The sequence below is a fragment of the Furfurilactobacillus entadae genome, assembly GCF_045862745.1.
GTDB classification, from domain to species: Bacteria; Bacillota; Bacilli; order Lactobacillales; family Lactobacillaceae; genus Furfurilactobacillus; species Furfurilactobacillus entadae.
Window position 1 is genome coordinate 40,831 of sequence record NZ_BQXN01000001.1, and the last position, 57,671, is coordinate 98,501.

Annotated in this window: 57 protein-coding genes and 1 other annotated feature (1 of these 58 running past the window's edge); of the genes, 50 read left to right on the forward strand and 7 right to left on the reverse strand. The window is 47.1% G+C overall.

The window, feature by feature from the left end; translation table 11 throughout:
• The first annotated feature begins 282 nt into the window (after nt 1-282).
• Both ACKTR5_RS00260 and ACKTR5_RS00265 read left to right on the forward strand, forming a co-directional pair.
• Nucleotides 283-477 (forward strand): hypothetical protein, encoded by a 195-nt coding sequence (locus ACKTR5_RS00260; protein WP_407878203.1) that lies wholly within the window; start codon nt 283-285, stop codon nt 475-477.
• Nucleotides 478-558: 81 nt separating this feature from the next.
• On the forward strand, nt 559-924 hold the full coding sequence (locus tag ACKTR5_RS00265; protein ID WP_407878204.1) for a hypothetical protein: 366 nt from the start codon (nt 559-561) through the stop codon (nt 922-924).
• Nucleotides 925-1,076: 152 nt separating this feature from the next.
• Here ACKTR5_RS00265 and ACKTR5_RS00270 read toward each other — a convergent pair whose 3' ends face one another.
• Both ACKTR5_RS00270 and ACKTR5_RS00275 read right to left on the reverse strand, forming a co-directional pair.
• Complete coding sequence (locus ACKTR5_RS00270) at nt 1,077-3,647, reverse strand: YfhO family protein (RefSeq protein ID WP_407878205.1); 2,571 nt, start codon at nt 3,645-3,647, stop codon at nt 1,077-1,079.
• Nucleotides 3,648-3,681: 34 nt separating this feature from the next.
• Nucleotides 3,682-4,629, reverse strand: coding sequence for a glycosyltransferase family 2 protein (locus ACKTR5_RS00275; protein ID WP_407878206.1), 948 nt, complete (start codon nt 4,627-4,629; stop codon nt 3,682-3,684).
• Nucleotides 4,630-5,060: 431 nt separating this feature from the next.
• On the opposite strand from ACKTR5_RS00275, the gene ACKTR5_RS00280 reads away from it, so the two are divergent.
• The 18 genes from ACKTR5_RS00280 (at nt 5,061) to ACKTR5_RS00365 (ending at nt 20,006) form a co-directional block, all read left to right on the forward strand.
• The gene (locus tag ACKTR5_RS00280) at nt 5,061-5,273 is read left to right on the forward strand and encodes a hypothetical protein (RefSeq protein ID WP_407878208.1); all 213 of its coding nucleotides are present in this window, start codon (nt 5,061-5,063) and stop codon (nt 5,271-5,273) included.
• A gap of 135 nt (nt 5,274-5,408) precedes the next feature.
• Nucleotides 5,409-6,305 carry an RluA family pseudouridine synthase gene (locus tag ACKTR5_RS00285; RefSeq protein ID WP_407878209.1) on the forward strand — a complete coding sequence of 299 codons (897 nt, stop codon included), beginning with the start codon at nt 5,409-5,411 and terminating at the stop codon, nt 6,303-6,305.
• An 81-nt stretch (nt 6,306-6,386) separates the two neighbouring features.
• Nucleotides 6,387-6,914: a YqeG family HAD IIIA-type phosphatase gene (locus ACKTR5_RS00290; protein WP_407878211.1), complete on the forward strand. Its 528-nt coding sequence runs from the start codon at nt 6,387-6,389 to the stop codon at nt 6,912-6,914.
• Nucleotides 6,911-8,062: a ribosome biogenesis GTPase YqeH gene (gene yqeH / locus ACKTR5_RS00295; RefSeq protein ID WP_407878213.1), complete on the forward strand. Its 1,152-nt coding sequence runs from the start codon at nt 6,911-6,913 to the stop codon at nt 8,060-8,062. The genes ACKTR5_RS00290 and yqeH overlap by 4 nt, the downstream gene beginning before the upstream one ends.
• A gap of 23 nt (nt 8,063-8,085) precedes the next feature.
• A complete protein-coding gene (gene yhbY, locus ACKTR5_RS00300; protein ID WP_407878215.1) occupies nt 8,086-8,403 on the forward strand; it encodes a ribosome assembly RNA-binding protein YhbY in 318 nt (105 codons plus the stop codon).
• A gap of 30 nt (nt 8,404-8,433) precedes the next feature.
• Nucleotides 8,434-9,072, forward strand: a complete 639-nt coding sequence (locus ACKTR5_RS00305) for a nicotinate-nucleotide adenylyltransferase (protein WP_407878216.1) — start codon at nt 8,434-8,436, stop codon at nt 9,070-9,072.
• Complete coding sequence (gene yqeK, locus ACKTR5_RS00310) at nt 9,065-9,682, forward strand: bis(5'-nucleosyl)-tetraphosphatase (symmetrical) YqeK (RefSeq protein WP_407878218.1); 618 nt, start codon at nt 9,065-9,067, stop codon at nt 9,680-9,682. The genes ACKTR5_RS00305 and yqeK overlap by 8 nt, the downstream gene beginning before the upstream one ends.
• An 18-nt stretch (nt 9,683-9,700) precedes the next feature.
• Entirely contained in the window at nt 9,701-10,066 is a 366-nt protein-coding gene (gene rsfS, locus ACKTR5_RS00315; protein ID WP_407878477.1) for a ribosome silencing factor, read from the forward strand.
• Nucleotides 10,063-10,797: a class I SAM-dependent DNA methyltransferase gene (locus tag ACKTR5_RS00320; RefSeq protein ID WP_407878219.1), complete on the forward strand. Its 735-nt coding sequence runs from the start codon at nt 10,063-10,065 to the stop codon at nt 10,795-10,797. The genes rsfS and ACKTR5_RS00320 overlap by 4 nt, the downstream gene beginning before the upstream one ends.
• A gap of 17 nt (nt 10,798-10,814) precedes the next feature.
• Nucleotides 10,815-11,972, forward strand: a complete 1,158-nt coding sequence (locus ACKTR5_RS00325) for a nucleotidyltransferase (RefSeq protein ID WP_407878221.1) — start codon at nt 10,815-10,817, stop codon at nt 11,970-11,972.
• Nucleotides 11,973-12,063: 91 nt separating this feature from the next.
• Nucleotides 12,064-12,618: a YceD family protein gene (locus ACKTR5_RS00330; RefSeq protein ID WP_407878222.1), complete on the forward strand. Its 555-nt coding sequence runs from the start codon at nt 12,064-12,066 to the stop codon at nt 12,616-12,618.
• A gap of 60 nt (nt 12,619-12,678) precedes the next feature.
• Nucleotides 12,679-12,864 carry a 50S ribosomal protein L32 gene (gene rpmF, locus ACKTR5_RS00335; RefSeq protein WP_407878224.1) on the forward strand — a complete coding sequence of 62 codons (186 nt, stop codon included), beginning with the start codon at nt 12,679-12,681 and terminating at the stop codon, nt 12,862-12,864.
• A 143-nt stretch (nt 12,865-13,007) separates the two neighbouring features.
• On the forward strand, nt 13,008-13,670 hold the full coding sequence (locus tag ACKTR5_RS00340; RefSeq protein WP_407878226.1) for a type II toxin-antitoxin system death-on-curing family toxin: 663 nt from the start codon (nt 13,008-13,010) through the stop codon (nt 13,668-13,670).
• A 56-nt stretch (nt 13,671-13,726) separates the two neighbouring features.
• A complete protein-coding gene (locus tag ACKTR5_RS00345; RefSeq protein ID WP_407878227.1) occupies nt 13,727-13,918 on the forward strand; it encodes a hypothetical protein in 192 nt (63 codons plus the stop codon).
• Nucleotides 13,919-14,108: 190 nt separating this feature from the next.
• Nucleotides 14,109-14,975, forward strand: a complete 867-nt coding sequence (locus tag ACKTR5_RS00350; protein WP_407878229.1) for a sulfite exporter TauE/SafE family protein — start codon at nt 14,109-14,111, stop codon at nt 14,973-14,975.
• A gap of 109 nt (nt 14,976-15,084) precedes the next feature.
• Entirely contained in the window at nt 15,085-15,801 is a 717-nt protein-coding gene (locus ACKTR5_RS00355; RefSeq protein ID WP_407878231.1) for a response regulator transcription factor, read from the forward strand.
• On the forward strand, nt 15,801-17,384 hold the full coding sequence (locus tag ACKTR5_RS00360) for a HAMP domain-containing sensor histidine kinase (RefSeq protein WP_456237547.1): 1,584 nt from the start codon (nt 15,801-15,803) through the stop codon (nt 17,382-17,384). The genes ACKTR5_RS00355 and ACKTR5_RS00360 overlap by 1 nt, the downstream gene beginning before the upstream one ends.
• Before the next feature lie 267 nt (nt 17,385-17,651).
• Nucleotides 17,652-20,006 (forward strand): MucBP domain-containing protein, encoded by a 2,355-nt coding sequence (locus ACKTR5_RS00365; protein WP_407878234.1) that lies wholly within the window; start codon nt 17,652-17,654, stop codon nt 20,004-20,006.
• A 98-nt stretch (nt 20,007-20,104) separates the two neighbouring features.
• On the opposite strand, the gene yidC is transcribed toward ACKTR5_RS00365, so the two are convergent.
• A complete protein-coding gene (yidC, locus tag ACKTR5_RS00370; RefSeq protein WP_407878235.1) occupies nt 20,105-21,037 on the reverse strand; it encodes a membrane protein insertase YidC in 933 nt (310 codons plus the stop codon).
• Between the two features lie 79 nt (nt 21,038-21,116).
• The gene (locus tag ACKTR5_RS00375) at nt 21,117-21,392 is read right to left on the reverse strand and encodes an acylphosphatase (protein WP_407878236.1); all 276 of its coding nucleotides are present in this window, start codon (nt 21,390-21,392) and stop codon (nt 21,117-21,119) included.
• A 100-nt stretch (nt 21,393-21,492) separates the two neighbouring features.
• On the opposite strand from ACKTR5_RS00375, the gene ACKTR5_RS00380 reads away from it, so the two are divergent.
• From ACKTR5_RS00380 to ACKTR5_RS00425, 10 genes are all read left to right on the forward strand, one after another.
• Nucleotides 21,493-22,263 carry a TrmH family RNA methyltransferase gene (locus ACKTR5_RS00380; protein ID WP_407878238.1) on the forward strand — a complete coding sequence of 257 codons (771 nt, stop codon included), beginning with the start codon at nt 21,493-21,495 and terminating at the stop codon, nt 22,261-22,263.
• 111 nt (nt 22,264-22,374) lie between these two features.
• Nucleotides 22,375-22,875, forward strand: a complete 501-nt coding sequence (locus ACKTR5_RS00385; RefSeq protein WP_407878239.1) for an HD domain-containing protein — start codon at nt 22,375-22,377, stop codon at nt 22,873-22,875.
• A gap of 64 nt (nt 22,876-22,939) precedes the next feature.
• Nucleotides 22,940-23,281 carry a winged helix-turn-helix transcriptional regulator gene (locus tag ACKTR5_RS00390; RefSeq protein WP_407878241.1) on the forward strand — a complete coding sequence of 114 codons (342 nt, stop codon included), beginning with the start codon at nt 22,940-22,942 and terminating at the stop codon, nt 23,279-23,281.
• Between the two features lie 52 nt (nt 23,282-23,333).
• Nucleotides 23,334-23,567 (forward strand) — a binding site (T-box leader).
• A 104-nt stretch (nt 23,568-23,671) separates the two neighbouring features.
• Nucleotides 23,672-24,718 (forward strand): phenylalanine--tRNA ligase subunit alpha, encoded by a 1,047-nt coding sequence (pheS, locus tag ACKTR5_RS00395; protein WP_407878242.1) that lies wholly within the window; start codon nt 23,672-23,674, stop codon nt 24,716-24,718.
• Nucleotides 24,719-24,727: 9 nt separating this feature from the next.
• A complete protein-coding gene (gene pheT / locus ACKTR5_RS00400; RefSeq protein ID WP_407878244.1) occupies nt 24,728-27,139 on the forward strand; it encodes a phenylalanine--tRNA ligase subunit beta in 2,412 nt (803 codons plus the stop codon).
• A gap of 295 nt (nt 27,140-27,434) precedes the next feature.
• The gene (mltG, locus tag ACKTR5_RS00405; protein WP_407878245.1) at nt 27,435-28,553 is read left to right on the forward strand and encodes an endolytic transglycosylase MltG; all 1,119 of its coding nucleotides are present in this window, start codon (nt 27,435-27,437) and stop codon (nt 28,551-28,553) included.
• A 24-nt stretch (nt 28,554-28,577) separates the two neighbouring features.
• Entirely contained in the window at nt 28,578-29,252 is a 675-nt protein-coding gene (gene udk, locus ACKTR5_RS00410; protein ID WP_407878247.1) for a uridine kinase, read from the forward strand.
• 397 nt (nt 29,253-29,649) lie between these two features.
• The gene (greA, locus tag ACKTR5_RS00415) at nt 29,650-30,135 is read left to right on the forward strand and encodes a transcription elongation factor GreA (RefSeq protein WP_407878248.1); all 486 of its coding nucleotides are present in this window, start codon (nt 29,650-29,652) and stop codon (nt 30,133-30,135) included.
• Nucleotides 30,136-30,289: 154 nt separating this feature from the next.
• Entirely contained in the window at nt 30,290-31,291 is a 1,002-nt protein-coding gene (locus tag ACKTR5_RS00420) for a lipid II:glycine glycyltransferase FemX (RefSeq protein WP_407878249.1), read from the forward strand.
• A gap of 116 nt (nt 31,292-31,407) precedes the next feature.
• Complete coding sequence (locus tag ACKTR5_RS00425; RefSeq protein ID WP_407878251.1) at nt 31,408-31,722, forward strand: HesB/YadR/YfhF family protein; 315 nt, start codon at nt 31,408-31,410, stop codon at nt 31,720-31,722.
• Nucleotides 31,723-31,787: 65 nt separating this feature from the next.
• On the opposite strand, the gene ACKTR5_RS00430 is transcribed toward ACKTR5_RS00425, so the two are convergent.
• The gene (locus ACKTR5_RS00430) at nt 31,788-34,421 is read right to left on the reverse strand and encodes a YfhO family protein (protein WP_407878253.1); all 2,634 of its coding nucleotides are present in this window, start codon (nt 34,419-34,421) and stop codon (nt 31,788-31,790) included.
• 191 nt (nt 34,422-34,612) lie between these two features.
• On the opposite strand from ACKTR5_RS00430, the gene ACKTR5_RS00435 reads away from it, so the two are divergent.
• The 6 genes from ACKTR5_RS00435 (at nt 34,613) to ACKTR5_RS00460 (ending at nt 38,971) form a co-directional block, all read left to right on the forward strand.
• Nucleotides 34,613-36,658 carry a peptidoglycan D,D-transpeptidase FtsI family protein gene (locus tag ACKTR5_RS00435; protein ID WP_407878479.1) on the forward strand — a complete coding sequence of 682 codons (2,046 nt, stop codon included), beginning with the start codon at nt 34,613-34,615 and terminating at the stop codon, nt 36,656-36,658.
• Nucleotides 36,659-36,756: 98 nt separating this feature from the next.
• Nucleotides 36,757-36,906 (forward strand): 50S ribosomal protein L33, encoded by a 150-nt coding sequence (gene rpmG / locus ACKTR5_RS00440; protein ID WP_083483979.1) that lies wholly within the window; start codon nt 36,757-36,759, stop codon nt 36,904-36,906.
• 70 nt (nt 36,907-36,976) lie between these two features.
• Complete coding sequence (locus tag ACKTR5_RS00445) at nt 36,977-37,528, forward strand: 5-formyltetrahydrofolate cyclo-ligase (RefSeq protein WP_407878255.1); 552 nt, start codon at nt 36,977-36,979, stop codon at nt 37,526-37,528.
• 6 nt (nt 37,529-37,534) lie between these two features.
• A complete protein-coding gene (locus ACKTR5_RS00450) occupies nt 37,535-38,230 on the forward strand; it encodes a rhomboid family intramembrane serine protease (protein ID WP_407878256.1) in 696 nt (231 codons plus the stop codon).
• A gap of 23 nt (nt 38,231-38,253) precedes the next feature.
• On the forward strand, nt 38,254-38,496 hold the full coding sequence (locus ACKTR5_RS00455; RefSeq protein WP_407878258.1) for a YqgQ family protein: 243 nt from the start codon (nt 38,254-38,256) through the stop codon (nt 38,494-38,496).
• Nucleotides 38,497-38,542: 46 nt separating this feature from the next.
• Nucleotides 38,543-38,971 (forward strand): rhodanese-like domain-containing protein, encoded by a 429-nt coding sequence (locus ACKTR5_RS00460; RefSeq protein WP_407878260.1) that lies wholly within the window; start codon nt 38,543-38,545, stop codon nt 38,969-38,971.
• Between the two features lie 78 nt (nt 38,972-39,049).
• Here the strand turns inward: ACKTR5_RS00460 and ACKTR5_RS00465 are convergent, their stop codons facing one another.
• Nucleotides 39,050-39,226, reverse strand: a complete 177-nt coding sequence (locus ACKTR5_RS00465) for a DUF3042 family protein (RefSeq protein WP_407878262.1) — start codon at nt 39,224-39,226, stop codon at nt 39,050-39,052.
• Nucleotides 39,227-39,310: 84 nt separating this feature from the next.
• Between ACKTR5_RS00465 and ACKTR5_RS00470 the strand changes: the two genes are divergently transcribed.
• The 4 genes from ACKTR5_RS00470 to glnA all read left to right on the forward strand — a co-directional run bounded on the left by ACKTR5_RS00470 (nt 39,311) and on the right by glnA (nt 42,879).
• Nucleotides 39,311-40,039, forward strand: coding sequence for a glycerophosphodiester phosphodiesterase family protein (locus ACKTR5_RS00470; RefSeq protein WP_407878264.1), 729 nt, complete (start codon nt 39,311-39,313; stop codon nt 40,037-40,039).
• The gene (gene miaA, locus ACKTR5_RS00475) at nt 40,029-40,955 is read left to right on the forward strand and encodes a tRNA (adenosine(37)-N6)-dimethylallyltransferase MiaA (protein WP_407878265.1); all 927 of its coding nucleotides are present in this window, start codon (nt 40,029-40,031) and stop codon (nt 40,953-40,955) included. The genes ACKTR5_RS00470 and miaA overlap by 11 nt, the downstream gene beginning before the upstream one ends.
• Before the next feature lie 180 nt (nt 40,956-41,135).
• The gene (locus ACKTR5_RS00480) at nt 41,136-41,504 is read left to right on the forward strand and encodes a MerR family transcriptional regulator (protein WP_407878267.1); all 369 of its coding nucleotides are present in this window, start codon (nt 41,136-41,138) and stop codon (nt 41,502-41,504) included.
• 34 nt (nt 41,505-41,538) lie between these two features.
• Entirely contained in the window at nt 41,539-42,879 is a 1,341-nt protein-coding gene (gene glnA / locus ACKTR5_RS00485; RefSeq protein WP_407878268.1) for a type I glutamate--ammonia ligase, read from the forward strand.
• A gap of 598 nt (nt 42,880-43,477) precedes the next feature.
• Here the strand turns inward: glnA and yjeM are convergent.
• On the reverse strand, nt 43,478-44,974 hold the full coding sequence (gene yjeM, locus ACKTR5_RS00490) for a glutamate/gamma-aminobutyrate family transporter YjeM (RefSeq protein ID WP_407878269.1): 1,497 nt from the start codon (nt 44,972-44,974) through the stop codon (nt 43,478-43,480).
• 410 nt (nt 44,975-45,384) lie between these two features.
• Here yjeM and ptcA point away from each other — a divergent pair, with 410 nt between their 5' ends.
• The 10 genes from ptcA to thiD all read left to right on the forward strand — a co-directional run.
• On the forward strand, nt 45,385-46,413 hold the full coding sequence (ptcA, locus tag ACKTR5_RS00495; RefSeq protein ID WP_407878270.1) for a putrescine carbamoyltransferase: 1,029 nt from the start codon (nt 45,385-45,387) through the stop codon (nt 46,411-46,413).
• Between the two features lie 45 nt (nt 46,414-46,458).
• Nucleotides 46,459-47,862 (forward strand): APC family permease, encoded by a 1,404-nt coding sequence (locus tag ACKTR5_RS00500; RefSeq protein ID WP_407878272.1) that lies wholly within the window; start codon nt 46,459-46,461, stop codon nt 47,860-47,862.
• Complete coding sequence (gene aguA, locus ACKTR5_RS00505; RefSeq protein WP_407878274.1) at nt 47,862-48,956, forward strand: agmatine deiminase; 1,095 nt, start codon at nt 47,862-47,864, stop codon at nt 48,954-48,956. Before ACKTR5_RS00500 ends, aguA (ACKTR5_RS00505) begins: the two co-directional genes overlap by 1 nt.
• Nucleotides 48,957-48,965: 9 nt before the next feature.
• Nucleotides 48,966-49,910 (forward strand): carbamate kinase, encoded by a 945-nt coding sequence (gene arcC / locus ACKTR5_RS00510; protein WP_407878275.1) that lies wholly within the window; start codon nt 48,966-48,968, stop codon nt 49,908-49,910.
• Nucleotides 49,911-50,052: 142 nt separating this feature from the next.
• Nucleotides 50,053-51,150 carry an agmatine deiminase gene (aguA, locus tag ACKTR5_RS00515; RefSeq protein WP_407878276.1) on the forward strand — a complete coding sequence of 366 codons (1,098 nt, stop codon included), beginning with the start codon at nt 50,053-50,055 and terminating at the stop codon, nt 51,148-51,150.
• A gap of 4 nt (nt 51,151-51,154) precedes the next feature.
• Entirely contained in the window at nt 51,155-51,946 is a 792-nt protein-coding gene (locus ACKTR5_RS00520; RefSeq protein ID WP_407878277.1) for a MurR/RpiR family transcriptional regulator, read from the forward strand.
• A 114-nt stretch (nt 51,947-52,060) separates the two neighbouring features.
• Nucleotides 52,061-53,050 (forward strand): LacI family DNA-binding transcriptional regulator, encoded by a 990-nt coding sequence (locus tag ACKTR5_RS00525; RefSeq protein ID WP_407878278.1) that lies wholly within the window; start codon nt 52,061-52,063, stop codon nt 53,048-53,050.
• 281 nt (nt 53,051-53,331) lie between these two features.
• The gene (speC, locus tag ACKTR5_RS00530; protein WP_407878279.1) at nt 53,332-55,497 is read left to right on the forward strand and encodes an ornithine decarboxylase; all 2,166 of its coding nucleotides are present in this window, start codon (nt 53,332-53,334) and stop codon (nt 55,495-55,497) included.
• A gap of 62 nt (nt 55,498-55,559) precedes the next feature.
• Nucleotides 55,560-56,882, forward strand: a complete 1,323-nt coding sequence (potE, locus tag ACKTR5_RS00535; protein WP_407878280.1) for a putrescine-ornithine antiporter — start codon at nt 55,560-55,562, stop codon at nt 56,880-56,882.
• Nucleotides 56,883-56,952: 70 nt separating this feature from the next.
• Nucleotides 56,953-57,671: the 5' portion of a bifunctional hydroxymethylpyrimidine kinase/phosphomethylpyrimidine kinase gene (gene thiD / locus ACKTR5_RS00540; RefSeq protein ID WP_407878282.1), read on the forward strand. 73 nt of this gene lie beyond the right edge of the window; the window shows 719 of its 792 coding nt (coding positions 1-719); its start codon is at nt 56,953-56,955; its stop codon lies beyond the right edge, outside the window.

Genomic DNA, 57,671 nt, shown 5'->3' on the forward strand with positions numbered 1-57,671 from the left:
GGTATCTGTTTCACCAGTTGTTTTAATGGGGCTAATGAGAATGGCAAATTCGGATGAGCACCGATTGACCATGTTAAGATTCGCTTACTACAGAGATCTTTAACGATCTCTAAAGAAACCTTATCACCGTCTGAAAGTTTGCCAGCAGTTAAAGTTGAAAAGAAGAATTATTAGTGATTGATTTTTATTTTCCTAGTCATTTACTGCATAGATATAGTGGTGTGTTTTGAATAAGATGACAAGAGCTACATAACGATTTCTGAGAAATTTGGGGTATGAATTATGAGTTTAGATGAAAGTGGAATGACAACTGATCAAAAAATCGACAACCTATTTAAGATTTATAAATCTAAATCGATGGTAGATGGGAGCTATAAAATGGTTTGGGGGTCAAAGATTGACGATTCACTCTTTGTGCAAGAGCGAAACGTTCAAGAGGATAAACAAAACAATGAGAATGTTCATAAATATACTTGAAACATGGTCCTTTTTTTACCACCATTATTGTTAGGATTAACACATGATGGCACTCTTGCGACATACAAAGCAGATGTTCTGATGATAAGTACAGTGGCATTCTTGATATTGTGGTATGCCCTTGAAGAAATTGATCAATGGCTTGCATTAAAGGGATCAAAGTTAACTAAGATTGAAAGGTTAGCAGATGTTATGCATGTTGAAGATGAAAAGAAAATAAAAGAAATGTTCGATAAAGCAGAGCAAAGACATAGATTAGTATCAGGGCTTTTAATACTCTTTACTGTAATTGCGGGTGCTAGCTATTATTTTTTCTCGTTCCATAGCATTTTATTTTCCATGTTTGAAATTCTTGAGATGCTGACATTCTTTTCAACTAGCATAACTTATGCGCCATATGAAAGATGGCGAAGGAAGTACTATGGTAAGGTTTTGCGGACGGAATGATTGGAGCAAAAGAGAGATTTTTGGGTAAAGAGATTCTTCCAAATCATTACCAGTCGTGTCACTAAAAAGTAAAGCCAAGGTTTAACAAATGCATTACACAAAAAAGACGTTGACCCCATATCCCGGTGGTCAACGTCTTTAATTTTGCTCTGTTAATCGCGGTGGGTAAAGCGTGCCCACCAATAGATAGAAATGTAGAAAAACATACTTAAAATGCTGATGATGACACCCAATCGGAAGCCGGGTGCGCGGTAAACCAGGCGAACGTGGTGCTTGCCTGATTGAAGTTTAACGGCGCTCAGGTTACCGGCGACGCGTTGAACGGTGGCATCCTGACCATCAACATAAACGTGCCAGCCCTTGTCATAGGGAATGCTCAAGAAGAGCATTTTCTTATCAGGCTTGATGGTGATTGTACCGGCGAGGTGATCAGGGGTCCAGCCCTTATCCAGATGAAGCGTTGACTGGTGCAGTGTCGTTAATGATTGATAGAAGGACTGATCATCCAGCGTTTGCAGTGCCTTTTCGGGTTGCTTAATGGGTTCACGGCTCAAGACCTGCACGTGAACGGTGTCGCCCTTACTAAAGCTGCCTAGCGACAGTGCTGATTGAGAACGGACAACCACGCGGGTGTGGCGACGCGCATTGTTCACACTGATCTGGGCGTGTTCCACACTCAATTCAGGGAAGTAGGCGTACAGCGTTCCGGTTGCCTGTGGCGTGACCGTCAGATCATACCGATAACGGCTGTTGACCTTTTGACCACGGTGAACGTGTGTCACCTTGACCCGTTTGAAGTAGTGCGTCTTGGTGCCATTAATACCTTGCCATAAGCGCTGCTGATTCGTCAGGGCCGCCGTATCGGCAAACTTCACGTGGGTGACTTGATCATTTGCGGCAAAGCCCAGGGGCAGTGCGGTGGGGTGGTCAATAATCTGGTAATTATTGGCGGTCATCCGCAGTTCATAACGCACAGCCAGCAGGGCGTTAGTGAGGTGGGTACTTCCCTCAGCACTGATCCGGCGGGCGTTTTTACTGTAAAAGCCCAGCTGTTCCAGCATGGTCCGGGTGGACTCATTTAAGGTGGAACTGTACAGGTCAATCCCATAACTATTGAAGAGGAGCAGGTCATTATAGTTATTGTAAGACTCACCGTACGCGTCGTTTAACAGTGAATTTCGGTTATTAACGCGGTAAAAGGCGTGGGCGTCTTTTTGAAGTTTATCAAAGTGGGTTTGTTCGATGTCGTAATTCTTGGCGTACAGGGCTTGATTACCAAGCGCAGCGGGAGCCATGCCAAGAAAGAGGTTGCTTCCTAGTTCGGCAGCGGTCAGCACTGCCAGTCCTGCGATGGCCCAGTAACGTCGTTTGGAACCCGTTTGTCGGAATAAGAGCCAGCAAGCAGCGAGCCCAATAAGCGTCACCAGCCAAAACCACGGACTAATGTAGTACGCCACGTCAGGATCATGTTTAGCAACGAACGGTTGAACGATCAGCGCGGTCACATAGCCGACTGAAATTAGGATGGCGCTAATGCCAAAGGCGCGGTTATTGGTCCGTTTATCCTGAAGGACGTGTGCCTGCCAGGCTTCATAAGCACAGATGAGGGCAACAAAGGTCAAGAAGTACACGTCACGGAATGGAAAGCCGTTTGGGCGTTGAAGCATGTGCCAAATGGTGTCCAGACCGGTGAAAAAGAGGCTGATGACCAAAAAGCTGAGGAGCCAGCCGGTCGTCTTTTTATGGTGTCGACTGATCTTAGGACTGAGGAAGAAGCCGATGACTAAGAGGAGGGCGAAGCTCCCCATGTACAGGCTCGGATCGTGATCCAAGCGGGCGGTGTAGTTGGTCCCATTCATCCCCAATTGAACCAGGGCTTCGAGACCAAACTGGGGGGTGGGGAGAAAGGCCGATAAGGACAAACTTTCCTTACTCGTTTGGAGCATCCCCAGCAACGTCGGAATCAAAATGAAGAGGGTGCTCAAGCCACTTAATGCCGAAACCCCGATAAAACGGTAGATGAGCGGGCGTTGTTGACGACCAGTGGCAAGAAGCGACTGGCCAGTTGGTGCCGCGTCAGCCAACAGATAGACAAAGTAGCAAACCGCAAAGAGACACGTCATGTACCCTAAATAGTAATTGGTCACGATCGTTGCCCACAGTGCAAAAAAGTAAAGGCGGGTTCGGTTTTCTTCCACCAACCGCCGGATCCCGAGCATCACCAGTGGAAGGAGGATAAGGGCGTCCAGCCACATAATGTCGTAGAAATAGGTTGCCACAAACCCGCTAAGGGAAAAGACGAGCCCGAAAAGAAGGTTGGTCCAGTTGGTGTTATGGTAGACCCGTCGGAAATAGTAACTGGTGCTCAGACCGATCGCACCGACCTTGAGCATGATGATAAAGGTCACCGCTAACGGAACTTGTCCGGCTGGGAAAAAGAACAAGAGGAGGTTAAACGGACTTAACATGTAATAGGCAACAAGCGGAAAGGCGTTGTCACCAAGAGACAGGTTAAACGAATAAAAGCTAAACTGCCCGGTGGTAATGGCGTGGCGAAATTGGGTCAACCAAGCAATGTACTGGGTGCCCATGTCACTCACCAATAAACTGCGATTACCAAACGGGGTTAAATGCATGCACGCAAAGGTGATTGCTACAACAACAATGGGACCAAGAAAGGCCAGAAGGTCGTACCAAAAACGGCGGCGGCCGTAACGATTCATGAGGGGTGTCACGTCCTTTCAAAAACGCAATTGATTATTTTTCTTCCTTAACAATGTAAACGGGCCGGTGTTTACTTTCGAGGTACAACCGGCCAATGTACTTACCGACGATTCCTAAACAAAAGAGTTGGAGGCCACCGACCAGTAAAATGATGCAGACGGTTGAGGGCCATCCGGCCGTGTGATCACCGTGGATCAAAGCCCGAACAACGATAAAAATGAGGGCAATGGCGGACGCAAAAAAGGAAAGAAAACCGGTGTAGGAAGCGATGGATAGCGGTGCATCAGAAAAGTCGATAATCCCTTCTAATGAATAGCTAAAGAGTTGGAAGAACGACCAGTGGGTATCACCGGCGACCCGGTCCTGGTTTTCATATTCAATGTACTTGGTGTTGAACCCGACCCAGCTAAAGATTCCCTTTGAGAAGCGGTTGACTTCTGCCATGGATAAAATGGCGTTCACCACCTGCCGGGTCATGAGCCTATAATCCCGCACGCCCTGAACCATTTGCGTTTGCGAGATCTTATTGATCAAGCGGTAAAAGGACCGACTGAAGAACGACCGGATCGGGGGTTCACCCTTGCGGTCCACGCGCCGAGCGCCGACAACGTCGTAACCGTCGTTTAGAATGCCATCCAACATTTGTTCTAGTAGTGATGGGGGATCTTGAAGGTCAACGTCCATTACGGCAACAAATTCTCCGGTGGCGTGTTGAAGACCGGCGTACAGGGCAGCCTCCTTCCCGAAATTACGGGAAAATGAGACGTAATGAACGTGTTCAGGATCTTGGCTTTGCAGGTCTCGTAACACGGCAAGCGTTTTGTCGGAGGAACCGTCATTAATAAACCAGTATTCTGGTTCGTAATCTGGATAGCGTTGGTTGAGTGTTTTGAACACGTCTTGAACAGCGGGGTAGAATAGTGGAATTGTTGGTTCTTCGTTGTAGCACGGAACGATTAGTGAAATGAAGTGTTTACTCACGAAAGAAACTCCTTTTCTTTATTAGTTTAATTAAGTGGTGCTATACGCAAAAATGTAATATCGTCGCACTAGCAATTATAACGAACTCCCGGCAAGAATGACCGGCTTTTGTCGAAAAAGTCACATTGTTCATGAAGCTTCTCATCTTTTTCACGGAATGGAAATGAGACAAGTCAATGTTTAGCAACGGTTGGCATGGACAAGCTAACAAGTTGCCAATAACAAAATGCGGTGAAAACAGTGTGATAAGCCAAAACAAATCACCGACTGAATAATTGATTTCCTGAATTTAAGCAATTAATCAGGGCACAAAAGGGTTGAGCAAAATGCTTTACTTCTGCGGTCAACGGGTTAAACTAAGGGCTCCAATGGTAAAGAACCATTGTACTTTTGTTCGTTGCTTAGCCACGAGTAGAAAAGAGGGTGTCCTCATGAAGCAATATCAAATGCACCGTCAGCAATCAAACAACTGGACGGTTGAAGTGTTCCAAAATCAGCGCTGGTTGCCAGTACTTGAACACGTTGATTACGAGATGGGTCAGACGGCGTTAACACGGTTGACCCAAGAACGGGGGATGTTTTCAGACTATCGACTTCATTATCAAAATGAGTCGACGCGTCAGACACCCCGTGTTGCATCATAATAAGGTAACGTCATGAACGGGGACTGATTTTTAATCAGGCCCTTTTTTGCTTGTCGGACTGACGATTTAACGTTACGATTACGACACGAATAACGTGAGAATAAGGATCAATTGAAATCTGGGGGATATGGCTTCGTGGAAGTAACATGGACAGCAACAGCTTCGGCACCAAGTGTGAAACGCTTTTTGTTAACACGCGGCGTGAGTAAAAACTTGTGGGAACGGCAAAAGCGTCAGGGTGGTCGCCAACTGCTGAATGGGCGACAAACGACCCCTGACCAGGCAGTGAGTGTTGGTGATCAAGTCACGCTGATTGTTGCGGACGAACCGGCGGATGACCGGATTCTTGTCAGTCATGAACCAGTTGAACTGGTGGCGACCACCGCGCATTGGCTGGTGGCAAACAAACCAGCGGGTGTTTCATCAGTTCCGGGGCCAACAAACCAAACGGACACCATGGTCAACCGGATCAAAGGGTGGTTAGTGGCAAATGAGGCAACAAATTTGGTGCCGCACTTACTGACCCGGTTGGATCGTGACACCAGCGGAATCATGCTTGTGGCTCGCGATGGCCTTACACAAGGATTGATGACGCCACAGGTGGAACAACATGCCATGAAGAAGACGTACTTAGCGTTGGTTGCGGGTCAAATGCCCACGAAGCATGACATTATTGACGCACCAATCGGGCGTGTGCCGGACCAGCCAGTTCGCCAGATTGATCCGGCAGGCCAGTCCGCCCAGACGGAATACTGGGTGGAAGAGACGTTTGCGACGGCTAGTTTACTGCGGCTTCAGCTGCATACCGGCCGCACTCACCAGATTCGGGTGCACTTAACGAGCTTGGGGCACCCCTTACTGGGCGATGAATTGTACGAGGGGCCGACTGAGTTAATGAAGCGGCAGGCGTTGCACGCAGCGAGCCTTAGCTTTGTCGATCCATTGACGGGTGAGCAACAAATCGTGACGGCACCGTTGCCAGCAGATTTTGAGGAAACGCTCACACAACTGCGTCAGGCGGAAACGGTGTAAATACCAACATCTCAACGCGATTTCTGGTATAATAGTTTAGATAATTTTGTGATTAATTTGTAGTGAGACGAGGAGTTTTAAATGGTTTCCCAGTTCAAACCAACATGGATGGTTCCGGCAATTTATAATGTGTCGCCAGAGCGGTTACAACAGGCGGGCATCAAGGCGATTTTAACAGACCTTGATAACACGCTGATCGCTTGGAACAATCCCGATGGTACCCCCCAGTTACAACGATGGATCGAAATGATGCACAAAAATGACATTCGGATCGTGGTTGTGTCAAATAACAATGCGTCACGGGTGTCGCGGGCGGTCTCATCCCTGAATTTAGAGTTTGTGTCCCGGTCATTGAAGCCACTAACCCGTGGGATTCGCCAGGCACAACGTCAATTAAACTTAACAAACGATCAAGTTGTCATGGTGGGTGACCAGTTGCTGACTGACGTATGGGCGGCAAATAACGCACACGTCCGCAGTATTCTGGTTAAACCAATCATTGAAACCGACAAGTGGAATACGCGACCGAACCGGTTCTTAGAACAGTTCGTTATTCGGCGGCTCCACAAAGTTTACCCAACCTTAACGTGGCAGGAGGATATAAAATGAGCGAAACGGCACAAGTAAGTGCAGAAGAAACAGAACCACTGTACTGCATTGGATGTGGTGCACAAATTCAAACAACGGATAAGGACGCGGTGGGCTATACGCCACAGTCAGCACTGAAAAAGGGGCTGGAAAATGGTGAGCTGTATTGCCAACGTTGTTTCCGGTTGCGTCATTATAATGAAATTGTTCCAGTGTCCTTAACGGATGACGATTTCCGCCGGTTACTGGCCCAAATTCGTGATGCAGATGCACTGATCGTGTACGTTGTCGACATTTTTGACTTTAACGGTAGCATGATTCCTGGTCTTCACCGGTTTGTAGGGAATAACCCGATTTTGATGGTCGGTAATAAGGAAGACGTGTTACCGCGCTCATTGAAGCGGAGCAAGTTAACTGACTGGTTACGGCAACAAGCCAACGCAAACGGCTTACGGCCCATTGCCACGACCTTACTGAGTGCTAAAAATGGGCGTGACGTCGATGAATTATTGACGATGATCGATAAGTATCGTGGCGACCGTGATGTTTACGTGGTTGGGGTCACCAACGTCGGGAAGTCAACGTTGATCAACCGGATCTTGAAGCAAAACACCGGGGCAGCGGATGTGATCACGACGTCACGGTTCCCAGGGACCACGTTGGACAAGATTGAGATTCCGCTTGGGGAAGACCACGTGTTGGTTGACACACCAGGGATCATTCATCCAGAACAAATGGCCCATTTCTTGAGCGCGGAAGCCTTGAAGTACGTGGCACCGCAAAAGGAAATCAAGCCGCGGGTTTATCAGCTTCAAGCCGCACAAACGATCTTTATGGGTGCCGTGGCACGGTTTGATCTGGTCGCAGCCCAAACGGACAAACGGAGTGTTGGGGTTTCCGCATACTTTGAAAACAACTTAACGCTTCACCGCACGAAGTTAGCAAACGCGGATGCCTTTTATGAAAAGCACGCTGGTGAACTTTTGACACCGCCAACCGCTGATGAATTGGCTGACTTGCCACCACTGACTCGCCATGAATTCCGGACAACGGAAAAAAGTGACCTTGTCATTGAAGGGTTAGGTTGGGTAACGGTGCCAGCTAACGCAACGGTTGCGGGTTGGGCGCCAAAGGGCGTTAACGTCTTATTGCGACGGGCCATGATTTAGGCCGATTAAAGGAGAATGAATTAATGGATTTAAAGGGTAAACAAAAGCACTTCTTGCGCTCACAGGCGCATTCATTACGGCCGTTATTTTCCGTTGGGAAGAACGGTTTAACGGACACCTGGTTGGCACAACTAGCCGGTGCGTTAGAAAAGCGCGAATTGATCAAGGTCAACTTGCTACAAACTGCCGATGCAACGGTGGCAGAAGCGCGTGATTTCATTGAAACGGATAAGCGAATCACGGTCGTTCAGACCATTGGTCACACGCTGGTGCTCTTCATGCCAGCAACAGACCCTGCTGATCAGGATCTGTCGAAGCGAGTGGCCGCGTTAGCGAAGTAATGGTAATTGTTTGGTAGGTAGAGGCAAATAATGATAACAACGACGTTAACTAAACAGGGCCAGCCAGAGGTGCTGACAGAATTAGTGACCGAAATGCCAAAACGACGGGTTGGAATTCTTGGAGGGACGTTTAACCCCCCACATTTGGGCCACTTAATCATTGGCGATCAAGTTGGTAAACAACTGGGATTGGACAAGGTGCTCTTCATGCCAAACGCCCAGCCGCCACACATTGATGAAAAAGCGGCCATTGACCCGTTATTGCGGGCGCGCATGGTTCGTCGGGCCATCTTTGGCAATCCACTGTTTGATCTTGAAACAGCGGAAATTGAACGCGGTGGCAAGAGCTATACGTATGACACCATTGTTGACATGAAACGGCGCCACCCAAACACGGATTACTACTTCATTATTGGTGGCGACGAGGTGGCTTACCTGCCGAAATGGTACCGGATCGATGACCTCGTCAAGCTGGTGACGTTTGTGGGCGTGGGTCGCAATGGCTTTCAAAAGGCTACGCCGTATCCCGTCATTTGGGTCGACGTTCCGACGCTGGCAATTAGCAGTTCAATGATCCGCGACAAGGTCAAACGCGGTCAGTCGATTCGTTATTTAGTTCCTGAAGCTGTCGAAGCATACATTAAGGAGCATCAGTTATATCATGAATGAAAACTTACATTATCAACAACACATTTATAATGGAACCCGGGCAGAGCTTATCGAAGCTGTTCACGCCAAGCTGAATGAATCACGGTTTGATCACGTCATGCGCGTGGAACAGACGGCGTTAGCATTAGCAGAGGTCAACGGGGTTGATTTGGAGAAGGCCAGCATTGCAGGGCTCGTCCATGATTACGCGAAGCAACGAACTGACGACGCCTTTGTTGCGATGATCAAGAAGCACCACATGGATCCTGACCTCCTGAACTGGGGGAACGCCATCTGGCACGGGGTCGTCGGCGCCGAATTTGTTCGTGATGAACTGGGGATCTACGATGAGGAGATCCTCAATGCGGTTCGTCAGCACACCACGGGGGCGGTTGAGATGGCTCCGTTGGCGCAAGTCACGTACATGGCTGATTACTTGGAGCCAGCTCGGCATTTTGACGGTGTGGAAGAAGCCCGCCAAGTGACGGCTAAGGATCTAGCAGCCGGGGTTGCCTACCAAACCGAGCACACGCTGACCTACCTGATCGAAAAACACGCACCAATTTATCCGGCAACCATCGCAACGTATAATTACTGGGTTGCCAACAAAAAGATGAAGTATAACTACTAAAAAGTGAAACGAGGAATGATTGTGGATAGCAAACAAATGTTAGAAATTGCCGTTAAGGCAGGGGATGCAAAGCGGGCCGAAGATATTGAGGCCTTAGACGTCCAAGAAGTTAGTTTGATGGCAGATTACTTTGTCATGATGAACGGTGGCTCAAAGCGGCAGGTTCAGGCCATCGTGACGGCTGTTGAGGATGCCGAAGAAGAAGCCGGCGTAACGGTTCGACGGATCGAAGGAAAGGCAGAAGGGACGTGGGTTCTGTTGGACTTTGGTGACATCATCGTGCATGTCTTCCAGGAAGAACAACGACACTTCTACAACCTTGAAAAGCTCTGGTCAGACGCACCACTGGTTGATCTGAACGATTGGTTGGGCGAAACAGCATGATTTATGACCAGTTCGCAGCCTTTTATGACGAACTGTTTGATCCAGCCATGTATGATTCATGGCTGGATTTTGTGCGTCGTCAGGGGGTTAGTAAGGACGCCCAGATTCTGGATCTGGCTTGTGGCACTGGTCGACTTGCAGTCAAGCTCGTTTCAGCCGGGTACCACGTAACGGGGCTTGATCTCGCACCAGAAATGCTTACATTAGCGGTTCGGTGGGCTGAACAGGCACACGTTGAATTACCACTCATCGAGGGTGACATGCTGGCGATTGGGGATTTGCCACAGTATGACATGATTACATGTTTTGACGACTCGTTGTGCTACCTGAAGGATGAAACCCAGATGCTCACGGCTTTTCAGGAAGCGCATGCCCACCTAACGTCCACGGGACGGTACCTTTTTGACGTTATCACCCCGTATCAGACGGATGTTGTGTACCCCGGGTATATGTATAATTTTCATGATGAAGACCGGGCCTTTATGTGGAGTAGTTATGAAGGCGATGAACCGCACCAAGCGGAACATGACCTGAATTTCTTCATTTGGAATGAACAAAAACAGGCGTACGATCAGCACTCCGAGCTTCATGTGGAACGGACGTATCCGGTTGAAACGTACCAACGGCTATTGCAGGAAGCCGGTTTTTCAAACGTAACGGTTACCGCTGATTTCGGGACCGCTGCGCCTACGGCAGAAACGACTCGGTGGTTCTTTAGCTGTCAGGCATAACTTTTGAGGAGGGCGACATGCGCGTTGTTGGTGTGGTTACGGAGTACAATCCGTTTCATAATGGGCACCGGTACCACCTAGAGCAGGCCCGCTCACTGACACATGCGGATGTGGTGGTGGCCGTCATGAGTGGTAACTTTGTTCAACGAGGGGAAGCTGCGTTGTTGGATAAGTGGCACCGGGCAAATGAGGCACTCCACAATGGCGCTGACGTCGTGGTGGAGCTCCCGTTTCACTGGGCGGTCCAACCAGCCCATTTGTTCGCAGAAGGCGCGCTACGCTTGCTTAGCGCCCTTCAAGCACAGACGATGGTGTTTGGTGCTGAACATCCAGAAACAGACTTTACGGCGCTTGCCCAGGTTCAGATTGACGACGCGGCGGCGTTTAAGACGTTTGATCAAACGTATGCCACGCAGTTTACCAGCCAGTTGGCGGAAAAGACCGGCTTTTTACTGGATCAACCGAATGACATTCTGAGTTACGGGTATGCGGTGGCTAATGCAAACCTTGACCACCCGCTGACCTTGCAGCCACTAAAACGGCAGGGCCAGGGGTATCACGATGAGGATTTAACGACCGCCACCACTGCGTTTGCCAGTGCAACGGCCTTGCGGACGGCCCTGTTCAACCAGAAATCACAAGCTGAGCTTGCCCCCTATGTGCCGGCCACAACACTGGCAGACTTAACGGCAGCTGATGTGACACCGCAAGCAGGGTGGTCAGCGGCCATGTGGCAGTTGCTCCGTCACACGTTACTCATGACGCCGATCGAAGAGTTGGGGCAGATCTATCAGATGGCCGAGGGGCTGGAGTACCGGATGAAAGAAGCTGCTGAACGTCACCAGACGTACAGTGACCTCATGGATGCCATTAAGACAAAACGCTATACGTACTCACGCCTTCAACGGGTTTGTTTGTACACCTTATTACACGCCACGGCGGCCGAAATGACGCCACCGCAGGCTGATTATCTGCGCCTGCTTGGTTTTACCCCAACAGGGCAGGCCTTTTTAAACCAGTATAAAAAGCAGTTCACGTTACCAGTGGTGAACCGCTTTGACCAAAAATTAAAGCACGCAACACTGAATCTTGATTACCGGGCGGGCATGTTATACGAAATGCTCACGGGAGTCCCGCAGGACTTTCGTCACGACCCATTACGTGTAAACCCTTGATGGCGTAAGTATTTTAGCTGTCAAGGATTTAACGTTGACATTAACTGATGGCGCCGGTATAATGGATTTCGTTGCATTAGGAGGTTTATCGATGAAATGGTCGCTCAAGGAATTAGATAAGTATCGGAATGAGCCGCTTCAAATCGACGAAACTTTGGATGTGAAGGTCGACATGATGGATCGTTTTGACGATCGTGTCATTGATATCGACCCGGTCAAGGTCGTCGGAAGCATCACGGTGGACCGTGATGACGTTCTGCTAGACGTTCATGTTTCTGGCCAGATGGTAGTCCCATCCAGCCGGTCACTTGAACCCGCAGCGTTTCCGTTTGACTTCGACATGAATGAAATTTACATCACTGAGGATAGTCACTTTGATCGTTATGAAGAGAATGAGACAGTTTTACTGTTAGAAACTCAGACGATTGATTTGAACGAGGGTGTGATTGATAACATCATTGCTCAGATTCCAATGCAAATTCTGACTGATGCGGAACGTAATGGTGAGGACCTACCAACCGGGAACGGCTGGTCAGTGATCTCAGAAGACGATTACAAAGCCGATCAGGAAGAAAATCAACCAATTGATCCACGTCTTGCTAAGTTAAAGGGATTGTTCCCTGATCAGGATCAAGACCGTCATTAAGCTTAGCAGATTTTAAAAACACATGTGTGGATAAAATCATTCAAGGAGGTGCTCGTTCACATGGCTGTACCAGCACGGAAAACATCAAAAGAAAAGAAGTTAAAGCGTCGCGGTCACATCAAATTAGCTACGCCTAACTTGTCAGCATGCCCTAACTGTGGAGAACTGCGGATGTCACATCGCGTTTGCCCTAGTTGTGGATACTACGATGGCAAGCAGATCGTTAAGACTGCTACCAACGCTTAATAAGTAACACTTAAAACCACTCAAGAGACCTAGGCTCTTGGGTGGTTTTTAGAATACAAATTTATTTATTCTTTTCATGGTGTAGAATCAATTGATAACGAATATAACTTATCACTGTTGACAAATAAAGGGCGGTTAATCTAATGGAAGATCATGAGTTAAAAGATATTTTGGTCTTATTTAATCCAAAGAGAAGTCAACAATATGAGTTTAAAAGATGTTTTGTGCGGACTTTACAGGACGTCAATATTGATAAAACAGCATGTACGTTAAATATACGGCATCTGGCACCAAATAGCGTTGCTTATGAGCTTAAGTTGATGGTTACAAATGTAGATTCATATTATTTTGGTTTAATTGGTATGGAGCATATGCCGATAACTGTCGACGATTTGGAAGATTTAAATATTAGAGCAGAAAAAATGATTTTGACAGAAGAAACCAGATATGGAATTAAAGATCGAGCTGCGTTAGAATCATTGATTATCCGGATGGACTTTGCACCTTTTGGTCATGACGCACGACCAACAATAATAGATAAGGCTACTTATTTATGGTATACAATTTCAACTAAGCAAATGTTTTGGAATGGCAATAAAAGGACTGCACTGTTAACGGCGATATTTTTTCTGAAATTGAATGGATATACATTTAGTTTGCAAGATGTCGCTGAAGAGTATAATATTTCTGTGGCAGTAGCCGAAGGGAAAATGACTAGTAAACAATTGCATCGACATATTGAAGAAAATGTAACCATAGATTTCGATTATTTATCAAGGATTGCAAAAAGCTTTTTAAAGAGTTGAGTTGACTGGACATTAGTATATTTATTGCACTTACACGCAATGCACGGGAGGAAATTATGTCAAAAAAGCAATCTATTGATTCTCAAAAAAACGTTAAGCCAATTGATTTGGAATCTTTTAAAGATATTTCATATAACTCTGTTGAAGTCGATGGACATACGTTAGCAGATTTAAAAAAGGAATCTACTGAACAGATTTTTCGGGATGAAAAGGTATTGGAAACGTTAAAACGGTTAGCTCGTGTTTAATTTTCAGGAAATTGTTTTTGATTTTTAAATTAAATATAGCGTTATTAAGAGAGTAAGCACATCTGCTGATTGGAAAATATGATCAGCAATAGATGTGCTTATCTTTTTTTACATAAAAGTAATGTGCGCTCATGGTTGGCTCCTGTATAATTAACAGCCGTGACAAAAAACTCATTGTGGGGGTATTGGAATGCGCAATGCTTTATTAGTAATTCTCATTGTAGCGGGCTGCGCGTTTGCAGGGTACTTATTTACAGACCTGTGGCGCCACCGCCAAGATCTTCGGCAACCGACCGCCCCCAGAGGGTGGGTTGCGTTAAGCGCAGTCGGTATTTTCTTCCTATCAACGTTAGGGGTGTCCGATTTTGCCGTTAGTACAGCCATTTATTCGACAACGGGGTGGGTGAAAATGAAACGCCTGCCGGGCACGTTAAACGTTCAAGGCGTTCTTTCCTTTATTATTATGGGCATTGGGTTCATCGGCACGGTTCATGTTGATCCGTTGACCCTTGTGCTGCTGGTGGGCGCGCAGGTTATTGGCGCGGTGATCAGTCCGCGGTTTGTCGTTAAACTGCCGGAACGAATCATTAAACAGTGGCTTGCGTGGGGCCTGATCATTGCGGCCTGTTTTATCTTAGCAGGACGTCTGCACCTGATTGCTGGAAACGGAACGGCCACGGGGTTAACGGGCTGGAAACTGGTGTTGACGTGTGTGCTTCAGATGGTCTACGGTGCGTTAAATAACATCGGAATCGGTTCTTATGCCATGACAACGGCGACCATCTACGCCATGGGGTTAAACCCCATCGTGGCGTTTCCCATCATGATGAGTGGCTCAGCCCTGTCCGTTGCTGCCGGGAGTAGCTTGTTCATCCACTATGGTGATTATGACCGCCAGTTGGTGAGCGTTGTGTCGGTGGCCGGAATTCTTGGGGTTGTACTCGGCCTCATGGCTTTTTCACACTTCAACATTGCCATTATTTCCTGGTTGATCCTGGGAGTCCTGTTTTATACGGCTGGAAACCTGCTGTACGGATTGCACCGTTCACGGGTTTAATGTTGAACGGTAGCGAATATGGCGGAAAAATGATAAAATGAGAACGTTACTATAAAATGATTAACGCAGTACCAATGAATAATAAAAGAAAGTCGGAGTGTTAAGTTAAATGGAAAACGCAGAACAAAAGGGTGCCAAGAAAGAACGAATCCTGATCATTGAGGATGAAAAGAATCTGGCGCGCTTTGTGGAACTTGAATTAAAACACGAAGGGTATGCCACTCGGGTTGAATATAACGGCCGGACGGGGTTAGATGCCGCTTTAAACAGTGACTTCGACGTTATTTTATTAGATTTGATGCTGCCAGAATTAAACGGCCTGGAAGTTTGTCGTCGGGTTCGTGAAGTGAAGAGTACACCAATTGTCATGATGACCGCCCGTGATTCTGTCATTGATCGGGTTTCTGGTTTGGATCATGGTGCTGACGACTATATCGTCAAGCCATTTGCCATTGAAGAATTATTGGCACGGGTTCGGGCCTTATTACGGCGGATCGACATTGAGGGTGAACAAAAGAACTTCAAACAAACGGTCGTTGAATACAAGGATCTTCGGATCGAAAAGGAAAATCGCATCGTTCGTCGTGGTGATGAGATCATTAACCTTACAAAACGTGAGTATGAATTGTTATTGACCCTAATGGAAAACGTTAACGTGGTGTTAGCCCGTGACGTCCTGCTACAAAAAGTTTGGGGCTACGAGTCAGAAGTTGAGACCAACGTGGTTGACGTGTACATTCGGTACTTAAGAAACAAGATCGACCGGCCTGGAGAAGAAAGTTACATCCAAACGGTTCGGGGAACAGGGTACGTGATTCGATCATGATGACAACAGATGAGCAGACGCCTAAAAAACGCCACCGCTTATCGTTAAAATGGAAGTGGACACTCGGTACTGGGACGGGTGTCTTTGTCATTTTTACGGTAGTTTTAGGCCTTTTATTTTCTAGTTTTACCACGGTGTTGCTTCGCGAGGAACGACAGCGGACTAATGATGCGGTCGACATTGTGACGCAACGGGTCAAAACGGCGTCCAAGTCGTTAACGACAGCGGATGTGGAACCAGTGCTGCGGCCAAGTGGACGGTTCAATCAACCGAGCGATCCAAGTAAACCTAATCAGCATCAAAACCTGTACAGTGACGAAATCATCCGCACATTGGCGAGTGATAATCTAGCTGTAACGGTGTATGACCGGAGTGGGGCAGAGATTTTTGCGTCTCGAGTGGATGAGGAGCCGTTTAAGGCAGTTTCCGGGCGGCGGTTGACGTTGACCCGGTTAAACGGGCGCCGGGTGTACGTGGAACGGGCCCCCATTTATGCGCATAAGGGGTCTAACCGTGTCGTGGGGTACGTCCAGGTCACCAATCAATTACAAGATTATTGGCAGACCTACAAGCGGATGGGCTCCATCTTGATTGTTCTATTGTTGATTGGATTACTGGCAATCTCTGTGTTTGGTTACATGTTGGCGAGCTACTTTTTGCGGCCAATTGCGGACATTAGCGAAACCATCGAGCGTGCCAGTGCCGATCCACAATCAAGCGCCCGGGTACCATCCTCCAAAAGAAATGATGAATTATCTGATCTATCGGAATTGTTGAATGGCATGCTGGACCAGATGCAACGTTATATCGACCAGCAGCAACAGTTTGTGGGCGACGTCTCGCATGAATTACGGACCCCGGTCGCCATCATTCAAGGCCACATGGAATTATTAAACCGGTGGGGAAAAGACGACCCTGAGGTGTTAAACGAATCCATTCAGGCCTCCCTCGCGGAAACAAAGCGGATGCAGAGCTTGGTCCAGGAGATGCTAGATCTCTCACGTGCTGAACAGGTCGAAATTGACTTTAGAAACCAGGTCACGGACATCAAGGAAGTGGTGAACCAGGTCTTTAGCAACTTCGAAATGATTCATCCGGAGTTTACGTTTGCGTTAGATGATGACTTTCGGAACGCGACTTATGTATCAATGTTTCGGGATCACCTGGAGCAGGTGTTGATCATTTTGATGGATAATGCGGTCAAATACTCACAAACGCGAAAAGAGATTCATGTGGCCATGTCTGCGGCGGGTCACAACGTGCAAGTCCAAGTGCAAGACTTTGGTGAAGGGATCGCGCCTGAAAACATCGACCGTGTCTTTAACCGCTTTTACCGGGTCGATAAAGCCCGGTCCCGTGAAAAAGGGGGCAACGGCCTGGGCCTATCCATCGCGCAACGCTTGGTGGAAGGGTACAACGGAAAAATTTCTGTTGAATCTGTATTGGACCACGGATCCATTTTCCAAATTTCGTTGCACGTGTTGAGTGCTGAAGAACGGACACGTTTGGAGAAGCTCCAAGCGGCCCAGGAACCAGCGAAACCACTGGATGAACCATTGGCGGATAGCAATTTATTGGAATAAAAAACCGTTAATAATATTTAGTTATAAATAGTCCAGAAAAAATATCCGGTTAATTAGTGTTGTATTCACTAATTAATCGGATATTTTTTGCTTCCTTAATTTAGGCTATCTACATGAAAGCCTTACCAAGTGTTAATTCTAAAGGATTGCTAATTTCGTTCACCCCGTTGACAGTTAAATTTCAGCATGGTAACCTGCACACAAGGGATTAAAAAAATTGATTTTTAACAACTTTAAATAAGCAATTAATGATAAGGAGCGAGGAAAATGGGACGTCAGCAACGGGGAGAACAAGACCAAGCTTGCCATTATAAACTGTATAAATCAGGGCGATTTTGGGTCGCAGCTGGAATCAGTGTTTTGGCGATTCAAGGGGCTGGTATTGTCAGTGCAAAGGCAGATTCTTCGACGACCGCGCTACCAGTTGAACAACCGCAGTCAGTGTCACAGAGCTCCAGCCAAGGGTCAGCAGTGGCACTAACGCAAAACCAAAGTCAGGTCAATCCAACTAGTTCGTCCTCACAGTCAGTAGCGACACAAGCGGTCATGTCAGTGGCGTCTTCTGATGGACAGATTCAAGCTTCAGCGGCGTCTGCACAAACGGCAGATGGTCAAACCGCGGCGACAATGAGTAACGTTCAAACTGAAAGCGATCAATTACCATCTTCCAAAGCGGCTCAAGCGAATGATCTGAATGACCAGTCAACTGTTCATGCGATCCAAATGAAGACAACTGCCGTTGCGTCACCAGTTGCTGAGTCGATCTCTGCCGGTTCCAACGAGTCCGCACATTTGGATTCAGATGTGGTTCAAATTGATGATCCTCAGCTTAAAAAGGCAATGTTAACTGAATTTCAGGTGACGACTTGGGAATTAACGTATGGTGATGTTCGTCATGTTCACTTTGCAAGTAGCACGAAACAAATTGATATTAGTTTAATTCCACAAGCAACTAAAAATCCGTTAACTAGTTTAACGGGGCTGGAAGTGCTACGAGAACTACCAGCAGACTGGAGTGTTCGGCTAATGGTCTACCTTAAGCCGGGCGTTTCGCTCGTACCGTTGACCGGGCTTCACATTACGAGTGCCTTGACCATTCAGCAAGATGGTGCCGGTAATTGGACTGACGCTGACATTGCAGCGTTAAATTCACTAACGCTTGGAAAACTTGATTTATATTGGGGCATTGAACTTGCCGGAATTACAAGTAATGTCAATTCAACAGGGTTAACGAACAATCAACTTTTGAAATTGGACCCAATGTTTACTAATGCATCACTAGCTAATCCAGATGCTTTGTATTTCTCATTATCCAACCAACGATTATCTGACTATTCTTATTTCTCAAAGTTTTCTAATGTCCATGTATTTTCCGTTAATAACTACCGTGTCTACAACACGCCGGTGAACGCTGCACAGACTGGTAATGATCTAACAATCACCAGTCAAACGGTTGGGATCGATGGGCAACCGGCATTGACGGGTTATAAAACCTACAATAGTAGCGATGCACCGTTAGTGACCATTAATGGTCACCAATATATTATCAAAAATTCAAAGCAATATAGCACGATTCGCTATGCCATTATCGACAATCAGTATGGCGTTAGCGGCTATCCATCCCTTTCAGAAGTGCAGTATGCTAACGGGAATACATTGATCCAAACCGGAATGGAATACTACCGGACGACGTGGGGCAATGTGAACGTTAACTATGTCGATGAGCAAGGAAATGTCATTGCAGACGCCGAGGTAGTGAATGGTGACGTTAACGCTACCTATGCAACCACGCCAAAGACAATTGCGGGTTATAGCGTTAAGTCCGTCACGGGTGATACAACCGGAACCTTTACTGTGCAGCCGAAAACAGTGACGTACGTTTATACTAAGGATGCTGTTAAAGGTGCAGATGTAACGGTGAAGTATGTGGATGAGCAAGGGAAAGAAATTGCACCAGCGGAGACATTATCCGGTAACGTCGGCGATACTTATACGGCGGCTCAAAAAGAAATCGGTGGCTACACCTTCAAGAATACTGAGGGAAACAGCACCGGAACGTTTACTGATCAGCCGCAAACAGTGACGTATGTTTACACCAAAAACACGGTTCAGGGTGCCGATGTAACCGTTAAGTACGTGGATGAGCCGGGTAACAAAATTGCGCCATCAGAGACGTTATCCGGAAATGTGGACGATGTCTATACGGCCACACAGAAGTCAATTGCTGGCTATACATTTAAAAAGGTTGACGGTAATGTTACCGGAATGTTTACAGAGCAAGTCCAAACAATTACGTATATTTACGCAGCTAATGAAGAACCAAGTGTAACGCCAGGCGGTAACGGCAATGGTGAAGGGACACCTAACAGCGGCAATAACGGAACTGATGCTAAAGGCCCAGATGGCGAACACTCAAGCGAACTACAAACAAGTGGACATGAAAGTACGCCAATGGTTCCAATTGTTCAGAACGAAAAACCAGGCCACGATACAAACGTTAAAAAGCAAATGTTACCTGAAACAGGGACGACCGCAACTGATCGATCCACTGTTGTGGGCGTAATGACGGTATTAGGAACATTAGTTACGTTACTAGGCTTCGGGAGACGTCGGAAAGATTAGTAAATTTTAGTTTAGAAGCAAAAAAATAGGGCTCGAAATCAGAAGATGATTTCGAGCCCTATTTTTATATGACGCGGCAAACGATGAGGAAAAATCGCTTAGTCGTTATCGTGATGATGCTGTTGCTTACCAGCGTTACGTTGCCGGTTATTCTTATCCTGGCTAGCGTCAGTAATTGGCGCAGCTGACGTTGCCGGCGTTTCTGTCGCCATAACGGGCTTCGGTGTTGGCTTTTTAATTGGGTTCTTTTCCAATTCTTCAGCAATTTGTGCCCGAATCCGTGGCCGGTACCAAGCGATGATCAATGTTTGCAAACATGCGAACAGTCCACCGACGAAGAAGTATAGCCCCAATGCAGCTGGTGTTGAGAACGTGACGAACAAGATCATAACAGGACTCATAATCATCATGGTCCGCATTTGCTTCTTCTGATCTTCTGGTAATCCTAACAGTGACAGGTAACCCTGAAGCAGGTAGGCCAAGAAGGAAAGAATCGCCAAGATTAGTTTTGGTTTGTCCAACTGAATGCCGTAGAACGTTGCGTGCGTTAATTCAGGCGCGTAACGAATGGCAGCGTACAGGGCAGCAAAGATTGGTAATTGAATGACTAATGGTAAACAGCCAATCCCACCAGTCATCGAAATGCCGTTATCACGGTACAATTGCATCATTTCTTGACTGATGGCTGTCTTTTCCTCGGTCGTTGTTGCGGCCTTTTGGCGGGCCTGGATGTCTTGCATTTGTGGCCGAACCATGGACATTTTTTCTTGTTGAACGGTTGCCTGGCGTGATTGCCGAAGCATTAGTGGTAACAGAACTAACCGAACGATTACAGTCAGTAAGATGATTGCCCAACCGTAGTTTCCGCCAAGGAACTTAGCGGCCCATTCCATGAAGTGGACCATGGGTTGCCCACCGTATGTCCAGATGATCCCAACGGGTTTCCCGTGGCTCGTCCGCACACAGCCGCTTAACAGCAGTGCTAAAACACCGAGTGCACTGAGCACCGCGATGCGATTATTCTTTTTCATAAGGTATGATGAATCCTTTCAGATTAACTTTGGTAACTTGCTAAGAATACTAAAAAACGGGGGTGATTTCAATCATTCGTCAGTAAATGTCAAACTTTTTAAACGGTTGGTGGGGTAATTCATGACTCGTCAGTGTTGTGACGTGCGACCAAGAATTCGGTGAGGCCTTGATGGCTTCTGTCACCAACTCAACCATGCTTGGCGACCCCTGTAAGACGATCGTGACGTCGCCGTTAACTTCATTACGAGCAAACCCAGTCAAATGGTGCCGGATTGCGAGTTGCGACACGGAGTAACGAAAGCCCACCCCCTGAACGCGACCCTGGGCGGTAAGATGAACGGTGATTTCTGCCATATGAACCTCCAAAAGACGGGATTTGTTGGGAAAGCTACTGTCATCGTAGCATGAAACGGTGCGGATTATGCTATAATTTGACGTCAGTGAGGTAATTATAATGGAAAAAATCGTTTCGCTTCAAAACAACCGGGTGAAGACCTGGAAGAAATTAGCCACCAAGAAGGGCCGCGAACAAGCGGGGACTTATTTACTTGATGGCTGGCACCTCGTCAAGGAGGCCGTTGCTGCTAACGTCGAACTTGTGGCTGTTATGGGAACACGTGAGGCCTGGCAGGCTTATGCAAGTGAACTCTCAGAGCATTTGAACGCCATTGAAATTAGTGATGACGTGGCTAAAGCTATCGGGGACACCGTAACACCACAAGGGATTTTTGCCGAGGTGAAGGTGCCAACGACCAGCACAACGTTGCCAGAGGTCGTCACTGGTGCTTGGTTGTTCTTGGATGCGGTCCAAGATCCAGGGAACATTGGGACCATCGTTCGGACCGCGGATGCAGCCGGCTTTAGTGGGGTTGTTTTTGGTCACGGAACGGCAGATCAGTTTGCACCAAAAGTGGTTCGGGCCATGCAAGGCAGCCAGTTCCACATTCAGTTAGTGTCAGAGGACATGTATGCCGCTGTGCGCTACTTTAAGCGTTCTGGCCTCCCAGTTTACGGGACCAAGCTTGATCCAGACGCACAATCCTACCGTGATGTAACGGTGGGAGCCGACTTTGGGTTGATCATGGGGAACGAAGGAAACGGCATGGCTGCGGAATTAGGTAAGCTCACAACGGCCAATTTATACATTCCGATTCTTGGTCAAGCAGAGTCACTAAACGTTGCCATTGCGGCCGGTGTCTTGATGTTCCGGCTGAAGGAAGCTTAATCAATTTAGTTTGCATAAAACGAGCCAAAAGACTATGAAAAAGTAAGCAAACCTGCTACAATACGTTTCAGATTCACAATTGTTCGTTAATTAAAGAAAAGGAAGCATTGAATGAAACCAAATGAATGGAAGCAAGATGCTGAATACGTTGCGCTGGTTAGCGATTTACTAGCGCGTCCAGAAGTGCAACGGTTGGCAGACTTCACGCAACACCATAACAGCACGCGGTTAGAACACTGTTTAAGTGTCTCATTTGATAGTTACCAAATCGCCAAACGGCGGGGCTGGGACTATCAGGCGGTTGCTCGTGCTGGGCTGTTACATGATTTGTTCTATTACGATTGGCGGACGACAAAGTTTGACTTGGGGACGCATGCCTTTATCCATCCTCGGGTCTCATTACGCAATGCGGAAAAGCTGACGGAACTGTCTGATTTAGAAAAAGACATCATCCTAAAGCACATGTTCGGATTGACGATGGCCTTGCCAAAGTATAAGGAAAGCTTGTTGGTCTCCCTGGTGGATGACTACGAAGCAGTCCATGAGTACGGGAATCATACGCGTCGCAAGTGGCGGACCATGGTTCAACGGCTCCAATTAAAATTTAGTTAATGACTCAGTTGTGATTAACAACGGGTAGTTAAGTTCAATTAACGAACGAAGGGGGGACAAAAAAATGTCAGAGACAATGACAGAGTTGGCACAATTCAAGATGTGTCCGAAGTTTGAAAAGACGTTTTCAATTCTTGGAAAGAAATGGAACGGCCTCATCATTGAGTCACTACTTGCTCAAGGTGACCTCCGCTTTAAAGATATCGCAAGTTCCATTGATAAGTGTTCTGACCGAATGCTTGTTGAACGATTGAAAGAACTTGAAGAAGCAGGCATTGTGACGCGTGACGCATCCGAAAACTCGACGTTGATCGAGTACCGGTTAACGGACAAGGGACGCGACATGAACGACATGATGACAACGATCCACGAGTGGTCAGACAAGTGGAGTGGCCCTGAATGCTAGTTTGGACATTGACCTTTCTAGTGGCTTAGCCTAAAATAATGATTCGTAAGCAATAAATGCGATGACAAAAAAGAGTAGTGTGACCGCCTTCAGGGAGTCGTGACATGGACTGAAATCACGACATGAGGTAACACGAATTCACTTTTCGAGCAGAGATTGGGCGAGATCCTTATTTAGTAAGGATCATCAAAAAATTCTCCGGTGGTCCCCGTTATGGCCTTTGAGTGGTCAGTGGACGATTGTCGCACTGGCAACAAGGGTGGTACCGCGGATTGTCGTCCCTTTCCTGATGGACAGGAAAGGGGCTTTTTTTATGCTTTTTTACTGTCCGAACGGAGCATCACGCACCGCAAAAGCAAGGTAGTTGTACGTCATTTAAGGAGGAGACACATGACATTAAAAGATCGTTTGCAAGAACTACATGATCATGGTTTGGCAGACATTAAACACAGTGATAATTTGGAACGAATTAACGAGATTCGGGTTCAATTATTAGGGAAAAAAGGGCCAATTACGGAAGCACTTCGGGGACTACGCGATTTAACGGCTGAAGAACGGCCAAAGGTGGGGAGCTTTGCGAACCAGATTCGCGATGAACTTACCACGGCAATTGAAACCCGGCGTCAAGAACTGGAAGCAGCTGCGTTAAACGCACAACTGGCTGCGGATACAGTGGATGTTACATTGCCGGGGGTTCCTGTGGCTCAGGGACAACCACACGTGATTCAAAGCATCATTGACCAGTTGGAAGACATGTTTATTGGCATGGGGTACCAGGTGGTTGATGGTCCAGAAGTTGAAGACGATCATCATAACTTTGAAATGATGAACTTGCCAAAGGACCATCCTGCCCGTGATATGCAGGACACGTTCTACATCACACCCGACATTTTGATGCGGACGCACACTAGTCCTAATCAGGCCCGAGCCATGGAAAACCATGACTTTAGTAACGGTCCGTTGAAGATGATCAGCCCCGGCCGTGTGTACCGGCGTGATACAGATGACGCAACGCATAGCCACCAGTTCCATCAAGTTGAAGGACTTGTGATCGACAAGCACATTACGATGGCTGACTTAAAGGGAACGCTCGAAATGGTGGCAGCAAACCTATTCGGCGATCAGTTTGACGTTCGGCTACGCCCAAGTTACTTCCCATTCACGGAACCATCTGTTGAAGCAGACATCACGTGTTTCAACTGTCTGGGTAAGGGCTGTGCGGTCTGCAAGTACACGGGCTGGATCGAAGTTTTGGGTGCCGGAATGGTGCATCCAAACGTGTTGAAGATGGCCGGCGTGGATGCCTCCGTTTATGGTGGGTTTGCCTTTGGCCTTGGTCCGGACCGGTTTGCCATGTTGAAGTATGGTGTCGACGACATCCGGAACTTCTACCTAAATGACACACGTTTCCTAACACAATTTTACAAACGGGGGTAAACAACAGCGATGAAAGTTTCAACAGATTGGTTATCAGAGTACCTCACCCTGGATGTGGCCCCAAAGGACCTCGGTGAAAAGATTGAACGAACGGCCGTTGAAGTGGACCGGGTCTACAAAATGAGCGACGGCATGAGTAAATTGATTGTTGGGGAAACGTTGAGCGTTGAACCACACCCAGATTCAGATCACTTGCACGTTTGTCAGGTGAACGTTGGCGAAGATGAACCACAACAGATCGTGTGTGGGGCGCCGAACGTTGCCGTGGGACAAAAGGTGATCGTTGCGATGCCTGGTGCCTGGATCGGCGGTCACAACAAGATCAAGAAGGGCAAGATGCGCGGCGTCGTTTCAAACGGAATGCTGTGTGCCCTCCAAGAAATTGGTTTTGATGCCAAGATCGCACCAAGTGACTACGAAGATGGGATCTACATTTTGCCAGCTGACAGTGTTCCTGGTGAATCTGTTTTTCCAATTTTGGGCATGGATGACGACATCATCGAAACGGACCTCACACCAAACCGTGGGGACATGAACTCCATGAACGGAACGGCGTGGGAAGTCGGCGCCATCTACGGTCAAACACCAAAACTTCCAGAATTCACCCTGACAGAAGCAGCGTCAGCCAACGTTGCCGACCTCATTAACGTCACGGCAGACCCTGCGTTAGCACCAACGTATAAAATGCGTGTGGTCCAAAATGTGACGGTTCAAGCAAGCCCACTATGGCTGCAAAAGCGGTTATGGGAAGCGGGCATTCGGCCGATCAATAACGTCGTTGACGTTACCAACTACATGATGTTGATGTATGGTCAACCCTTGCACGCCTTTGATTATGACAAGTTGACGAGTCATAACATTAGCGTTCGGTTGGCACATGCTGGTGAAACGTTGACCACGTTGGATGACGAAGAACGGACGTTGCGCGATACAGATATGGTGATTGCTGATGGCGACCGTGCCATCGCCTTAGCCGGAACGATGGGTGGGTTGGACACAGAAATTGATGACAATACAACGACAATTGCCATTGAAAGTGCCATCTTTGAACCCATTCACATTCGGAAAACAGCGCGTCATTTCAACCTGCATTCGGAAGCTTCCATGCGGTTTGAACGTGGGATCAACCCAGCTGACAACCAGACAACGTTGGACCATGCCGCAGCCTTGATGGCTGAACTGGGCGCTGGGGATGTTGCTACGGGAACCGCAGTTGGTAGTGAAACGGTGGTTAATCCGGTTGTTGTTCCAATTACGTTGACCCGGATCAACCATGTGCTGGGCACAACGTTAACGGCAGCAGCTGTGCAAACGTTATTTGATCACTTAAACTTCCCAACGACTAACGACGGGGAAACGTTCACGGTGACGGTTCCCGTTCGCCGGTGGGATATTGCGATCGAAGCTGATTTGATGGAAGAAGTTGCCCGACTTTACGGCTATGACAACTTGCCATCAACGTTACCAACGGGACCAACCACACCGGGCTCATTGACGTCAGCGCAACGGATCATGCGTGACGCCCGGCATTTGCTGGAAGGTGCTGGTTTAAACCAGGCCATTAGTTATGCACTAACGACTACGGCAAAGGCTGAACAGTTCATGATGCGGGATAGCGAACCAACGTTATTGGACTTCCCAATGAGTTCTGATCACACAACGGCGCGGATGAACTTGATCAGCGGGTTGTTGGACGACGTGGCGTATAACGTTGCGCGTAAGCAAACGGATGTCAGTTTGTACGAACAGGGACGGGTGTTCTATCGCGAAGGTGATGACATTCGGCCACTGGAAGAAGAACACATCGCGGGTGCCATTACGGGCACAATGACACCAGCGACATGGAACAATAAGGCTGCGGCCGCTGACTTCTTCAGCATGAAGGGGATCGTTGAGCTGTTCTTGCACGACATGGGCTTGTCGAAACCCGTTAGCTATCAAGCGAACCAAACACGGCCAGAAATGCACCCCGGCCAAACGGCAGACGTTTACGTGGGGGATGAACTGGTTGGGTTTGTGGGTCAAGTGCACCCAACGATTGCGGTTGATTACAAGATTCCGGCAACGTTTGTGTTTGAACTGAACTTGCAGGCCTTGATTGATGCGGACCATGACCGGCAGCAGTACGCACCAATTTCGAAGTTCCCAGCAGTAACGCGGGATGTGGCCATCTTGGTCGATGAAACGGTGACAAACGCGGATGTGATTGGAGCCATTGAAAAACGTGGCGGCGCTCACTTGGTGGACGTTACACTGTTTGATGTTTACGCGGGTAACCATCTGCCAGCCGGGAAGAAATCATTGGCATATACATTAACGTTCCAGGATGTGAAGGCAACGTTGGTGGAAGCGGATGTAACAAAGTCCTTCGATAAGGTCGTGAAGGAACTGGAAACAAGCTTCGAGGCAGAAATTAGGTAGAGCGAAAGCTAGCGCGTTTAGGCTAACTCAGGTAACACAAAACAGGTTCTTATGGACGATTTCTGTCCATGAGAACCTGTTTTGTGTTACCTGAGCCAGAGCCTGTGCTAGCTTTCGCGTTTTCGGCAACGAAAACAGGGAAAAACGCATTGATAGGGGGCACTTTTAGCGGATTTGAGAGACCACTAAACCGGTTAATTATGTCAAAATCGTGTCATTGCTCAAGTGAGTGTAGTTTTGAACAGCATTTTTCGCTACAATGTAAAGGATGATTTTAAATTAGGGGGCAAACTTTATGCAACGTCGTACACGTCCGCGTCAACACACGGGCCGTAACTGGCTGATCGGGATTTTCCTTGCAGTGATTGTTATCATTGTTGGGGGTATTCTTTTCCGCAATATCAGTTATTCTAACAACCTAAAAGCCGTTAATCCAAGCAGCCATAAAAAGGTGCAGGTTCAAGTCGAACAAGGGGCCACGGCTCAACAGGTTGCCACAGCGCTTCAAAAAGAGGGCGCCATTAAGAACGCCAGCGCGTTTAATAAGTACACGGCTGATAATAACATGGCTGATTTTAAGGCCGGTTATTTCGTTGTGACGAAGAACATGACGGTTAAACAAATCGCGAAGAAATTGAATCAACCCGGGTCAGACATGCCGTTATTGACCACTGCAAAGAATTCACTGTTAATTACAGAAGGTGAAACGGTTGAACAGATCGCCGAATCCTTGCCAAAACATTCTAAGTACACCAAGCAAGAATTTTTGGACCTGATGAAGGACGAAAGTTTTGTTAAGGGCTTAGCTAAGACATACCCTGACTTATTGTCATCCAGTATGTCATCAACTGGGGTGCGTTATCACCTTGAAGGGTACCTATTCCCAGCCGTTTACGACACCAAGAAGCCAGCAACCTTAAAGGCACTGGTTGAACAAATGGTTGCGGCAACTAATCAACGTGTTCAACCGTACCTCAGCAGTTTCCAATCTGAAGGCTTGACGGTTCAACAAGCGATGACGTTAGCCTCATTGGCGCAAAAGGAAGCCAACACGGCAAGCGATATGCAAACTGTTGCTGGTGTCTTCTTCAACCGGATCAAGGCTGACATGCCATTACAATCTGATGTTTCCGTGCAATATGCACTGAACAAGAAGAAGCCAAACTTATCCTTAGCTGATTTAAAGGTTGATTCACCATATAACCTGTACGCCAACACGGGTTACGGTCCTGGACCGTTTAACAACCCTGGGTTAAGTGCAATTGAAGCGGTGGCACAACCAGCAAATGAAGATCAAGGATACCTGTACTTTGTGGCCAACATGAAGACTGGGAAGATTCATTACTCAAAGACACTTGATGAACAAAATGCTTACACAAGTAAGTATCAAAGCGATAACAGCAAACAAAAATAGGGTAAACGAAAAGGAGACAGGGTAATGACAGAACAAGCAAAGCGTCCGGTTGTAATTGGTGTGACTGGTGGTTCTGGGAGCGGAAAGACAACCGTTAGCCAAGCCATTTATAACCAGTTGGCTGGCCATTCGATCCTGATTTTGCAGCAGGATTCCTACTATAACGATCAGGCGGAAATGACGATTCCTGAACGCCGGGCCGTGAACTATGATCACCCCTTAGCTTTTGATTACGATCTCCTGATCGAACAGCTCACGCACTTAATCAACTATGAGGCCATTGAAAAGCCTGTTTATGATTACAAAGAATTAACGCGAAGCACTGAAACTGAACATCAAGAACCACGTGATGTCATCATCCTGGAAGGAATCTTGATTTTGGATGATCCCCGGTTACGTGATTTGATGGACATTAAGGTGTACGTGGACACAGATGACGACATTCGAATCATTCGCCGAATTGAACGGGACATTAACGAACGGGCCCGGACATTAGACAACGTCATCGACCAATACCTGGCAACAGTGAAGCCAATGTACCATCAGTTTGTGGAACCAACAAAGCGTTACGCAGACCTGATCGTGCCCGAGGGTGGCGAAAATACGGTGGCCATTGACCTGTTGTCAACAAAGATCCGCGACATCTTGGCAAAAGATGGTAAGGACAGTATGTTTAAAGCACAAAAGAGCAAAAGCTAGCACGTTTAGGCTAACTCAGGTAACGAAAAAATCGGTGTTTGTGGACGTTTTTGGTCCACGGACACCGATTTTTTCGTTAGATGAGCCAAGGCCTGCGCTAGCTTTCGCGTTTTCGGCAACGAAAACAAAGAAAGGATGGGAACGCACTCAATGTTATGGACGTTTTTTGTCCACAGACACCGATTTTTTTGTTAGATGAGCCAGAGCCTGTGCTAGCTTTCGCGTTTTCAAACGGCAGCAACCGACTTACTTTAGTCCGTGAAAGACTCCGTTTTGTATAAGCCAAACGTTAAATCTAATGAATCCGGCAATTTTCTCGGTTAGTCCGTTTACAAGGACAGTTGTGCATGGTAACCTTGTGACTGTTGAAATTAGTGACAAAGGAGTTACATTAAAAATGGCTGAAGAAAAAACATACCCAATGACCGAAGAAGGTCTTAAAAATCTTGAAGAAGAATTAGAGCACTTAAAATTAGTGACCCGTCCAGAAATCATCGAACGGATCAAGATCGCTAGAAGTTACGGTGACCTTTCAGAAAACTCTGAATACGAGTCAGCAAAAGACGAACAGTCAAACATTGAATCACGGATCTCCCTGGTTGAAGCAATGATTCATAACGCTGAAATTATTGACAACTCTGGTGTTGCAAGTGACGAAGTTTCCTTAGGGAAGAACGTCACGTTCAAAGAATTACCAGATGAAGAACCAGAGACATACACGATTGTGGGGGCCGCAGAAGCAGACCCAACAACCGGAAAGATCTCAAACGACTCACCAATTGCCCAGAGCTTGATTGGTCATAAGGTGGGGGACGAAGTTGAAGTTAAACTCCCAGTGGGTAGCATGCAAGTTGCCATCCTCACGGTAGAAAACGCTGACTAAGTTCATTTAATTAAACGTGCGGGTGCAGATGATGTAGGTCATCCAGCACGCGCACGTTTTTAGTTATCAGGATGCTGAATTGTTGTTTGCAAAAAACTACGGTAAACTATTATCCTAGTTAGACGAATGCTCGAATTGAGAAAGGAAATTAAACATGCCCGTTATTAATGAACAAGATCAAGCAGCAATGGCGCGGTACACGGAATTTGTCCGTAACGCACCGTTTACATCAATCACCCAGGATCCCGGTTGGGGTGCAATTAAAAACAATTGGGAACCGCTCCACATCACGTTAGAGGCTGATGGAAAAATCACCGCGGCAATGTCAATTTTGATGATTGCAAACGAAGATGGGGAAAAGCTTGCTTACTGTTCAAAGGGCCCCGTTTGCGATCCAACCGACGTTGCAACGATTGACGCCCTGGTTGCCGAAGCAGAACCAGCGCTACGTGAAAACAACGTGTACGTGTTACGGATGGACCCTGAGGTCGTGTACAGTGACGATCTCTCAGCTGAGTTTACTGCGCATGGATATGAAGTGCGGAACCGGAACGTGGGGATGCATGACACCATCCAACCCCGGTTTAACATGGTGATGGACTTAAAGGATAAGAGCGCTGATGATGTGTTGATGACGTTCCGACCAAACACTCGCCATGACGTGCGCCATTCCATCAAGCCTGAATTGATGGTTGAAGCTGGAAACAGCATGGCCGAAATGGACCGTTTTTATGCGTTGTATGAAGAAATGAGTCACCGGCAGGGGATTACGTACCGGCCACGGGACTACTTTGATCGGATGGTGACGGCGTTTGCTGATACCGATATTTTACGGATCTTCATTGCGCACTCAGAGACCCAAGACTTAGCTGGCTCATTGGCCTTTAAGTACGGGGACAAACTGTGGTACATGTACGGTGGTAGTGTTAATGCAGAACCAAAACTGCTGGCACCATACCGGATCCAATGGGAAATGATTACGGAAGCCCTGGCCGCTAAAAAGGATCGTTACGACCTTGGTGGTGTGTTTGCGCTTGATAAGAGTGATGGATTGTGGTTATTCAAACATGGGTACGTCCGTGAAGCGACAGAATACCTTGGCGAAATCGATAAGGTCTATGACGCAGATGCGTATGCCCGTTTTCTTCACAAGTAAAAACATTGTGATGCCAATCACACCAAGCCATTAGCCGATTTTAATTGCTTGCGTTCACAAGCGAATGTGCTAAAGTTAGTTCATGAAAGCGAATTCATTGAGTGGAGGCAAGCGGCATGCAGATTACAGTGACAGATGCAGCCAGTAAGTGGTTTCAAGATGAAGTGGGCTTAAAACCCGGCGATGGCATGAAGTTTTATGGGAAGGTCTACGGAAAGACACCAGTGCATGATGGTTTTTCCATGGCCATGGTCCCGGATAAAGATCCTGATCGCCCAGTTGGTGAGACCGAAAAAGATGGCATCAAATACTTTGTGAACTATGGTGACGCATGGTTTTTTGCTGGCTATGATTTTGTGATTGATTACGACGATAAATTAGATGAACCGCATTACGAATATGTAGCGCAACCAGAATCCAACATGAACTAGATGGTGGTTACAATAAGGGCCCGCATAGACAATCAATGTCTGTGCGGGCCCTTATTTTGTAATGATTAGCCGAGGTGCTTGCGTCGGTACACCCATTCAGTGCCGGCCGTTAAGCAGGCCGCAATGATGGTGACGATGAGCCCAGTCAAAAAGTACGGTGGCCGGTAGGTGAAACTAACATCATGATGGCCTGGTGATAATCGGAGTGCCATGAATTCGTCGGCGATGGTCGTTGGTGTGACTGTGTGACCATCGACCTTAACGTGCCAACCCGCTTGGGCCGGAATGCTGGTCATGAGGACTGGTTGATCCTTGGTGGCCGTGACGGTTCCATTGATGTGGGTCTGTCCCCATGAGGTGACGAGCAGGGGATGTTGTTGAAGCCGTTTAATGCCGTGTTTGTATTGAGCATTTGGCAAGTGGTACAACGTGACGTTTTGAAGCCACAACGTTGGTTTTTTCAGTTCAAACGTAATGGTCTGTGGCTGATCCTTTTGACCACTGGCAAGGTTCACCAAAACCGTGTTGCGATACGTGTCGTATTGACTCAGCGGCTGACCGTTAAGCAGGATCGTGACGTTATCTTTTTGAAGGTTAGAACCAATTGACAGGTAGTACGCATCATCCGTTGTCGGCGTGAAGTGCAACGTCATGCTGGCCGGCTTTTTCAAGTTGGTCTTGTTGAGGGTTGCCCCGGTGATATTGGTAATTTTATTGGTGTTGGTGACGTTAAGTGAATCAAAATTAACGGCGGTAAACAGTTTGTTCGTGCTTGGTTCACCTAAGAATGCGTTCCAGAGCTGATTTTGATTCGTCATTGGATCACGATAAATGTTTTTGACTGAAAGGGTGCTGGCTGCGGCCATGAACCCCATCCCCAGTGCATCCGGGTTCTTGTACGTGCGGATGTCAGTACTGGAGTGAACCAAATCATGACTGCTGGTGATGTCTGGTTTGTAGGTGAGTGTCGGCATGTTTTTGTACGCGGTAGACTTATGATTTTGAGCGGTCGTCTCGTTTGCCGTCCAGAAATACTTCATGTTAAGCAACGCGTCCATAAACTTCGTCCCGTTCGCATATGTGACAAACCCATCACCATCGGGGTTCCCGGTGAGGTCATAAAAACCGGTCGTTTTGCGCTCCAGGGTGGAGCCGAAATGTGACCCACCAAAGTAGTCGCCCTGCATGGGATCATCTTTCGTTCGTTGGAAGGTGGAGCCGATGCGGTAAAGATCATCATCCAAAGATTTTACCGTGGTGCTGGCGGAATCAATGGCATCCGTGTAGGTGCTAAATTGAGCCTGCGGGACATAACTAATTTTGTTTAGCGACAGGACCACGTTTGTACCAAGGTCGGCGGCAGTCAATAACACAAGAATTGGCAACATCCAGGTGTGATCACCAGGCCATGGGGCTAACAGCAATAGGGCAATCAACATGAAGCTACTGCCAGTGATGATTTGGCCCACGGTAAGAAAGTTAACGCTGTGGAGGGAAATGAGCAGGGAGCCAACAATGACAGCTAGTAACCCAGCCGCAGTCCCGATGGTTTCCCAGCGGAGTGGTTGCGGGGTCGGCCAGGCAATGGCTGCCAGCCAGATTAACCAGAAACAAAAGACAAAGGAAAAACGGTACGGGTACCAAATGGGAAATTGGCCTGCGTGCCACAATAAGTTTAGCGGCGTGAAACACATGGACAGGAGCAGGAAGACCGTAATCAGTCCGGCCGTCAGTTTAACGGACCAGTGCAGGGGTGTTTCGATGAAAAAGGCAATAACAAGTAACAGAACAACGGCCCCCACAAAAATGTTGGGTTGCCCCTTTGGCATCTGAGCAAAGTTAAAGCCCCCTGGGAAGAGCTTACCGAGCATTTTAGCTGGCATGTAGTCAAATGCCCACTTGACCTTAACAACGGTGTAGGAGGCCTTGCTAAGCTGCAATGCGAAGTAGGTCGGAATGAGGATGATGGCGGCTAACCCGCCTCCAATAACGGAGGCACCCGCATAGCGACAAAGATTAAGGAGACTTGTGCGCCACGTGAACCGGTGCCACACCAAGCTAAACAAAACGTACAGGATGGTAAATAAGGCGACCATGTAGGCCATGTAGTAGTTCACGATGAACGTCACACCAAGCCAGCAAACGTAAGGCAACCAGTGGTGAGCCGTGAGTAAGCGTTCCAACCCGTAAACGACTAGTGGTAGCGTTACAAGGGCGTCGAGCCACATCAGATTGAGCTGGTTTGCAACGGTCCAGCCACACAAAGCATACGCGATGGCAAACATCGGTAAACGCCAGCCACGTTGCAACCGTAACCGTTGAAGGACCCACGCCATGCTTAACCCGGCGCTCCCATACTTCATGACGGTGATCAAAAAGACACCAGCGCTCAGGCCGCCACGACTGAAGGGCAAAATCAGGAAGTTGAACGGACTCATTAAGTAATAGGCCCACAGGCTGGACGTTTCACCGCCAAGTGCCTTACTGAAACTGTAAAAGAAGCTTCCTGGGTGGTGAAGCAATGTATTGCGGAAAAAGGCGTAAAAATCGATGTATTGTTGGCCCATGTCGACAGTTAGGAGTGAGCTAGAGCCAAACGGAGCCATCCCTCGGCAAGCAAAGTAGCTTGTCATGAGGAGGGCCGGAATGAAAAAGCTCAGGTAAAGGGGCCAGTGTTTTGTAAAATGTTGTTTAATCATGCGGGATGTGAATTCCTTTCTCTCAAAAAAGCGTAAAGATTCGTGGCGAGACTTTAGCTTTTCTACGACTTCCTTTACAATGATAGACGATACTTTTTACTCGGCAAAGCACTTTGCCGAAATTTAATGATTATGATGAATGATCGACAAGGTAGATAAGGTAGGTTAGAGGGCTAGTGTTTAAAAAGTTTATGCAACGGCGACGGGCACAAAGCAATCGCGATGATCAAACGACCCGGATCCCCATCCGGTTAAATATATTGTTGGTGATCGTGTTTGTTCTGTTAGCCGTCCTCGGTTGGCGAATGGCGTACTTGCAGATCCAAAACGGAGCCGAGCTTAAGGCAGAGGTTAACCGGACTGCAAACACAATCGAAACAAATAGCGTTCAACGGGGAATGATTTACGATTCAACGGGGAAGGTGCTGGTTGGTAATGAAGCCCACCAGGCCATTAGTTACACGAAGGGAATTAACGTCACTGGGGCCGATATGTTTAAGGTGTCTAACCGGCTTGGCAAGTATCTGTCTGTATCAAGTGATGCCTTAACGAGCCGTCAGATTGCCATTTACTACCTCGCGAATGAAAAGAACATGGCAAAAGTGGTTGCGAAAATTCCTAAGGCGGCCGCAATGAGTGATAATGCGTTGCAAACTGCAACCCAAGATTACGTGGTGGCCCACGAACCTCAATTAACGGCCGCACAGAAAAATGCAGCAGCCATCTTTACCAAGATGAACGGGGCCTATTCCTTATCGACAACGTACATCAAGGAAAAAGACGTTACGGCGACAGAAGTATCTCAAATTGGGGAGCACATGTCCGAAATGCCTGGTGTAAAGACCTCGACGAGTTGGTCACGTGATTATCCATCAGGAAATTCCGTGAAGTCGTTTGTTGGAACGGTGACTACCGAAAAGCAAGGATTGCCAGAAGACGAAGTTAACCAACTACTCTCACAAGGGTATTCACGAAATGACTCCGTTGGTTCAAGTTACATTGAAAAAGCCTACGAACCGATCCTAAAGGGGACAAAATCCCGGACATCCGTGGAAGTTAGCAGCAACTCCACCATCACGAAGGAAACTCAGGAATATGCGGGTAAGAAGGGGTCAAACCTTGTCTTGACGATCAATGCGAAGTTCCAGGATGCCGTTCAAAAGGTGATCGATGATCAATTGCCTGGTGGAACGTGTCAGGGGGCCTATGCTGTTGTCATGAACCCGAATACCGGGGCTGTCTTAGCGATGGCTGGTGATTCACGGAACCCAACGACTGGGAAAGTGACGACAGATGCGTTAGGGGCCATTAACCAACCAATTGTTATGGGATCCGTCGTTAAACCAGCAATGCTGACTGGTGGGTTTGAATCTGGTGCATTAACGCCATCCAATAACACATTGAACGACCAACCAATTATTTTAACGGGAACGTCGAAGATTTCGACGGACTGGAACCAAAATGGGTCTTACCCAATGGATGCAGCCATGGCGCTGGAAACATCTTCCAACTCCTATGCCGTTCAGGTCGCCATGAAGATGGTTGGCTATAAGTATTCACAAGGGGCCTCCATTGAGGGATTACCAACGGACATGTTTCAGAAGCTCCGGAACAACTTTAACCAGTACGGACTGGGCGTGAAGACAGGGATTGACATTCCTGGTGAATCAGCTGGTTTGAAGGGGTTATCGACCCGGAAGCAAATTGGGTCTGCGTTGGTTGAAGCATTTGGTAACTATGACGCGTACACAACGCTCCAGTTGGGGCAGTACGTTTCAACGTTAGCTAATGGTGGTTACCGGATGAAGCCATACGTGGTCTCACAAGTCCGGTCAACGAAGAATGACGGGACGCTAGGGGCTGTGGACTACCAAGCAGAACCAACAGCCTTAAACTACGTCGAAGCGTCCCCAGAAGCCAAGGCCATCATCAAACAAGGGATGTGGCAAGTGGTCAACGGGTCATCGCCTCATAAGACTGGGGCGACTGTCCTGGAAGATTTAAAGCCAGGAATCGTTGCTAAAACTGGGACGGCCGAAACATACGTTAACGGGCAACAAACGGTTACTTCAAGTATTATTTCATATGCACCAACGAAGAACCCACAGGTTGCCGTTGCTGTGGCCGTGCCAGGGTTGCCAGAGACGACCTCGTCATACCTGGTTAACCAGAACATTGCGGCCGAGATTTACAAGTTATACTGGAAGAATGTCACCAATTCGAGCGAAGCAAGTTAATCATTTCTGACAAAAGACTAGTCAGAACGCAAAAATAATGATAGAATTGTTTGAGTTGAGGCGTCTTCGCCAATTTCAAGTAGAGTGGAGGGTTAAAGATGCGCGTACACATTACCTTAGAATGCACCGAATGTGGTCGACAAACATACTTGTCATCAAAAAATCGGCGCAACAATCCAGACCGGGTTGAATTAAACAAGTACTGCCCTCACGATCGCAAAGTTACTTTGCACCGTGAAACTAAGTAATGACTGATTAGCGTCTGGGAATTTTCTCAGACGCTTTTTTGTTTTTTTTAAGCAACTAACGGGGTGCAACATGCAAACAAAACAAGTCGTTCGTCAGCAGACACTGGCGGCATTAGAAAGATTATCAGCCACGGATAAAGTGGCACAGAGCCAACAACTTATTGCCGGGCTGATTGGTCGGCCAGAATGGCAAAAAGCCACGACCATTGGATTGACCATGAGTACGGCCATTGAACTGGATACCAGGCCGTTGATCGCGCAGGCGTTAGCAGCGGGAAAGACGGTAACGGTGCCAAGAACGTTAGCGCACCGGCAAATGGAATTTGTGGCCTTGGGACCAGGAGTGACGTTTGAAACGACCAAATTTGGTCTCGAGGAACCGGTTGGCGGAACGGTTATTGCACCAAACAAGCATGACTTAATCGTTGTTCCAGGCGTTGCGTTTGCTGACGATGGAAGCCGGGTGGGCTTTGGTGCCGGTTACTATGACCGTTATCTGGCCCAATATGCCGGGCCGACCACTAGTTTAGTTCTCCCAGCGCAACGGCATCATGTCGCGACGTGGGCGGTAGAACGATTCGACGTTAAAATTCAGCAATTAATTTCGCTTCAGGAGGGGTAACAACACATGAGACGATGGCGACGATTCGTAAACGGCTCACCAATGACGATTACGTTGGTGACCATTAATGTGCTGGTCTTTTTATGGATGGTGTTTCGGTACCAATTACCGGCCGTTTCTCTAAACAGCACATTTTCCGGCCAGGCACTGTTAGAAGCTGGTGCCCGGTACACACCACTCATTCAAGCGGGACAGTGGTGGCGCTTGTTTACACCAATGTTTATTCACATGAGCGTGATGCACATTGGGCTAAACATGGTGGTGTTGTACTTCTTAGGCGTGCAAATTGAATCACTCTTCGGCCACTGGCGGATGCTCGTGATTTACGTGGTCAGTGGCTTCACAGGGAACGCGTGGAGTGCTGCTTTTCAACCACACACACTTTCTGCGGGTGCCAGTACGTCCATTTTTGGCCTGTTTGGTGCGTTTATCATTCTCGGGATCATTGAACGAGCGAACCCGTATTTACGGCAGGTTGCGCGTCAATTTGGCTTACTGGTGGTCTTAAACTTAGTCTTTGACCTCTTTAGTGCTGGCGTGGACATCTGGGGGCACATTGGGGGCCTTCTGGGCGGCTTTGTTGTTGCGATGATCCTTTGGGTTCCAGCTAATCATAGCTACCGTCGTTTGCCGATCTGGTGGCGTGGATTAGGGGTCATTGGTCTTGGCGCTGTGAGCGCAGTGCTGCTATTAATTATGTAATGGTAAAACGGAGGTAAACAAACATGTATCGTGGTGAACCAGCGTCATTACGGACGTTATACGATGTGCAACAACTGCTGAAAATGTTTGGCATCTACGTTTATGTCGGAAAGCGGTTGTGGGACATTGAGGTGATGGCCCTCGAGTTAGATAACCTATACAAAATGAACACCATCGATAAACCAACGTGGCTTCAGGCGAAGGTTGTCTTGAATCATGAACACCACATTGAGGAACAGAAACCGGAAAATTCTGGGCAAGCCTAGGCAGTGCGCCGGCAAATGTGTACAATGTGTGTATTAGGTTTAAAAGATGGGGGAATGTGTTGTGTTAGTTGCGATGTCGATTGCTGAATGGATTTTTGATATTGTTGGGTTAACGATCGTGGTGGGCTGGGTGATCTGGCGCATTGTGATGGTGGTGCGGCGGAATCGTGCCGCAACCATGTTGGACCAGGAAGAGTTCCAGGCGGGAATGCGCCGGGCCCAAATTATTGATGTTCGTGAGAAGAAGGATTTTGACGCGGGTCATATTTTAGGCGCCCGGAACATTCCTTACTCAACGTTCAGCCAACGGTTTAAGGAAATCCGTGAAGATTTACCTGTCTATTTATACGATGAAAGCCGGACGTTAAGTGGTCGGGCTGCACTTCGGTTAGCCAACAACGGCTACACCAAGTTGTTTATCCTGAAGGGCGGCTACGGTCGTTGGGAAGGCAAGACCAAATCCAGCAAGTACTAATCAAAACAGGCACCTATGGAATAATCATCCATAAGTGCCTGTTTCATTATCTAAGTGCGCTGTGCAACACTCAGTTGATTAACCTTGGTGTGAAGAACGTGACTTGCGTAGAGCGCGACGGCGGTTGTCGTCGATGCGGTCTTCTTCGGCTTCGATTGGTGTGATAACCGTTTTGTGGAATGACACCAAACTTGCGGCAACGGCCCCAAGTGAAGCGATAACGCCAACTAAAAAGCCTTTATTGAATGATTTCATGCAGATGACCTCCTCAATGGTTTAGTAACACATTCATTATGTCGTTTTTTGGGAAGGACGTCCAGCGGAAAGAATGGAAAATTTATGACATTGATCATTGCCCACCGGGGACTGATTACTCAGGGAGTTGAAAATACACAATCAGCGTTTGAAGCGGCCCTTGCACTCGGGGTTGACGGGATTGAAACGGACGTCCAGCAAACGGCTGATGGTGTGCCCGTTTTGATTCATGACGAAGCCATTGATCGAATCACTACGGGTCAAGGACTGGTCAATACGTGGCAGTGGACGGATCTACGTCGGTTACCGCTGCGACATGAACCAGCGGAGCGTTTATGGTCCCTCAGTGATGCGTTAACGTGGCTAACGGCCCATCAGTTTACCGGCGTATTGAACATTGAAGTAAAAACAGATCATGTCCGTTATCCGGGTCTTGAAGCGCAGGTGGCGACGTTGGCTCAACAAGCGTGGCCATTTACCATTGTGTTCAGTAGTTTTTCAAGCCAGTCCCTTCAACAACTGGCAGCCTTGGCACCTGACATTGACCGGGCACAATTGTTTCGGTGGCCAACCCGGGTGACCACCCGTTTAGAAGCAACTGGCGTGATCACAAGCACCCATCCGAAAATCAGTTGGGTGCGCTGGGCCATTCGCCACCAGCGCTTATCAAACCCAGCGCAACGACGCGGATGGACGGTCAATCAGCCGGACGACTTACGGCTGTGTTTTCAGGCAGGCCTTGGCGCAGTGATTACAGATCAACCGGTATTAGCACAACAATTGAGACAAGAGGTGATGAACGATGACAACTAAACCACAAGTGCTTTTGATCGTAGGGCCAACGGCGGTGGGGAAAACGGCCCTGTCGATTCAATTGGCCCATCAGTTCGATGGTGAAGTCATTTCCGGAGATTCCATGCAGGTGTATCGGCACTTAGACGTTGGGACGGCCAAAGTAACGCCTGATGAACAGGATGGAATTCCCCATTATCTGATCAATGAGCGTGACGTGACGGATGGCTTTACCGTGGCGGACTTTGTGGCCCGCGCCGAAATGTTGATTGCAGAGATCACGGCACGAGGGCACTTGCCAATCATTGTCGGCGGCACCGGTTTTTACTTCCAAGCGTTGTTGAAGGGCATGCAGCTGGGTTCGCCGGCCGATGAAGCCTTGCGAGCTAAGTGGACGGCGCTAGCTGATGAACATGGTGCTGAGTGGCTATGGGCGAAACTAAACGCTGTGGACCCCGCTGTCGCTGCCACCATTCCGGCGGGAAATGTCCGCCGGTTGGTGCGGGCGCTGGAAGTTTATGCGAGCACTGGTCACTCCATCCTGGAGCAAACGGATCAACCCGATCAATATGACGCATTCATTGTTGGTTTGAATACAGACCGGGCGGTGTTGTACGATCGGATCAATCAACGGGTCGACCTCATGATGGCAAACGGCCTAGTTGAGGAGGCCAAATGGTTGCTTGATCAGGGCGGCCTTACGCTTCAGGCGGGCAAGGGCATCGGCTACAAGGAGTTGTTTCCGATGTTAAACGGCCAAATGGATCGAGCGGCGGCAGTTGAATTATTGAAACGAAATTCGCGGCACTATGCTAAACGTCAACTAACGTGGTTTCGGCACCAGTTACCGGTTACCTGGTTTGACCTGGTTAGCGGGCAGAATCAAATTAGCGACGTCGCCGCGGCAGTTAGTCAGTGGCGCCACTCAATTAAATGACTGGTCGATGGTGGTTGTCTGAACGTGTTCAGATGGTCACTTTTTTTATTGGCACTGTTCGCTAGTTATGAAAATGCCCTGCTTATGTCAGAAGTTCTAACATGAACGATTGACAGGAATTGGTGTTGGTGGGATGATACACCTGTTAAATCATGTGCAGCGTAAAAGAAGGGGGCAGTGATGTCAGAAAAGCAATTACGGCGGTCATTAGCAGTTTTACCAATGAGTACCGTGGTGGCACTGACAGCACTGACACCTCGCCAAATTCGTTATTATGAAACCCAGGATCTGGTTCATCCAGCTCGCAACGAAGGCAATCGCCGGCGGTATTCATTGAATGATGTTGACCGGTTGCTGGAAGTGAAGGATGGCTTGGCAAGCGGGATGGATTTTGAAACGATGCGGAAACTTGCACGTAAGGCCCACCAACAGGCACTAGCGGATGCCCAGCGAGTTTCAGATCAACGGGCACGGCGGATGTTGGAGGATGAAATGCAGCAATTGGCAGGAATGCGACCACCACGGCAGCATCTGGGGCGGCCCTTTTAGAACTGGTCACGGAACAAGAAAGGATGAGCAGTACATGGCAAAAAAGGTATACACCAAGGATGAGATTCGGCAACTGGTTAAAACGGAACACGTGGAATTTTTACGGTTAATGTTTACTGACTTAATGGGCTCCATCAAAAATGTGGAAGTCCCTACGAGTCAGCTCGAAAAGTTGCTGGATAACAAGTTAATGTTTGACGGCTCGTCCATTGACGGGTTTGTGCGCATTGAAGAAAGTGACATGTACCTTTATCCTGACTTGTCCACGTGGATGGTCTTCCCATGGGGGAGTGAACACGGAAAGGTCGCCAGAGTGATCTGTGAAGTTTACACGACTGATGGCGAACCATTTGCGGGCGACCCACGGAACAACCTCATTCGGGTAATGAACGAAATGAAGGATGCCGGGTTCACGTCGTTTAACATTGGTCCTGAACCAGAATTCTTCTTGTTTAAGATGGATGAAGACGGTGAACCAACGTTGAAGCTAAACGATAAGGGGAGTTATTTTGACTTGGCCCCAATGGATTTAGGTGAAAACTGCCGTCGTGATATCGTGCTCGAAATGGAAAAAATGGGCTTTGAAGTTGAAGCCGCCCATCACGAAGTCGCACCTGGTCAACATGAAATTGACTTTAAGTATGCGGATGCACTGGAAGCAGCGGACAACATCCAGACGTTTAAGTTGGTTGTTAAGACCATTGCCCGAAAGTACGGCTTGTTTGCGACGTTTATGCCAAAGCCATTGGAAGGCATTAACGGTTCAGGGATGCACATGAACATGTCATTATCGACGGCTGAAGGAAACGCCTTTTATGATCCAGAAGGCGAGCTTGAGCTAAGTGACACGGCTTACCACTTCCTTGGTGGTTTGTTGGCACATGCCCGGGCCTTCACAGCGGTCGTTAACCCCATCGTGAACTCATACAAACGGTTGGTTCCAGGATTTGAAGCCCCTGTTTACGTGGCGTGGTCTGGTTCAAACCGGTCACCACTTGTTCGGGTTCCAAACGCCCGGGGAAACTCAACGCGGCTGGAATTGCGGCAGGTCGATCCGTCAGCCAACCCATATCTGGCGATTGCAGCGATGCTAGAGGCGGGACTGGACGGGATCCGTAACGGCCTAACGCCAACGGATTCGGTGGATCGAAACATTTACTCGATGGATGAGAGTGAACGGGAAGCCAACCACATTAGTAACTTACCAGACAACTTGCATAACGCAACAAAGGCATTACAGGCTGATCCAACGATGAAGTCTGCCCTAGGGGATCACTTGTACCAGAGCTTTGTGGAAGCAAAGAAACTGGAATGGGCATCCTACCGTCAGGCAGTAACGAAGTGGGAACGCGATCAATATTTGGAACAGTATTAAATAGAGAGCGAAAGTGGGCGCGATTAGGCCTACTTAGCTAAGAAAGGGTCTGCGCCCACTGTCGCGTTTCAGCGACTTTGTAGCTCTGAGATGTGATATTCCTTCTAAAAATAATGCTTCAAGGATATTTAAGTGATGACTTCCGTTAGGGACGAAAGCATGCTATACTAAACCCATAAAAGATCATGGAACCAAACAACACCAAGCCCCCTGACTACTTACACTAGTCAGGGGGCTTTTTTACGTTTATATAAGGCTAAACGGGTGGGTTAGCGTGTTGCCAAATCATTATTTGTGTCGCCGACGGGCTAACCAGTCCGTAAATAAAGCAACAAGGACGCCGACAATCAACGGTGAAAAAAGATCACGAAACATCAAACAACACCTCCCCACTGTTGCAAGTGTGGGTTGGCAACAGGTTTATTATCTAAGATAATGACGGTGAGAACAATCATTGAAGGATAAATGTTATCGATATCTAATTTAAAAATTATAGTAATATCGAAAAATGAGTGCCATTATGGCGCACCCGAACGTAAAAAAATCCCCCGGTAAAATTCACGTTAGCATTTTACCGGGGATTTTTTAGTAGCGTAACTTACGATAAGTCCGTTTTCCTAACTGCGTGGTTGTAGAATGCCCAGGCAACAGCACCAAAGAAGATGGGGCCGATGATTGTCCAGAAAGCGGTGTAGTAGTCATGTTCCAAAACGGGTTGGATCATGGTGAAACAGATGCCGGCGAAAACGGTCAACCAGGTAATGGTCGTGACCGTCCACGTGGTCCGGTGTGATTTGTAAAAAACAAATGGTCGTTCTAAATCGAGGCGCCGTTTGAAGAACGGGAAGGCACCCACCAAGAAGAGGTACGGAAAGGCCGATGAGACATTTTCCATATCCGTCAAGACGGTATAAAAGGCCTGGGCGCTGCTACCGCCAAACGAAACGGCGAAGATAACAACCGCCACGATAACTGCTTGGGTCCACATGGCAAAAGCTGGCACCTGGTACCGGTTCAATTTTGTGATGCGTTTTGGCCAAAATTTCGCAGGTGTGCCCATGATGAAGGCCTTTAATGGGGCGTAGACCAGAACGAAGAAGGCTCCGGTATCAGATAGAAATTCTTCCACACCGATCAAACGACCAAACCAGTTTCCTAAAACAGTGGCGCCATGGGGCGACAGATTCATCGCGTGGCCAAGGGTGACCCCGAGGTTATTCATTAAGACGTAAAGCACGTTTCCTAAATCGGTGGAACCCTTACCGAGGATGTGGTGCCAGTTAGCACTAACACCCCATAAAAAGATCCCGACTGCGTAGATGAAGAGCATCAAAAACGTTGAAATAAGCATGGCACGGGGAAACGTTTTGGCCGGATGCTTGACGTTATCGATCACACCACCCATTGTTTCCATCCCGCCATACGCGAAGATGGCGTAGACAACGAACGACATGAGCGCAATTGGCGAACTAAACTGGGGATTTGGTGAGTGAAAAATCGCGTGGGTGGTCATGGGTTCGGCAAGGTGACCGTGTTGCATGATCAGCAATACGACACTGATGATCATAAAAAAGGCTGTAATGATCAGGGTAAATGCACCACCAAACGCTGCAAACCGGGCAATCTGATTGATCCCGTGAGTTGAAAAGTAGGTAACGACGATCATCCAGATGATGGCAAGAATCCCGACCGTTTCCGTGGAGTTTAATCCAAGAAAATGCCATGACTGGGTGGTATCATGGCCGGCAAAAGCCGTTGAAAAGGGAATCCAGACCTTGGCGCATTCTGATACTAGCCAAACGATCCAGCCGGATAACCAGATGAACGTCCCGATAAAGGCCAGGCGCTCACCGATGGATTCAGCCAGCCAGGAGTAAATCCCACCGTGCGCCGCTTTAAACGATGCCCCGTATTCGGCAAACATCAAAACAATTGGTAAGAAAAATAAAATGGCGGCGAGGATGTACCAAAAAATCGCTGCGTATCCCATTTGATCAAACGCCACGGTCGTGTTGTTCAATCCGTAAATGGAGGTAAAAACCATGAGGATCAGGCCGACGAGGCCAATCTTGTTGTGCTGCTGTGTTTCTTCCACTGTATAAGGACTCCAATCTAAACGCCAGGATGAAAGGGTGGTGTCATTAAGTGTTGCCACCCGAATGAAAAAATATACATTAAATAATTAAAACAATGGTACCTATTTTAGCACAAATATAGATGGTAAGAACTGTTATGACAAACTTTCACGAAGAAGAATGGTTGATTGTCGGCGATAATTGTTTCATGCAACATTGAATAAATGTACGGTGTGTAATCGCAATAATGGAGTGAACACTAATGGCATCACTCATTTGACGCCGTGTTACATGTTTCATGAAATGAAACGTGTAACAGGCCGTTCTCAAAGCGTTTGGCTTTTAGTGAAAGCGCTTCCTAAATCGACAAAACCTCGTTAAGCTAATCACGTAATCAAGAAAAATAAATTATTCAGAGGAGTTAGTCATTATGCAAAAACGTGATTTTATCGACACCAACACTTACACCCAGGAAGAAATTCAATACATGATCGATCTTGGAATTAAATTGAAAGCTTCCATCAACGCCGGCTACTACCCACAAGTTTTGAAGAACAAGACCCTTGGGATGATCTTCGAACAATCATCAACCCGGACCCGGACATCCGCTGAAGCAGCTATGACCGAACTTGGTGGCCATGCCCAATACTTGGCACCTGGTCAAATCCAATTGGGTGGTCACGAAACTATCGAAGACACATCTCACGTGTTAGGAAACATCGTGGACATCATCGGTGCCCGTGTTGAACGTCATAAGACGGTTGCCGAAGTTGGTAAGTTTGCACAAGTTCCCGTTGTTAACTTCATGAGTGACTACAACCACCCAACCCAAGAATTAGGGGACATCATCACCATGAGCGAACACTTACCAGCTGGTAAGAAGTTGAGCGATTGTAAGATTGTCTTTGTTGGGGACGCTACTCAAGTGTGTGTTTCAACCATGTTTATGGCAACAAAGATGGGCATGGACTTTGTTCAATTTGGACCAAAGGGCTTCCAAATCAAGCCTGAAGAACTGGAAATTGGTAAGAAGAATGCCGAAGTTTCTGGTGGTTCTGTTCTGATTACTGAGGACGCTGACGAAGCCATGAAGGATGCCGACTTCATTTACACTGACGTTTGGTACGGCTTGTACGAATCCGAATTACCAAAGGACGAACGGATGCACATCTTCTTCCCTAAGTACCAAGTAAACGCTGACTTAGTTGCCAAAGCCTCAAAGGACGTTAAGTTCCTACACTGTCTGCCAGCAACCCGTGGTGAAGAAGTCACTGACGAAGTGATCGACGCTGACTACTCACTTGCTTGGGAAGAAGCCGGCAACCGGAAGACTGCCATGCGTGCCATCTTCACTTACTTGTTGAACCCACTGATGAAGCATGCTTCTAAGGAAGATGCTGAAAAGTTCCAGAGTGAAATTGACGGCATGCTTGCTCACCAAGTTAACGAACAAGCATAGTTTACTTGCCTAGTGCCGTAGGGGTGGCAACGAAAGGAACGCACGATGAATACAAACAAGAAAAAATTCCGGCTTTTTGATGCCGTACTGATGGCCGTTGTGGTCGTGTTGGTGGTTGAATCCGCCGCACCGGCTGCCGCCATTGGACCATCACAATTCTTTTGGTGGATCTTCCTTCTGATTCTCTTCTTCATCCCGTATGGGTTGATCTCGTCAGAATTAGGAACGACCTACGTTGGCGATGGTGGTTTGTATGACTGGGTCAAACAAGCATTTGGTCGCCGATGGGGCGGTCGGTTAGCCTGGTTATATTGGCTGAACTACCCGTTGTGGATGGCGAGTTTGGCGGTGTTGTTCGTCGAGGTGGCCGCCCAAATCTTCGGTCTGCATTTAAACGTCTTCTGGCAGATCATCATTCAACTGGGGTTTGTCTGGACGGTGGTAACACTAGGAAACAAGCCAGTTAGTGAGAGCAAATGGATCATGAACCTCGCCGCGTTTGCCAAAATCTTTACGATTCTGGCCTTGGGGATCATGGGCATCTACTTTGCAGTGACAAAGGGGGGTGCCAACAACTTCAGTGGGACAAACTTACTCCCGAAGTTGAACCTGTCTAGTCTAAGCAATCTGTCCGTCATTATCTTTAACTTCTTAGGGTTTGAGGTCGTTGCCACCATGGCTGACGACATGGACAACCCGAAGAAACAAATTCCCCAAGCCATCATTTATGGTGGGATTCTGATCGCTTTCTTCTATCTATTAGCAGCCTTTGGGATGGGTGCCGCCATTCCAACAAACAAGCTGTCTGCTTCATCTGGTTTGATTGATAGTTTCGTTCTGATGATTGGCCACATGAACTGGTTTGTTATCATCATTGGAATCATGTTCCTCTACATCTTGGCGTCCGAAATGATTTCATGGGCGCTCGGGGTCAATTACGTCGCAAATTATGCGGCCAAAGACCATTCCTTGCCCGCCATTTTTGGGAAGGAAGACGCAAAGGGAATGCCCGTTGGGACGGGTTATCTAAACGGCATCGTGGCCTCTGTTTTGGTCATTGCCTCACCATTTATTCCTAATCAAAACATTTTCTGGGCTTTCTTCGCCCTAAACGTGGTTGCCTTACTGCTGTCTTACACGATGATGTTCCCAGCATTCTGGAAATTACGGAAGAGTGACCCTGCCCGTGAACGGCCGTTTAAGGTTCCTGGTGGTAAAGTGATGATCAACATCATGACCTGGGTGCCTGAAGTGTTCCTGATTGCCACAATTCTCTTATCAATTCTGCCGTTAAACGGGTCTAGCGATGAACTTAGCAATAAACTCCCAATCTTAATTGGCACAATTGTTGCGGTGGTTATCGGTGAAATCGTGGTCCGGGTTGCTGAACATAAAGAAGATCAAGCAATGGTAAAACCAACGAGTAACGGAAAGGAACATGTTGAATAATGAAAACTTTAACAAGTACACCTAAACAAGATGGTTACCGGATGCCCGGTGAATTTGAAGAACACACGGGTGTGTACATTATCTGGCCAGAACGGACGGATAACTGGCGCAACGGGGCCAAACCCGCCCAGCACATGTTTGTGAAGGTTGCCGAAGCCATTTCTCAATTTGAACACGTCACGGTTGGGGTCAATGACGACCAGTACGAAAACGCCCGGACCATGCTGCCTGATCAGGTGGAAGTTGTGGAAATTTCCAGTGATGATTCATGGGTTCGTGACTGTGGTGCAACGTTTGTGAAGGACGACAAAGGTGGCTTGCGGGCCGTTGACTGGACGTTCAATGCTTGGGGCGGCCTGGTTGATGGGTTGTACTTCCCATGGGATAAAGATGACCGCGTGGCCCAAAAGATGGCTGAACAAGAGCGCGTTGACCGGTACCGTTTGGATGACTTTATCCTTGAAGGTGGCTCGATTCACGTTGATGGGGAAGGTACCCTGATCACAACCGAAGAATGTTTACTTTCGAAGGGTCGCAACGCTCAATTATCAAAAGAACAAATCGAAGAAGTCCTGAAAGAACACTTGAACCTGGAAAAGGTCATCTGGTTGAAGAACGGGATTTATAACGATGAAACTAACGGTCACGTGGACAACATTGCTAACTTTGTTCGTCCTGGTGTGGTTGCCTTAGCCTGGACCGATGATGAAAACGACCCTCAATACAAGATTTCAAAGGAAAACTTGGACATCCTTGAAAACGCAACGGATGCAAAGGGTCGTAAAATCAAGGTTGTGAAGTTGGCTGTGCCAAAGCCTGTTCTCATCACGCAAGCGGAAAGTGAAGGGGTTGACGCCGTTGACGGAACGTTACCGCGTCAAGCCGGCGACCGGTTGGCTGCCAGCTACGTGAACTACTACACGGCTAACGGCGGGATCGTGTTCCCAACGTTTGGTGACCCAGCGGATGAAAATGCCCAAAAGGTTCTGGAAGAACTCTATCCTGACCGCAAAGTTGTCGGGGTTCCCGCTCGTGAAATCCTCCTCGGTGGTGGGAACGTGCACTGCATTACGCAACAAATTCCAAAGGCATAGGTGACGGCAATGGCAGGTAGAAAAATCGTGGTTGCTCTGGGCGGAAACGCCATCTTAACGGATGACGCCAGCGCACAGGCCCAACAAGAAGCACTTCGGAAAACGGCAGCGGCCCTCGTTCATTTTGTGGCACAGGGTGATCAACTGGTCGTTTCCCACGGGAATGGTCCGCAAGTCGGGAACCTGTTACTCCAACAGGCGGCCGGTGCGACGGCAACTAACCCCGCAATGCCCATTGATACTGCGGTCGCAATGACCCAGGGGAGCATTGGTTACTGGCTACAAAACGCATTAAATGAAGCGTTGACTGAACAGGGGTTAAGCCAATCTGTTGCAACGGTGGTCACCCAGGTGGAAGTCTCACCAACTGATCCCGCTTTTACGGATCCGTCAAAGCCAATCGGTCCGTTTTACACGGCTGATGAAATTGCGGATCAGCGAGCTGCGCACCCAGACTTTACGTTTGTTGAGGATGCTGGTCGTGGGTTCCGGCGGGTCGTGCCCTCACCGAAGCCAATCAACGTGGTGGAAGCCGACGTTGTGAACCATTTGGTTGATGACGGCATCATTCCCATCAGCGTTGGTGGCGGTGGGGTGCCCGTTGTGAAGGACGGTAACCGTTATGTGGGTCGTGAAGCCGTTATTGATAAGGACTTTGCGTCTGAAAAGCTGGCTGAGTTGATTGACGCAGACCTGCTGATCGTGTTGACAGCGGTCGATAACGTGTATGTCAACTTCAATAAGCCTGACCAAAAAGCACTCACGGATGTTACGGTGAGTGAACTGGAAGCCTACATTGAAGAAGGTCAGTTTGCCCGCGGGTCCATGTTGCCAAAGATTCAGGCAGCCAATGACTTTGTGGCGCACAGTGCGAACGGAAAAGCTGTGATCACATCCTTGGATAACGTGGAAGCCTTTTTGACAGACGGTTCCGGGACCATCATTAGTAAATAGTTTGTAAAAGAGTTGAGGATGCAATCCGTAATGGCGGTGGTGACACAGTTAAGCCATGGTCATGGGATTGTTGAATCAACTCTTTTTTTATGGGCAGTTGTCCAGTATGCTTAATTTATCAGGAAAGTTCAGGAGGGTTCTTATGAAGAACGTGATGAAAACGACTGCCAGACGGATGGTGGCCGAGTTCGAGCGCCAGGCAGATGCGTACATGATTTGGCCGGAACGACCAGACAACTGGCGTAACGGTGGGAAGCCCGCTCAAGCAGCCTTTGCACGGTTGGCAAGCTTGATTAATGAAGTTGAACCGGTAACAATGTTGGTTTCGAACAAACAGTACCTTAACGCCCGAAAGTGGTTACCAAAAGGGGTCCGGGTGGTGGAAATGAGCGCTGACGATGCGTTTGTTAAGGACACTGGGCCCGTGTACGTCGATGAAAACGGGCGGTTGGCCGCAACGGACTTCGGGTTTAATGCATGGGGCGGCTTGCTGGATGGCTTGTACTTTCCGTGGGCAAATGATCAATTGTTGGGACAAAAGCTGGCGGAGTTAAACCGGGTGCCGTACACCGTGAACCATGAGTTAATTATCGAAGGGTGTGCCATCATGACAGACGGTCAAGGCACGCTGATCACGACGGAGGATGTGTTGTTATCAGAAGGCCGGAATCCTGGCTTCACCAAGGCAGAAGTTGAATTTGGGTTAAAACAGGAGTTGGGGATCAGCACCGTTATCTGGTTGAAACACGGTTACTTTCTGGATGAAACCAACGGGGACATTGATAACATGCTGAACTACATTCGGCCAGGCGAAGTGGTGTTGACCTGGACGGAGGATGAGGCCGATCCCATGTACAGCATTGTTCGAGAAGCGGAGACAACCCTGTTAGCCGCTCGTGATGCACAGGGGCGGAAACTGGTCATTCATCACCTGACCATGCCAGCTGCTCAACACGTGACACAAGTAGAAAGTCAGGGGATTGATCCAATTAACGGATTGTTACCACGGTTAGCGGGACAACGGCTCTTTGCCAGTTACGTCAACTTTGTGACGGTCAATGACATGATCATCGTGCCCGAATTTGACGATGAACAGGACGCGATCGCCAAGGCCACATTGGCCGAGTGTTTTCCGGACCGGCGCGTTGTTGGGTTTGATGCACGGGAAATGATCTTAGGTGGTGGCAACATTCATACAGTGGTGCACACGCGGCCAGATGCCGCAGCGTTTGGGGGTTAAATACATGAATTTCTTTGAAATTGCGAGTGCGCATTTGAAAAGCCTCACCGATAATGAACGGAAACTCTTTGATTACATCGTGAAAAATATGAACGATGTAAAGGGGATGTCGATCCGTGAAGTCTCAGCCAAGTGCTTTGTCTCCACGGCCACCTTTTTGCGGTTCGTTCGTAAAATTGGCTTTTCTGGTTACAGTGAACTCATCACCGTACTGAAATTCACCACGCGCGATGCCGTCATGACTCAAACCGCGCATCCTGAAACGCAGTTTGTTGTGCCACAAAAGAACTACCGTGAAGAATACCTAAAAAACATCGAGGAAACCGTTCACGTCTTGCGGCCAGAACTGCTGCACCAAATCACCGCAAAGATGAACACCATGCATACACTGTTCATCTTTGCGACCGGTATTAGTAAAGGGGCAGCCCATTACATTGCGGATCAATACCGGCTGGCCGGATTTAACGTGGTCTTTCCATCGGATCGCTTATACAGAAAGGCGGCCATTGGGCACATTGAACCTGAAGACCTTGTGTTAATCATTGATTACAGCGGTGAAGAACCAGAGTTCATCAGCCTCATTCAGCAATTAACGGATCACCGACCGTTACATCCCATGATTATGTCCATCACAGGTGCAGATAATAACGCGATTCAGAACCTTAGTGATGCCAACCTATACACCTTTGTTGATGAGGTTACTGGTCCGCAAGGGGCAACCATCACTTCACGCGTGAGTGCAGTGGTCCTAATGGAATTAGTTTTGTACCAATGGTTGGAGGATCAAGGAATATAAGTGGTCTAAATAGATAAGTAAAATATTTGTGCTATTTTTTTACTGGAAGCTGACTTATTATAAAGAAAAGGTAAAAGAGTATAGATTTTAAAATCGATGACTGAGGTTAAAATAATGCCTAAAAAAACAACGATTACTGATATTGCAGAAGCAGCTGGAATTTCTGTAACTACTGTGTCACAAATTTTGAATGGAAAAGGTGATAGATTTAGTGCAGTCACCCGCCAAAAGGTCTTAGGGTTGCAAAAAAAAATGGGCTATCACAATACAAATAGCGATCAACCATTTGAGGCTAAAATTACGATTGGAATGATTGTCCCTGATTTGGATAGTCCGTATTATCGTGAACTGATTCAGGGTGTTCAATTAGGAGTGAAAGCGCATTTTGCAGAGCTGTCAGTAGAATTTTCAGATGATTCTAAGGGTATCGGATATCACATTAATGAATTTATGGAACGTCCAGTCGATGGGATTATCGTTTGTGGAAACAATATTGATTTGGCCTATGTCCAAACTTTATTGATAAACACAGGGCTACCGACGGCTATTATGGACCCAGAACAAGATTCGGAATCTACTTTTGCAATCGATGAGTTAGAGGCAGGTAGCAAAGCGGCCGAGTATTTATTAGATAACGGTCATCGTAAAATCGCTTTATTAATGAAAAAAGGTAATAGTGAAAGTAAACTCCATAGAATTACAGGTTTTACTAATGGGTTAAAAGAATATCATTTGGATTTAAACCCGTCGCTATTTTTTGAACAACGTGATGAATCAAAAGTGAGTGGGTTCGATGCAGCAAAGCAAGTTATTGATAGTGGTGTGACTGCTGTTTTTGCATTTTCCGATGAATTGGCTGTTGGGTTAAACCGTGGATTACTTGCTCATGGTAAAAGAGTGCCAGAGGATATTTCTATTTTGGGCTTTGATGATATTGAATTAACGAGGTATGTTCAACCTGAGATGTCAACGGTTCACCAACCGCTTGAAGAAATCGGGAAAGCACTTGCGAATGAGCTATTTCAAACTAAAAACTCAACAGAAGGCAATAAAAGACAGTTTAAAGTCGTTCTTAAAAAGAGAGGTAGTATAAAACATATATAAATTTATCAATCTTTAATGCTCTGGGTTTATTTAAAAACTCGGGGCTTTTTATTTGGTAAAAAATGAGTAAAAATTAGAAAACGATGAAAACGCTTACGGCAATGGAATGTCTAGTAACGCCGTGTTAACAAAGCACTCTTCGAATTTTATAAATGTAAAATCTAGGTAAAATAAAAGCGTTTTCAAAAAGCCTTGTTGTCATTCAATGTTTGTTGTAAAAATAAGTTGTAGTAATTTTTACTAGAGGTTTACTTGCACTTATTCTTAGGAGGACGATTAACATGGATCAAATGAAGATAGCGTCTACTGAGCAGGCAATGCAGTATTTTGAAACGGATCGTGAAATTGTTTCAGCGTTAGATACTGATTTTGTTGACTCAGCAGCAGTAGTGGTAATGTCAACGGAAGTTGATGCTATCAATGCAGTTAATGACACCAAGTTTGGTGTTCCTGTATTTGTACTTGCAGATGAAAATGCCACAATTGATGCCGGAATGATGGCAAAGATTTATCATATTTTGGACTTAAATAACAAATATGATCACCAACTATATAATCGTGAAATTGAAGCAGCTGCAGCAAAATATGAAGAAGGCGTGTTACCTCCATTCTTTAAGGAATTAAAATCCTATGTTGGCCGTGGTAATATTCAGTTTGACTGTCCTGGACATCAAGGAGGACAGTATTTCAGAAAGCATCCGGCTGGCCGTCAATTTTATGATTTCTTTGGCGAAAATATCTTCCGCTCAGATATCTGTAACGCTGATGTTAATTTAGGGGATTTACTGATTCATGAAGGCCCTGCAATGGCAGCTGAAAAGCATGCAGCAAAGGTTTTTAATGCGGATAAAACATACTTTGTTATGAATGGAACGACAACCTCAAATAACATTGCGATTACAGCAGCAATTGCTCCTGATGATCTTGTGTTATTTGACCGGAATAACCATAAATCTGTTTACAATGCAGCGTTGGTTAAAGATGGTGGTCGCCCAGTTTACTTAGAAACATCTCGTGACCCTTATGGCTTTATTGGTGGAATTTACTCACGTGACTTTGATGAAGACTATATTCGTAAGCAGGCTGCTAAAGTCGACCCAGAAAAGGCTAAACAAAAACGGCCATTCCGGTTAGCTGTTATTCAATTGGGGACTTACGACGGTACCATTTATAATGCTAAGCAAGTTGTTGAACGAATTGGTCACCTGTGTGATTACATTCTCTTTGACTCCGCCTGGGTTGGTTACGAACAGTTCATTCCAATGATGCGTGATTCATCACCACTGTTGCTAGACTTAGGACCTGAAGATCCTGGTATCTTGGTTACTCAATCAACACATAAACAACAAGCTGGGTTCTCGCAGGCCTCACAAATCCATAAAAAAGATTCTCACATTAAGGGTCAGAAGCGCTATATCGATCATAAACGTTTCAATAACGCATATATGCAATATGCTTCAACATCACCTTTCTATCCATTGTTTGCAACGCTCGACATAAATGCAAAGATGCAAGAAGGAGAAGCCGGAAAGAAGCTTTGGCATGATGCATTGGTTACTTCGGTTAATGCTCGGAAGAGCTTGATGAAGAACGCAACCATGATCCGTCCGTTTGTTCCACCAGTTGTCAATGGGAAGAACTGGGAAGACGCTGACACAGAGAAGATTGTTGAAGATATTGATTACTGGCGTTTTGAAAAGGGTGCTAAGTGGCATGCCTTTGACGGTTATGAAGACAATCAATACTTCGTTGATCCAAACAAGTTCATGTTAACAACACCAGGAATTAACGTTCAGACCGGAGAATATGAAGATTTCGGAATTCCTGCTACGATTTTAGCTAATTATTTACGCGAGCACGGGATTATTCCTGAAAAGAACGATCTTAATTCCATCTTATTCTTAATGACTCCAGCAGAAACGCCAGCTAAGATGGATAACTTAGTTTCTCAAATTGTTAAGTTTGAATCATTAGTGAAGGAAGACGCTCCATTGGAAGACGTTTTACCATCACTTTACGAACAAAACAAAGAACGTTATGCAAATTATACGATTCGTCAACTTTGTCAAGAATTACACGACTTCTACAAGGGTAACAATGCTAAGGAATATCAAAAAGAAATGTTCTTAGCAGATTACTTCCCAGAACAGGCAATGACACCATATGATGCTAACGTTGAATTATTGCACAACAATGCAAAACTAGTCGCATTGAAAGATATTGAAGGTAAAATTGCACTTGAAGGTGCGCTTCCTTACCCACCTGGTATCTTCTGTGTTGTCCCAGGTGAAAAATGGAGTAAAGTTGCCCAGACGTACTTCTTGATTTTGGAAGAAGGAATTAATCGTTTCCCAGGATTTGCACCTGAAATTCAGGGTGTCTATTTCGAAAATGAAAATGGCAAGACAACAGCATACGGTTACACGTATGACGCCGAAAAGAAATAGGACCAGAAAAGCATGGTTAAATAATCATGCTTTTCATTAAATAAGGGAATCGAGGAAACGTCATGGCACAAGAAAAGAAAAAAATGAGTGTGGTTCAATTAACCATCATAACGGCCATTAATATGATGGGTTCTGGGATTATTATGCTCCCAACTAATTTGGCGCAAGTTGGGACGATGTCAATCTTATCCTGGATTGTAACCGCCGGGGGCGCAATGTGTTTAGCCTATGCATTCTCTAGAGCTGGAATGTACACTCGCCACTCTGGTGGGATGGGTGGTTATGCCGAATATTCTTATGGAAAAGCTGGTTCTTTCATGGCCAACTATACGTACGGGGTGTCACTAGTCATTGCCAATGCTGCGATTGCGATTTCAGCGGTTGGGTACTTGGATGTGCTGTTTAAGCTGCACATGTCACCAGTTGAAGTTGCCATTGCTACAATTATCACTCTGTGGTTAGCAACGGTTCTTAACTTTGGTGGTGCACGAATCACTGGCCGGATTAGTACGTTTACGGTTTGGGGCGTGATTATTCCAGTGTTGGTCATTTCGATTGGTGGGTGGTTCTACTTTAGTGGGCATCTATACGCCGCTTCATGGAACCCACACAACATGGGCTTTTTCACTGGGATTAGTCAGTCAATCTCCATTACCTTGTGGGCCTTTCTGGGATTGGAATCTGCTTCTGCAAACATGGATTCCGTTGAAAATCCAAAGAAGAACGTGCCAATTGCTGTGCTTGGTGGGACGATTGGTGCCGCAATTATGTACATTATTTCAACCAACGTTATGCAAGGAATCGTACCAAATGCAAAGTTAGCCGCTTCAAACGCACCATTTGGGGTTGCTTTTAGCCAAATGTTTACGCCAATGGTTGGGAATATTGTTATGGGATTAATGATTATCTCATGTTTTGGGTCCTTACTGGGGTGGCAATTTACAATTGCAGAAGTGTTCCGTAGCTCTGCACATGAAGGATATTTCCCGAAGATTTTTGGTAAGACTATCGGTAATGGAACTCCCCTGGTTGGGATGATCATTATTACATGTTTGCAATCGTTATTGGCCTTAATGACAATTAGTCCATCACTTTCTAAACAATTTACAATCTTAGTTAATTTGGCGGTGGTTACAAATGTTATTCCATACCTGCTATCAATGGGGGCGCTTAAGACAATGCAACTCGACGCAGGAGTTACGGCGTCTGCCCGACGGACGACAAATATTATTGCAACGATTGCATCAATCTACAGTTTGTATGCATTGTACGCAGTCGGTGCTGAAGAACTTGCCTACGGTGCGCTTGTAACCTTTGTGGGCTGGACCTTATATGGCTTTGTATCTCATAAATATGACTTAGAAAAAAATGAAGCCAAGGTGTAGTTAAACGATAGAGAAGAGTGGGTCGATTAGGTTCGATTCATTCTCTTTGTGGTTCAAAGGAGGTGTAAAGTTGGCTGATAAAAAAACACCAGTTCTGACGGTAACGGGCGTACAGACACTTGGAAACCGATGCTTACAGGCAGACTTAGCTGCTTTTAATCACCGCTCTGTTTATGGAGTATCAATTATTACTGGAGTTGTTACCGAGGGTTTAAATCCGTTAGAAGCAGAAATTTTGTTACCAGGAACAGCAATCACTCGACAATTTGGTGAAGTGTTTCGAAATTTCGATATTAAAGCGTGTAAAATTGGCAGCTTGCCCAACTTAGAATCCATTATTGCTGTTGAACGAGCTTGTTCTGATGGTGCTGTTGGCCCGGTTGTCCTTGACCCATTCCTTTTTAATGAAAATCATAAGTTGATATTAGATGAGCAGACGCTTTTGCAGTACGTCAAACGGTTACTGCCGATTACAAGCGTGATTACGCCAAGTGTTGAGGAAGCTGAAGCGTTAGTCGGATTTCCGATTAATTCAGACGAGGATTTGATCCATGCAGCAAATGAATTGCGCGGTTCAGGTGTTCGCAATGTCTTTATTACGGGAGAACATAAATCGGAAAATCCTCAGGTGATTCATGATTATGTGTTGCTTCAAAATGGCGACGACTTCTGGTTAACAGGCGAGTACATTAAAGATGTTACAAATGTTGGTGCCGGGGATACATTGTCTGCGCTTGTTGCGGCTGGTTTGGCGAAGAATGATAATGTTGAAATGGCATTACGAGATGC

Excerpts from the sequence above, each read along its gene's own strand:
- ACKTR5_RS00260 (WP_407878203.1), top strand. The coding sequence starts at position 283 with ATGAGTTTAGATGAAAGTGGAATGACAACTGATCAAAAAATCGACAAC.
- ACKTR5_RS00265 (WP_407878204.1), top strand. The coding sequence starts at position 559 with ATGATAAGTACAGTGGCATTCTTGATATTGTGGTATGCCCTTGAAGAA.
- ACKTR5_RS00270 (WP_407878205.1), bottom strand. The coding sequence starts at position 3,647 with ATGAATCGTTACGGCCGCCGCCGTTTTTGGTACGACCTTCTGGCCTTT.
- ACKTR5_RS00280 (WP_407878208.1), top strand. The coding sequence starts at position 5,061 with ATGAAGCAATATCAAATGCACCGTCAGCAATCAAACAACTGGACGGTT.
- ACKTR5_RS00290 (WP_407878211.1), top strand. The coding sequence starts at position 6,387 with ATGGTTTCCCAGTTCAAACCAACATGGATGGTTCCGGCAATTTATAAT.
- yqeH (WP_407878213.1), top strand. The coding sequence starts at position 6,911 with ATGAGCGAAACGGCACAAGTAAGTGCAGAAGAAACAGAACCACTGTAC.
- yhbY (WP_407878215.1), top strand. The coding sequence starts at position 8,086 with ATGGATTTAAAGGGTAAACAAAAGCACTTCTTGCGCTCACAGGCGCAT.
- ACKTR5_RS00305 (WP_407878216.1), top strand. The coding sequence starts at position 8,434 with ATGATAACAACGACGTTAACTAAACAGGGCCAGCCAGAGGTGCTGACA.
- yqeK (WP_407878218.1), top strand. The coding sequence starts at position 9,065 with ATGAATGAAAACTTACATTATCAACAACACATTTATAATGGAACCCGG.
- ACKTR5_RS00320 (WP_407878219.1), top strand. The coding sequence starts at position 10,063 with ATGATTTATGACCAGTTCGCAGCCTTTTATGACGAACTGTTTGATCCA.
- ACKTR5_RS00325 (WP_407878221.1), top strand. The coding sequence starts at position 10,815 with ATGCGCGTTGTTGGTGTGGTTACGGAGTACAATCCGTTTCATAATGGG.
- ACKTR5_RS00330 (WP_407878222.1), top strand. The coding sequence starts at position 12,064 with ATGAAATGGTCGCTCAAGGAATTAGATAAGTATCGGAATGAGCCGCTT.
- rpmF (WP_407878224.1), top strand. The coding sequence starts at position 12,679 with ATGGCTGTACCAGCACGGAAAACATCAAAAGAAAAGAAGTTAAAGCGT.
- ACKTR5_RS00340 (WP_407878226.1), top strand. The coding sequence starts at position 13,008 with ATGGAAGATCATGAGTTAAAAGATATTTTGGTCTTATTTAATCCAAAG.
- ACKTR5_RS00345 (WP_407878227.1), top strand. The coding sequence starts at position 13,727 with ATGTCAAAAAAGCAATCTATTGATTCTCAAAAAAACGTTAAGCCAATT.
- ACKTR5_RS00350 (WP_407878229.1), top strand. The coding sequence starts at position 14,109 with ATGCGCAATGCTTTATTAGTAATTCTCATTGTAGCGGGCTGCGCGTTT.
- ACKTR5_RS00355 (WP_407878231.1), top strand. The coding sequence starts at position 15,085 with ATGGAAAACGCAGAACAAAAGGGTGCCAAGAAAGAACGAATCCTGATC.
- ACKTR5_RS00360 (WP_456237547.1), top strand. The coding sequence starts at position 15,801 with ATGACAACAGATGAGCAGACGCCTAAAAAACGCCACCGCTTATCGTTA.
- ACKTR5_RS00365 (WP_407878234.1), top strand. The coding sequence starts at position 17,652 with ATGGGACGTCAGCAACGGGGAGAACAAGACCAAGCTTGCCATTATAAA.
- yidC (WP_407878235.1), bottom strand. The coding sequence starts at position 21,037 with ATGAAAAAGAATAATCGCATCGCGGTGCTCAGTGCACTCGGTGTTTTA.
- ACKTR5_RS00375 (WP_407878236.1), bottom strand. The coding sequence starts at position 21,392 with ATGGCAGAAATCACCGTTCATCTTACCGCCCAGGGTCGCGTTCAGGGG.
- ACKTR5_RS00380 (WP_407878238.1), top strand. The coding sequence starts at position 21,493 with ATGGAAAAAATCGTTTCGCTTCAAAACAACCGGGTGAAGACCTGGAAG.
- ACKTR5_RS00385 (WP_407878239.1), top strand. The coding sequence starts at position 22,375 with ATGAAACCAAATGAATGGAAGCAAGATGCTGAATACGTTGCGCTGGTT.
- ACKTR5_RS00390 (WP_407878241.1), top strand. The coding sequence starts at position 22,940 with ATGTCAGAGACAATGACAGAGTTGGCACAATTCAAGATGTGTCCGAAG.
- pheS (WP_407878242.1), top strand. The coding sequence starts at position 23,672 with ATGACATTAAAAGATCGTTTGCAAGAACTACATGATCATGGTTTGGCA.
- pheT (WP_407878244.1), top strand. The coding sequence starts at position 24,728 with ATGAAAGTTTCAACAGATTGGTTATCAGAGTACCTCACCCTGGATGTG.
- mltG (WP_407878245.1), top strand. The coding sequence starts at position 27,435 with ATGCAACGTCGTACACGTCCGCGTCAACACACGGGCCGTAACTGGCTG.
- udk (WP_407878247.1), top strand. The coding sequence starts at position 28,578 with ATGACAGAACAAGCAAAGCGTCCGGTTGTAATTGGTGTGACTGGTGGT.
- greA (WP_407878248.1), top strand. The coding sequence starts at position 29,650 with ATGGCTGAAGAAAAAACATACCCAATGACCGAAGAAGGTCTTAAAAAT.
- ACKTR5_RS00420 (WP_407878249.1), top strand. The coding sequence starts at position 30,290 with ATGCCCGTTATTAATGAACAAGATCAAGCAGCAATGGCGCGGTACACG.
- ACKTR5_RS00425 (WP_407878251.1), top strand. The coding sequence starts at position 31,408 with ATGCAGATTACAGTGACAGATGCAGCCAGTAAGTGGTTTCAAGATGAA.
- ACKTR5_RS00430 (WP_407878253.1), bottom strand. The coding sequence starts at position 34,421 with ATGATTAAACAACATTTTACAAAACACTGGCCCCTTTACCTGAGCTTT.
- ACKTR5_RS00435 (WP_407878479.1), top strand. The coding sequence starts at position 34,613 with ATGCAACGGCGACGGGCACAAAGCAATCGCGATGATCAAACGACCCGG.
- rpmG (WP_083483979.1), top strand. The coding sequence starts at position 36,757 with ATGCGCGTACACATTACCTTAGAATGCACCGAATGTGGTCGACAAACA.
- ACKTR5_RS00445 (WP_407878255.1), top strand. The coding sequence starts at position 36,977 with ATGCAAACAAAACAAGTCGTTCGTCAGCAGACACTGGCGGCATTAGAA.
- ACKTR5_RS00450 (WP_407878256.1), top strand. The coding sequence starts at position 37,535 with ATGAGACGATGGCGACGATTCGTAAACGGCTCACCAATGACGATTACG.
- ACKTR5_RS00455 (WP_407878258.1), top strand. The coding sequence starts at position 38,254 with ATGTATCGTGGTGAACCAGCGTCATTACGGACGTTATACGATGTGCAA.
- ACKTR5_RS00460 (WP_407878260.1), top strand. The coding sequence starts at position 38,543 with ATGGGGGAATGTGTTGTGTTAGTTGCGATGTCGATTGCTGAATGGATT.
- ACKTR5_RS00465 (WP_407878262.1), bottom strand. The coding sequence starts at position 39,226 with ATGAAATCATTCAATAAAGGCTTTTTAGTTGGCGTTATCGCTTCACTT.
- ACKTR5_RS00470 (WP_407878264.1), top strand. The coding sequence starts at position 39,311 with ATGACATTGATCATTGCCCACCGGGGACTGATTACTCAGGGAGTTGAA.
- miaA (WP_407878265.1), top strand. The coding sequence starts at position 40,029 with ATGACAACTAAACCACAAGTGCTTTTGATCGTAGGGCCAACGGCGGTG.
- ACKTR5_RS00480 (WP_407878267.1), top strand. The coding sequence starts at position 41,136 with ATGTCAGAAAAGCAATTACGGCGGTCATTAGCAGTTTTACCAATGAGT.
- glnA (WP_407878268.1), top strand. The coding sequence starts at position 41,539 with ATGGCAAAAAAGGTATACACCAAGGATGAGATTCGGCAACTGGTTAAA.
- ptcA (WP_407878270.1), top strand. The coding sequence starts at position 45,385 with ATGCAAAAACGTGATTTTATCGACACCAACACTTACACCCAGGAAGAA.
- ACKTR5_RS00500 (WP_407878272.1), top strand. The coding sequence starts at position 46,459 with ATGAATACAAACAAGAAAAAATTCCGGCTTTTTGATGCCGTACTGATG.
- aguA (WP_407878274.1), top strand. The coding sequence starts at position 47,862 with ATGAAAACTTTAACAAGTACACCTAAACAAGATGGTTACCGGATGCCC.
- arcC (WP_407878275.1), top strand. The coding sequence starts at position 48,966 with ATGGCAGGTAGAAAAATCGTGGTTGCTCTGGGCGGAAACGCCATCTTA.
- aguA (WP_407878276.1), top strand. The coding sequence starts at position 50,053 with ATGAAGAACGTGATGAAAACGACTGCCAGACGGATGGTGGCCGAGTTC.
- ACKTR5_RS00520 (WP_407878277.1), top strand. The coding sequence starts at position 51,155 with ATGAATTTCTTTGAAATTGCGAGTGCGCATTTGAAAAGCCTCACCGAT.
- ACKTR5_RS00525 (WP_407878278.1), top strand. The coding sequence starts at position 52,061 with ATGCCTAAAAAAACAACGATTACTGATATTGCAGAAGCAGCTGGAATT.
- speC (WP_407878279.1), top strand. The coding sequence starts at position 53,332 with ATGGATCAAATGAAGATAGCGTCTACTGAGCAGGCAATGCAGTATTTT.
- potE (WP_407878280.1), top strand. The coding sequence starts at position 55,560 with ATGGCACAAGAAAAGAAAAAAATGAGTGTGGTTCAATTAACCATCATA.